Genomic DNA, 56,271 nt, shown 5'->3' with positions numbered 1-56,271 from the left:
GCGGAGGCATTCCGTCCTCTGGCCTTGCCCTCCTCGACGATCAGTCCGTGCAGCTCGGCGAGCTCGGAGACCTCGAACCCTGCGGTGGAGAGCGCCGGGGCGAGGGCCCGTCGGAACGCAGGATAGTTGCCGGGCACCTCCGCGCCGCGGTCGCCCAGCACGCGCCTGGCGTATTCATCGCAGAGGAATGCGGGCCGCCCGAAGCAGTACATCGAGAGCGCATCGGCGGTCTCCTCCCCGACACCCTCGATGCCGAGCAACTCGCTGCGCAACTGCTCGTCGCTCAGCGTCCGGGCCGTCGCGGCGTGCTCCGCCCACCAGCGGGCGAGCGACTGGACGCGGCGTGGCTTCGTGCGCGGGAAGCCAGCGGGCCGGACCAGCTCCCGCACCGTCTCCTCATCGGCCGCTGCAAGCGTCGGGGCGTCCAGCAGCCCCGCCCCGCGCAGTGCCGCGATCGCGGAGGCGGCCTGCTCCCAGCGGCTGCGCTGGACCAGCACCGCGCCGAGGGCGATCTCGAAGGGCTCCTCGCCGGGCCACCACCAGCCCTGTGGGCCGTGCCGGTCCCGGAGCTCGCGGTGCAGGGCTCGCAGATCGATCATGCCCGATAGGTTGTCACAGCCGCAGACGGCACCTCGAGGCGCACGGACACCCCGGGCTCGAGCCGCTGTGCGGCGATCTCCTGCGGGGGCAGATCTGCGGAGAGGTCATCGGTGCGCACCCGCACCAAGTCTCCGCTGGGGGCGAGGGAGCGCACAGTGCGCGGGAGGCCGCCCGTCTCCACCAGCGTCACCTGGGCGGGACGGAAGGCGGCATGGACCTGGTCGCCTGGGTGGTGCGCAGCAGCTGCCGGCAGTCGGGCGCCGTCAGCGAGGACCACGGCGCGGCCGTCCCAGCGTCCGCTGACGAGGTTCAGTCCCGCGAATCGGGCGGTGAAGGCGGAGCGGGGACGGCTCAGCAGCTCCTGCGTCGGTCCCTGCTCGACCAGGCGACCATCCTCGAGCACCGCGATCCGATCCGCGAGGGTCAGCGCATCGAGCACATCATGGGTGACGATGATCGCCGTGCGCCTGGCCAGGAAGCGACCCAGCTGCTCCCGCAGCGCCGGGGCCACGTCGATGTCGAGTGCGGCCATCGGCTCGTCCAGCAGCAGCAGCCGGGGATCTGCGGCCAGAGCGCGAGCGATCGCGACCCGCTGCGCCTGTCCGCCGGAGAGCTGTGAGGGCCGACGGTCCGCGAGCTCCGGGATGCCGAGCTCTGCGAGCCAGCGCTCGGCCCCCTGGCGGGCGCGGGTCCGGGGCACCCCCTGCGAGCGCAGCGCGAAGATGATATTCCCCAGCGCGGTGAGGTGGGGGAACAGCACCGGATCCTGGGAGAGGGTGGTGACCTTGCGGGCGTGGGGTGGGACCCAGCTGCCCTCGCCGGTCAGCACCCGTCCGTCCAGCACGATCTGCCCCTTCGCGGGGTGGAGGCCACCGGAGATCAGGGACAGCACCGTGGACTTCCCGGCGCCGTTCGGGCCGATCACCGCGAGAGTTTCGCCGTCGGCGACCGTGAGTTCGAGGTCGAGCCCGCGCTCGGGGACGACGGCGTGGAGGGACAGGCTCATGCGGGCACCCTCCGACGGGCTGCCGCGATCACCAGCACCGCGATGATCATCAGCACGAAGGACAATGCCACTGCGGCCTCGGGGTCGCTCTCGCGCTGCAGGTAGATCTCCAGCGGCAGCGTGCGGGTGGTGCCCTGCAGGGAGCCTGCGAAGGTGATCGTGGCGCCGAACTCGCCGAGCGCGCGCGCGAAGGAGAGCACAGTGCCGGAGAGCAGGGCCGGTGCCACGAGCGGCAGCGTCACCCGCAGCAGGACCCGGGAGGGCCTGGCACCGAGGGAGGCTGCCGCGACCTCATAGCGGGTGCCGGAGGTGCGCAGTGTACCTTCGAAGCTGATCACCAGGAAGGGCAGCGCCACGAAGGTCTGTGCGAGCACCACCGCTGTGGTGGAGAAGGCGATCTGGAGCCCCAGCACCTCGAGCTGCTGGCCCAGCAGGCCCTGTCTGCCGAAGGTGTAGAGCAGCGCGATACCGCCCACCACCGGCGGCAGCACCAACGGGATCAGCACCACCGAGCGCAGCAGCGAGAGCCCTCGAAACTCAGCGCGAGCCAGCAGCAGTGACATCGGCACGCCCAGCAGCACGCAGAGCGCGGCGCTGATCGTCGAGGTCTGCAGGCTCAGCCGCAGCGCTGCGAGCGAGGACTCGCTGCTGATCAGCTCACCGAAGCTGCCCCACTGCACACGCAGCGCCATCGACACCAGCGGCAGCAGCACGAACAGCCCGCCGAGCAGGGCCGGGATCAGCATCCAGCGGGGGAGGGATCTCATGGTGCGGCGAACCCGTATCCGGCCAGGATCTCCTGGCCGGTCTCACTCCGGACGAGGTCCAGGAACTCCCGGCCGAGCTCCGCGCTGCCGGCGTCCTTGACCGTGGTGATCGGGTAGATGTTCACAGCGCTCGCAGCCTCGGGGAACTCGATGCTCGCCACAGCTGCTCCGGCCTTCTTCGCGTCGGTGACATAGACCAGGCCCGCATCCGCCTCACCGCTGGTGACCTTGTTCAGGACATCGGTGACGGACTGCTCCTCGCTGACCGGCGCGAATTCCAGCCCGGCTGCCTCCTCGATGGCTTCGGTCGCCGCACCGCAGGGGACTTCGGGCGCACAGACGACGAGGTTCAGAGCGTCCCCGGTGAGGGAATCCAGGCCGGCCACGCCGGCCGGGTTGCCCGCCGGGACCGCGATCACCAGCGTGTTGGTCGTGAAGTCCACCGGGTTGGTGCCCGAGAGTCCGGAGGCCACGAGCTTGTCCATGTTCGAGGAGTTCGCGGAGGCGAAGACGTCCGCCGGGGCGCCCTCCTGGATCTGCTGGACCAGGGTGGAGGAGCCGGCGAAGTTGAACTCCACCGCGACCTCCTCGTGCTCGGACTCGAACTGGTCGCCGAGCTCTTCGAAGGGCTCCTGGAGGGAGGCGGCGGCGAAGACCTGCAGGGTGGTGGGCTGATCGGCCCCGCCGGTCGAGACGAGGGCACTCCCGCAGCCTGCGACGAGGAGGGCGATCCCTGCCGCTGTGGCGATCAGCCGGGCGCGGATCCTCACGGCGTCTCGACCACGACCTGGGTCGCTTTCACGACGGCCGTGGCCACCGTGCCGGGTTCGAGGCCCAGCTCCCGGGCGGCTTCGCTGCTCATCAGGGAGACCACGCGGAAGGGACCGCATTGCAGCTCGACCTGCGCCATCACGGTGTCCATCACGACGCTCGTGACCAGGCCCACGAAGCGGTTGCGGGCGGAGGAGGTCGTCGCGCCATGCAGCTCCGGGGACACCGCCAGCTCCCGTGCCAGGCGCGCCACCTCGGTGCCCTCGAGAACCTTCCGGCCCGCGTCATCGGAGCCTGCCGCGAGTGTCCCCTTCTCGATCCAGCGCCGGACCGTGTCCTCGCTGACCCCGAGGAAGGTCGCGGCGTCACGAACTCGCATCTGCGTCATGAAGTCGATGATACATGCGCAGATGCGGGCCTTTCGAGCCTCAAGCGGCCAGCAGCACCCCTCCGAGTGCGAGCGTCGCGACCAGCAGGGTGGACAATGCGGCGAGAGCGAGCGGGCGAGGCCCCACCTGGAGCAGATTTCGCACTTTCACCCCGGTGCCGAGAGCGAACATCGCCGCGGCGAGCAGGGCGGTCTGCAGCAGGGCGCCCACCTCGAGGAACCCGCCGGGCAGAGGGGCGAAGGAGCGCAGGAGCACCATCGCCAGGAATCCGAGCACGAACAGGGGCACCAGCGGCGGGCGCTTCCCGTCGGCCGCCCCTTCGCGCCGCTGCTGCAGGCTGAGCACGGCCATCACGGGGGCGAGCATCAGCACCCGGGCGAGCTTGACGATCACCGCGACCGTGAGCGCCGCGCCGCCGAGCGCGCCGCCGGCGGCGACCACCTGTGCGACCTCGTGGATCGACGCGCCTGCCCAGAGCCCGGCGGTTTCGGGCTCCAGCTGCAGCAGCGCCGCGGCGGCGGGGACCGCGGCGATCATCAGCGTGCCGCACAGCACCACCAGGGCGATCGCCGTGATCGTGCGTTGCTCGTGCTTCTCCTCGGGGTCCGTGACGCCCGCGGCGGCCGCCACCGCTGCGGCCCCACAGATCGAGAAGCCGCAGGCCACCAGGATCGTCAGCCCTTTCTCGACCCCGAGCGCCCGGCCGATCAGCACGGTTCCGAGGGTCCCGCCGGTGACCACGACCACCACCACGGCCAGCATCGGGGCGCCGAGGGCGAGCAGATCGCCGAGCGCCACCTGCAGACCCAGCAGCACGATCCCCACCCGCAGCAGCCTCTTCGCGGCGAAGGACATCCCCGGGGCGAGAGCGGCTGGCAGGGTGGTGAAATTTGCGACCAGGATCCCGACGACGATCGCGATGATCAGCGCACTCACACCCGGCAGCGCCTGTGACGTCAGGATCGACACCGCCGCTACCGCGAGGGAGACCACGATCCCGGGCCAGAGGGAGTGACGCTGGAGCGGGGGAGCGGATGTGGTGCTGAGGGACATGAGATGCACCTTCCCACCTCCGGTGAACGCCCGGTAGACAGCAGTTCGCGATCCCGGCATATGATTCTGATATGCCTGATGCCCTTCCGAACCTGCAGGCCCTCGCGCTGTTCCTCGCCGTCGTCGACGAGGGCGGGCTCGGAGCGGGTGCGCGTCGTCTGAAGATGCACCAGCCCAATGCCAGCCGCATGATCGCCCAGCTCGAGGCGCAGGCCGGGACGGCGCTGCTGGAGCGCGGCGCTCGCGGCTCCCGGCCGACCTCGGCCGGGCTGCTCTATGCGGCCCATGCCCGGGAGCTGCTCGAGGCAGCGGAGGAATTCTCCGCCTGGCTGCGCCACAGCCGAGATGGGGACGCCCGAGAGCTCCGGGTGGGCGTGAGCATGACGATCGCCGAGCACCTGATGCCGGCCTGGCTCACCGAACTGCGTCGCCTGAGCCCGCGCGTGCGCGTGGATCTGGAGGTGCTGAACTCCACCCAGGTGCTTGCAGGCGTCCACGACGGGCACCTGCAGCTGGGCTTCGTGGAGACCCCTCATCTGCCGCGCGGGGTGAACGCGAAGACGCTGCGGGAGGACGAACTGGTGGTGGTCGTCGCCCCCGAGCACCCCTGGGCCGAGCGGTCGCGGGGCATGGAGCCGCTGGACCCGGCCGAACTCGCCCGGACCCCTCTGGTGGTGCGAGAGGGCGGCTCCGGTACCCGGGACGCCTTCGAGGAGCTGCTGCCGAACGCGGCGCTGACCCCTCCGGTCCTGGAGCTCGGCAGCAATGCGGCGGTGCGGGTCGCGGTGGCCTCGGGGGCGGGGCCGGCAGTGCTGAGCATGCTCGCGGTCCGGTCCTCCCTCGAGGCCGGCCTGCTGCACCGGGTGCCGGTCGCGGGCACGCGGCTGAACCGGCTCCTGACTGCGGTGTGGAGCGGCCCGCGCCGTCTCAGCGGACCGGCCGCGGAGCTGGTCGAGGTCGCCTCGCGGCGCAGCGGGTAGGTTCGGACCATGCCGATCCTCACCAACACCGCAGAGCAGTCCGACCAGCCCCGCCGCGGCGCCGTCTGGTCCATCGCCGAACCCGAGCGGGAGCTGGACTCGAATCTGATCCGTCTGCCCGCCGGCGACAGCATCGCCGCCCATGTCGGCGCGGAGGTGGACACGCTCATCCACGTGGTGCGCGGTCACGGCATCCTCCTCACCGAGGCTGGCGAGGAGCCGCTGCGCACGGGTGATGTCGCGCTGCTGCCCCGCCGCACCCTGCGCGGCTTCCAGGCCGGTGAGGACGGTCTGGAGTACCTGACCGTCCATCGCCGGCGGCAGTCGCTGCGCATTCAGAGTGGACCGAGCGGCGCCTGAGGTCGCAGGCACCCTGAAAGAGCAGGCAGACTGGTCCCATGGCAGATTCACAGGATTCCCGCGTTGCCGTCTATCTGGACTTCGACAACATCGTCATGTCCTGGTACGACCGAGTGCATGGGCGGCAGGCGTACAGCCGTGACCGCCAGCGCATCGCCGAGGACCCCACCGAGCCCGAGATCGCCGAGCGGCTCGCGAAGGCGACGGTCGATGTCGGCGCCGTGATCGACTATGCGGCTTCGTTCGGCTCCCTCATGCTCACCCGCGCCTACGCGGACTGGTCCTCTCCGGTCAATGCGATCTACCGCAGCCAGCTGGTGGCCCGCGCCGTGGACCTCGTGCAGCTCTTCCCCGCCGCGGCCTATGCCAAGAACGGCGCAGATATCCGCCTGGCCGTGGACACGGTCGAGGACCTCTACCTGATGCCCGACCTCACCCATGTGGTGATCGTCGCCGGCGATTCCGACTACGTCCCGCTCGCGCAGCGCTGCCGCCGCCTGGGCCGCTATGTGATCGCGATGGGCGTGGCGGGCTCCACCGCGAAGTCCCTGGCTGCGGCCTGCGACGAGTTCGAGTCCTACGAGAACCTGCCGGGTGTGGAACGACCCGTCGCCTCGCAGCGATCGCGCTCGCGACGCGGAGGCAGTCTCGCCGCCTCGCAGAGCTCTGGTGACACCACCAGCACCGCCGCTGGCACCGGCACCGCCAGCGGTGAGGGCGGCAGCCAGCGCACCCGCTCCCGGCGCTCGGCCGACGCCGATGCCAAGGCCCGCGCCGCCGAGGCCGCCGCGGAGGAGGCCGCCGACGCCGCGGAGGAGGCGGAGGATGAGGATCCCGGCGAGGATCCTCGCGAGGCGGCGACCCAGCTGCTGCAGCGTGCTCTGCAGCTCGGTGACCGCGGGGACAGCGACTGGCTGCACGCCTCCGCGGTGAAGTCCCACATGCGCCGGATGGACTCCTCCTTCAGCGAGAAGGCGATCGGTTTCAAGTCCTTCAACGACTTCCTCAAGGCCAATGCGGACATCGCTGAGCTCGAGGAGAGCGGACATGAGCGGCTGGTCCGGGCGAAGGACTGATCCGTCTGCTGCAGCGAAACCGTGACACGCGCCACGTCGCAGGGGGATACTGAAGGTCCCCGTCGAAGGAGGCACCTCCCATGAACCTGCTGCTCTGGATCCTCGCCTTCGTGCTCGCCGTGGTGTTCCTCGGGGCGGGCATCGCGAAGCTGATCGGTACGCGTGACCAGCAGATCAACCGCACGCCCTATGTCGAGGACTTCCCGCAGATCGTGATCCGTGGGATCGGCGTGCTCGAGATCCTCGGAGCCCTGGGTCTGATCATTCCGGCGCTGACCGGGTTCGCCACGGTTCTGGTCCCGCTGGCGGCAGCGGGCCTGGCGATCACGATGGTCTTCGCCGCGCTCGTGCACATCCGGCGTGGGGACGGTCCTCGCGCCGCACTGCCCTCGATCGTGCTCGCCCTCTGCTCGGTGTTCGTGGCCTGGTCGAGGTTCGGCCCCTACCCGCTATGACCTCTGCACCGTTCAGCCGTGCTGTCGACGACTGCGCGGACGCAGCAGGGCCCGCAGCGCGAGACCGACCAGCAGTGCCCAGAACGCCGCGCTGACCCCTCCCGCGGAGATGCCCGACGCCGCGATCAGCACTGTCACTCCGGCCGGCAGCTGCTCGGAGCGCTCCTCGAGGGCGGCGCGCAGGGAGACCACGAAGGTCGCGATCAGCGCCAGGCCCGCCACCGCCGGGATCACGCCCACGGGTGCCAGCGCGATCAGCTGCGCACAGGCGGCGGCGCCGAGCCCGAGCAGGACCAGCAGCACCCCCGAGGTGACGCTCGCGATCCAGCGCCGATCCCGGTCCTCGCCGGCCTCCGGACCAGCGGCCAGCGCGGCGGTGATCGCGGCCAGGTTGATCCCGTGCCCGCCGGCCGGAGCCGTCGCGAGGCTCCCGAGCCCAGTCACCACCATCGTGCGCCGCCACGGCACCTCATAGCCCAGACCCTTCATCACCGCGACCCCGGGCACGTTCTGCGAGGCCATCGTGACCAGATACAGAGGCAGGGCGATCCCCAGCACTGCGCCGAGAGTCAGCACCGGCGCGGTGAGCTCGACCACCGGCCGCAGCGGGATCGAGGCGAGGCTCGCCCCGGAGGAAGCCATCTCCACCCCGATCACCACCGCGGCGGCGACGAAGGCGAGCGGGGAGGCCCAGCGCGGAGCGACCCGCTGGGCGATCACCCAGACCAGGACCACCGGCAACACCGCGAGCGGATTCGCCGCCACCCCGAGCACCGGGCCGAGGCACAGCTGCAGCAGCACCCCGGCGAGCATCGCCTGTGCGATCGAGGTGGGGATGCGAGCCATCAGCCGCCCCAGCGGACGCACCAGCCCGGTGAGCACGACCAGCACGCCCACCAGCAGGAACGCGCCCACTGCGGCAGGCCAGCCGCCCTCGACCGCGCCGGTGGTCGCCAACAGCGCCGCACCCGGTGTCGACCAGGCGATCGTGATCGGAAGCCGGGTCCACGAGGCGAGCAGGATCGAGGCCAGCCCCATCCCGACGCTCACCGCGAGCAGCCCGCTGGCCGCCTGCCCCGCCGAGGCGCCCACCCCGTGCAGCCCGGTCAGCACCACCACGAAGGAGCTGGTGAAGGCGACCAGGCCGGACACGATCCCGGCGGTGAGAGGACGGAGCATGGGCGCACCCTAGGCCGGGCGCGGGGTTGTCCGCGCGGCTGTTCGCGAGGAGGATCGGGTGATGACCCCCGATGACGTCATCCCCTGGCTCCTGGACACCGATCCCGCTCTGCGCTGGCAGGTCCAGCGCGATCTGCTCGATGCTCCGGAGGAGACGTGGCGGGCCACCCGCGACCGGATCTCCCAGGAGGGGTTCGGCGCCGCGCTGCTCGCCCACCAGGACCCGGTCACCGGGATGTGGGCCGGCGGCGCGTTCTTCCCCGCCGGCTTCTTCGAGGACCCGGCGAACCAGGATCTGCCCGGCCAGCCGTGGACCGCGACCACCTGGTCGCTCACCACGCTGCGCGAATGGGGCATGGACGCCGCGCCGCTGCGTGCACGGGGCACCGCGACGAGGCTCGCCGAGCACGCCCGCTGGGAGTACGACACCTCCCTGCCGTACTGGGGCGGGGAGGTGGACGTCTGCATCAACGCGATGACCCTCGCCAACGGTCTCTGGCTCGGCGCCGAGGTCGAGCCGCTCGTGAGCTGGTTCGTCTCCCATCAGATGGAGGAGGGCGGATGGAACTGCGAAGCGGAGAACGGCTCGCGACGCGCGAGCTTCCACTCCACGCTCAACGCCCTGCGGGCCCTGCTGCTCCACGAGCAGGCCACCGGCGGCACCGGGGCGACCCGCGCAGCGCGGGCGGCCGGGGAGGAGTACCTGCTCGAGCGGAACCTCACCCGGCGGCGCACGACGGGTGAGCTCGTCGGCCCCTGGGTGGACCACTTCCTCTACCCGCCGCGGCACATCTACTCCGCCCTGCGCGCCCTGGAGCACTTCCGGCTCGCCGGGCGCCGCGATCCGCGGATGCTGGAGGCGGCGGAGCTGGTCCAGGCTGCTCAGCAGCGCGACGGCACCTGGCTGCAGCAGCATGCCCTCCCGGGCGAAGTCTGGTTCGAGGTCGACGTGCCCATCGGCGAGCCCTCGCCCTGGCTGACCCTGCAGGGGCTGCGGGTGCTGCGGTGGTGGAACGAGGCCTGAGCGGTCCGGTCACGGTTCAGTCACGGGGGACGCCATGCCGGTGGCAGACATAGGTGTCGCGACGCGACGCTGTTAGGTTGCAGAGAACCAGCGGTGCCCCACGTCACATGTGAGGGTCCCGTCCACGACGCCGTGGCTTCCGCGGCGCCTCCCTCATCCCCAGGAGGATCCGATGTTCGATGCCGCTTTCACCCCCAGGCGCCGCGCCGTGCTGCTGTCGATGGCCGGTGTGCCCGTGCTGCTGACCGCCTGCGCCCAGACCGCCGAGGACGGCGGCGGCTCCGGCGGCTCCGACGCAGGTGGCGGCGGCGGGGAGCTGACCGTCGGCACCACCGACAAGGTCACCGCCCTGGATCCGGCGGCCGCATATGACAACGGCTCCTCGACGGTGTGGACCCAGTGCTACTCCTACCTGCTGAACACCTCGATCGGCTCGGAGGACGGCAGGCCCGAGCCCGACCTCGCGGAGACCGCGGAGTTCACCAGCGACACGGTCTTCACCGTGAAGCTCCAGGAAGGCCTCACCTTCGCCAACGGCAACGAGCTGACCACCGAGGACGTCAAGCACAGCTTCGACCGTCAGCTCGCGATCGCAGACCCCAACGGCCCCTCGAGCCTGCTGGGAAACCTTGAGAAGGTCGAGATCATCGACGATCTCACCGTCGAGTTCCATCTCAAGGAACCCAATGACCAGACCTTCCCGTATGTGCTGACGAGCCCCGTGGGGCCGATCGTCGACGCCGAGGTGTTCCCGGCCGACGCCGTGCTGGCGGACAACGAGATCGTCGCCGCCGACGCCTTCTCCGGCCCTTACCGGATCACCAGCTGGAAGATCAACGAGCTGGTCACCTTCGAGGCCTTCGCCGACTACAAGGGCCTGTTCGGCACGCCCACCACCTCGAGCGTGGTGATGTCCTACTACGCGGACCAGAACAACATGAAGCTGGACATCCAGGAGGGCAACATCGACTGCGTGTGGCGCTCGCTGTCCGCCACCGACATCGCCGACCTCCAGTCCGACGATGCCGTCACCGTCCATGAGGGCCCCGGCGGCGAGATCCGCTACATCGTGTTCAATTTCAAGACCAACCCCTACGGGGAGGCGACCGAGGATCCTGACCCGGTCAAGGCTAAGGCCGTCCGCCAGGCCGTCGCGGATCTGCTGGACCGCACCGCGATCTCGGAGACCGTCTACAACGGCACCTACACCCCGCTGTACTCGTACATCCCCGAGGGGCTGCCGGGCTCCGGCACCCAGTTCCAGGACCTCTACGGCGACGGCGCGGGCGGCCCCGACGCCGATCGCGCCCGGAAGCGGCTCGAGGACGCGGGCGTCGAGATCCCGGTGCAGCTCAGCCTCCAGTACAACCCGGACCACTACGGTGCGTCGTCGGGCGACGAATACGCCGCGGTGAAGAACCAGCTCGAGGCCGACGGCCTGTTCGCCGTCGACCTCCAGTCCACGGAATGGGTCCAGTACTCCAAGGACCGCACCACCGACGTCTACCCGGCGTACCAGCTGGGCTGGTTCCCGGACTACTCGGATGCCGACAACTATCTCTCGCCCTTCTTCGCCACGGAGAACTTCCTGGTCAACCACTACACGAACCCGAAGGTCGACGAGCTCATCTCGACCCAGCGCGGCACCCAGGACCCGGCGGAGCGCGAGGCGCTGTTCGTGGAGATCCAGGACCTCGTGGCCGAGGAGATCTCGACCCTGCCGCTGCTGCAGGGCGCCCAGATCGCGGTCTCGACCGCAACGGTCCAGGGCGTCACCCTGGACTCCTCCTTCAAGTTCCGCATCTCGCCGATCTCGAAGTGAGCACCGCCCTCGAGACCGAGGTCGACGAGGCCCCCCGGCACCCGCGCAGGCGAGGGTCGGGGGGCGGTCTCGGCCGCTACATCCTGGTCCGCTTCCTCCTCATCATCCCCACCATCTTCATCCTGATGACGATGGTGTTCTTCCTGATGAGGATCACCGGGGATCCGCTCACGGCGGCTCTCGGCGGGCGCCTCACCCCCGCTGAGCTCGCCGAGCGCCGTGCAGCGGCCGGCTATGACCGGCCGCTCATCGTGCAGTACTTCGACTATCTCGGCGGGGTGCTGCGCGGAGACTTCGGCACCACCTATTCCGACAACACCCCGGTCTCCGAGGTGCTGACCACCTATGGGGCGGCCACCCTTGAGCTGGTCATGTACGCCCTCGTGGTGGCGCTGCTGCTGGGCGTGCCGCTGGGGATGGTCGCGGCCCGCACCCGGGACCGCTGGCCCGACGCGGTGCTGCGGATCATCGCGATCCTCGGCTATGCCACTCCCGTGTTCTTCGTGGGTCTGCTGCTGAAGCTCGTGTTCTCCGTGGGACTGGGCTGGCTGCCGGTGGCCGGGAGGCTGTCCACCGGCGGGCAGATCACCATGAGCAAGATCCTGAACCCCACTCCGCTCTACCTGCTGGACGCGCTGCGACTGGGTGACATGGAGCTGCTGGGCGATGTGGTCCGGCACGCGATCCTGCCGGCCGTGGCGCTCGGCATCCTCACCGGCGGCATCTTCCTGCGCCTGGTGCGCACGAACATGATCGGCACCCAGGAGATGCAGTACATCGAATCGGCGCGCTCCCGCGGTGTGGCCGAGAGCCGGCTGACCACCCGGCATGCGCTGCGACCGGCGCTGATCCCGATCATCACCGTGATGGGCATGCAGGTCGCGCTGATGCTCGGCGGTGCGGTGCTCACCGAGACCACCTTCGAGTGGAACGGCCTGGGCTACATGCTCGCCGAGTACATGAAGGCCCGCGACTACGTCGCCGTGCAGGGGATCGTCATGCTGCTCGCCGTGATCGTCGCGGTCTCGAACTTCGTGGTCGACGTGATCGCCGCGCTCATCGACCCGCGAGTGAGGTACTGAGATGAGTGAGGAACTGCGATGACGCTCTCGAACCCCGAACCCGTCGGCGAGGGTGATCCGGCCGCGACCGCCCTGGCCGCTGAGGCAGGCGCCGTCGCCGCCCGACGGGGGACCCCCTGGTACCTGCGACTGCCGATCATCAGCCACCTGCGCAGCAGCGTCGGCCTGCAGCGCGGCATGCTGCTCACCGGCACCGTGCTGGTCGGCATCCTGCTGCTCACCGCCCTGTTCGCCCCGCTGCTCGCGCCCTACGGCTTCGCCGAGACCGGAGTCGACGGGACCCGCTTCGGCACCCAGCAGCCGCCGTCGGCCGCGCATCCGCTGGGCACCACCGTCACCGGTTTCGATGTGCTCTCGAGGGTGATCTGGGGGACCCGCACCGCGGTCGCGGTGATGGCCTGTGCGGTCGCCGCCTCCCTGTTCATCGGAGTCGCCCTGGGGCTGCTCTCCGGATATGTCGGAGGCTGGCTGGACCGGCTGCTGGTGATGGTGGCCGACGCGGTCTACGCCTTCCCCTCCCTGCTGCTCGCGATCGTCATGTCCATCGTGATCTCCGGCGGGCAGTCCAACGCCTGGGGCGGGATCGCGGCCGCCGCGATCTCCATCACCGTGGTGTTCATCCCGCAGTACTTCCGGGTGATCCGCGCCGAGGTGGTGCGGCTGAAGGCCGAGCCGTTCGTCGAGGCCGCGAAGGTGGTGGGCACCGGGCACCGCCGCATCATGGGCACGCACCTGCTGCGCAACGCCACCCGTACCCTGCCGCTGATCTTCACGCTGAACGCCTCGGAGTCGATCCTCACCCTGGCGGCGCTGGGGTTCCTGGGCTTCGGGATCGAGCCCACCAGTGCCTCCGAGTGGGGCTATGACCTCAACCGTGCGATGGCCGATGCGACCAGCGGGATCTGGTGGACCGGGATGTTCCCGGGCATCGCGATCGCCCTGGCTGTGCTCGGTGTGACCCTCGTGGGCGAGTCCATCAACGACCTCAACGACCCGCGCCTGCGCACCCGCCGCCGCCGCCGCAAGCAGCGCAGGAATGTGCAGAAGCAGGTGACGGCATGACCGCCACGCAGAACCAGGATCCGCGCCTGGCGATCCAGGATCTCGATGTCCGCTTCGCGACCGACGCCGGGGACGTCCACGCGGTCGACGGGGTGAGCCTCGAGGTCGCCCCCGGGGAGATCCTCGCGATCGTCGGCGAGTCCGGGTCGGGGAAGTCCGTGACGGCGCGCGCCGTGCTGGGGCTGCTCCCCGAGACGGCGGAGTCCTCCGGCGCCGTGATCGTCTCGGGCACCGATCTGGTGGGACTGTCCGCCGCGCGCATGCGCGCCCTGCGCGGCGAGGACGTCTCAATGATCTTCCAGGAGCCCAGCAGCGCCCTGAACCCGGTCTTCCCCATCTGGTGGCAGCTCGGCGAGGGGCTGCGCGCGCACCGCCCGAAGATCACCAGGAAGGAGATCCGCGCCGAAGCGGTCCGCGCGCTCGAATCAGTGGGGATCCCGGACGCAGCCGAGCGGATCGACCGCTACCCTCACGAGTTCTCCGGCGGGCAGAAGCAGCGCATCATGATCGCGATGGCGCTCGCGCTCGGCACCGAGCTGATCGTGGCGGATGAGCCCACCACGGCGCTGGATGTCACCGTGCAGGCCGAGATCCTCGGTCTGCTGCGCGACATCCGGGAGAGCCACGGGACCTCGATCATCGTCATCACCCACAACATGGGCGTGGTCGCGGATCTCGCCGACTCCGTCGCCGTGATGTACCGCGGGCGGATCATCGAACGGGCCGGGGTGAAGGAGCTGTTCGAGAGCCCCCGTGAGGAGTACACCCAGAAGCTGCTCGCCGCGGTGCCGCACCTGGGCCGGAACTCGGCCTGGACCGCGCTGAGCACCGAGCAGCAGCAGACGATCGAGGCCGCGGAGCCGGTGGTGGTCGCGAAGGACCTCGTCATCGAGTATCCGGGACGGATGGGCAAGCCCGCCTTCCGCGCGGTCAAGGGCGTGGACTTCCAGATCCGCGCCGGTGAGGTGTACGGCCTGGTGGGGGAGTCCGGCTCCGGCAAGACCACCATCGGCCGCGCGATCGCGGGACTCGAACGCACCAGCGGCGGCAGCCTGAGCGTGCTGGGCCACGAGATGAACGGGATGCGGGAGAAGGCCTTCAAGCCCCTGCGCCGGCGGATCGGGTTCGTCTTCCAGGACCCGGCGACCTCCTTCAACCCGCACCTGACCATCGAGCAGTGCATCGCCGAACCGCTGATCGTGCACGAGCAGCAGCTGAGCCCGGCGGAGCGCGGCAAGCGGGTGCGCTCCCTGCTGGAGGCGGTCGAGCTGCCCGGCGCCTACGCCGAGCGATACCCCCATGAGCTCTCCGGCGGTCAGCGCCAGCGCATCTCCCTGGCCCGCGCCCTGGTGCTCGATCCCGAGCTGCTGATCGCCGACGAGCCGACCAGCGCCCTGGACGTCTCCGTGCAGGCGACGGTGCTGGACCTGTTCCGCGAGCTGCAGTCGAGGCTGGGCTTCGCCGCGCTGTTCATCAGCCACGACCTCGCGGTGGTGGACTCCCTCGCCCACCGCATCGGGGTGCTCTTCCGCGGAGACCTGGTCGAGGACGGCCACGGACCGGATGTGCTGCAGAGGCCCACCCACGAGTACACGCGCAAGCTCATCGCCTCGCTGCCGGTGCCCGATCCGATCGAGCAGGAGAAGCGGCGCGAGGCCTTCCAGGCGCAGTGGGGGCGGGGCACGCTCGGATGATTCCGGGCACGCTCGGGTGAGCTCGCGGTCGGGCTGCGGGTTCAGCCGGTCCGGAACCGCGGCACGGCCCCGCCGACGATGACTTCCACGATCGGCACGTCGGGGCCCGCCCAGTCGCGGTCCTGCAGACGGGTACGGTCCACCCACTCCCACCGGTCATGATCGGTGCTGCTGACGGGCTCCATCGCCTCCAGACGCGCCCAATAGCAGTCCAGGTGGAGGTCGCGGTCACCGGCGTCAGCCTCACCACGGCCGATCAGCCACCCGATCTCCACCTCGACGCCCATCTCCTCCCGCACCTCCCGGCGCAGGGCCTGCTGCGGGGATTCGCCCGGCTCGACCTTCCCGCCGGGGAACTCCCAGAGGCCTGCCGCGCTCCTGCCCGGTGCGCGACGGGCGGCGAGGATCTGGTCGCCACGCACGATCACCGCACCGACCACGCGCAGCGGCGCGGGAGCGCCGGGATGCTCCTCGTCCGTGCGCGAGTCATACCAGGGTTCGGGCTCCTCGGCGAAGCCGACGTCGCCGGACTGCCAGGCGTGCCCGCAGTCCTGGCACTCCCGGTCCGGGCCCAGGCCCGTGCATCCTTCCCAGATCACCCATGACGGGGAGGACTCGTAGGCCTCGAGCATCGGCATGCCGATCTCGTGGTGGAGCACCTGGTCGGTGCCGCAGCGCGGGCAGGTGCCGCGCACCCATTCGTAGCTCATGGGGACAGTCTCCCGCGGAGGTGCGACGTTCGGAGCCCAGCCCGTTCAACCCGCTCGTTCAACCAGCCCGTTCAACCCGCTCGTTCAGTCCGCCGCAGGCCCCGTCAGCGCGCCCAGCACGTCCTCCCCGTACTCGGCGAGCTTCTTCGCGCCGACGCCGCTGACCGCTCCGAGCTGAGAGACCGACTCCGGGCGGGCTTCGATGATCCCCACCAGGGTGGCGTCGGAGAACACCATGTAGGGCGGGATCTGCTTCGCCGAGGCCACGGCGGTGCGCCAGGTGCGCAGCGCCTCGAAGCGTTCCCGCTGCGCCGGCTCGAGGCTGTCGGCCGCACGGGAGGCGCCGGCAGTGCGTCGGCCGCCTCCGCGTGCGGGGCGCTTCGGGGTGCGGTCCACCGCGAGCTCGACGGTGACCTCGCTGCGCAGCACCGGGCCGGCCTGGGGCCCGGGGACCAGCACCCCGTACTCGCCCTCGGCCTCCACGATGCCGCGGGCCAGGAGCTGGCGGATGACTGTGCGCCATTCCTTCTCGCTGAGCTCGCCGCCGATGCCCCAGACACTCAGCTCCTGGTGGCGGGACTGGCCGGAGCGCTCGTTCTCCCGTCCCAGCAGCACTTCGACGACCTGCCCGGAGCCGAACTTCTGGCCCCGCTCACGCTCCAGCCGGATCAGTGCCGAGAGCAGCTTCTGCGCGGCGACGGTGGCGTCCCAGGTCTGCGGCGGGTTCAGGCAGGTGTCGCAGTTCCCGCAGGCCTCGAAATCCGCCTCCTGGCCGAAGTAGCTCAACAGCTGCACGCGGCGACAGGAGACCGTCTCGCACAGGGCGAGCATCGCGTCCAGGTGGGAACGGGCATTGCGCTTGAAGAGCTCGCTGCTCTCTCCGGTGTCGATGAACTTGCGCTGGCTGACGACATCGCCCAGGCCGTAGGCCATCCAGGCGGTGGAGGGCTGCCCGTCGCGGCCCGCACGGCCGGTCTCCTGGTAGTAGCCCTCGATCGACTTGGGCAGGTCGAGATGGGCGACGAAGCGGACGTCGGGCTTGTCGATGCCCATCCCGAAGGCGATGGTCGCCACGATGATCAGGCCATCGGCGCGCAGGAACCGCTCCTGGTGGTCCTGGCGCACCGCCGCATCGAGACCCGCGTGATACGGCAGCGCCGGGATGCCCCGCGCGACCAGCGCCTCGGCGGTCTGCTCCACGCTCTTGCGGGACAGGCAGTACACGATGCCGGATTCGCCTTCGTGCTCGGTGGTGATCAGCCGCAGCAGCTGCTCGCGGGGCGAGGCCTTGGGCTCGATGCGGTACTGGATGTTGGGACGGTCGAAGCTGGAGACGAAGTGCTCCGCCTCCTGCATCTGCAGCCGCTCGGTGAGCTCGCGATGGGTGGCCTCGGTGGCGGTCGCGGTCAGCGCGATCCGCGGCACGGCGGGGAAGGCCTGGGCGAGCACCGACAGTCCCAGGTAGTCGGGACGGAAATCGTGCCCCCACTGCGAGACGCAGTGCGCTTCGTCGATCGCGAACAAAGCCAGCCGGGCTCGGTGCAGCAGCTCCTGGGTGCGGGGGAGGACCAGTCGCTCGGGCGCCATGTACAGCAGGTCCAGCTCACCGGCCAGCAGCTGCTGCTCGACCGCCTGCGCCTCATGGAAGTCCAGGGTCGAGTTCAGGTAGGCGGCGCGGAGGCCGACGGCCTCGAGCGCCGCGACCTGGTCGCTCATCAGCGCGATCAGCGGCGAGACCACGATGCCGGTTCCCTCGCGCAGCAGTGAGGGGATCTGGTAGCACAGCGACTTGCCGCCACCGGTGGGCATCAGCACCACCGCGTCCCCACCGCGGGCGACCTGCTCGATGATCGCGGCCTGATCGCCGCGGAAGGAGTCATAGCCGAAGACGGTCGAGAGGATCTCCAGCGCTGCGTCCCCCTGCCCGGCTTCACCCTCACGGAGTGCGGAGAGCGGATCGGCGGCGCGCGAAGAGGTCATGACCGCCACTGTATTCGGGTGGGCCACGGGGCGGTGACCCAGGCGCAGCGCCTGTGGACAGCCGCACCTCCTGAACGCTGACCAGGTACGTCCGCGCAACGGCTTGCTCAGGCGTCTTCTTCCCACGCCCCTGAATCCACCGGCTTGCCGATCGCGAAGGACACGAGCACGCCCACCAGCGACAGCATCACCGGAAGCAGCATCGCGTCCGCCATGGCAGAGGCGAAGGGCTCCAGCAGGAGCGGTGGCAGGTCTGCGCTCGAGGAGCCACCTCCGGAGGATATCGCCGCCCCAGGATCACCCCCGACAACTTCGCTGAAGCGCACGGTGATGCGGTCGCTCATGACGGTCGCGATCCCCGCCGCTCCCAGCACCGAACCGACCTGGCGGGTCTCGTTGTACACCCCGGATCCCGCTCCGGCCTGCGACGGAGGCAAGTTGCGGGTCGCCGTCAGCGACAACGGCCCCCAGATCAGCGCGTTGCCGAGACCCACCAGCAGGAAGGGCATCAGCAACAGCACGATCGACGCGTCGGGCGTCATCAGCGCGGAGAGCCAGAACAGACCTGCGGTGAGCGAGGCGAAGCCGCCCACAGCCATCCAGCGCGGGTTGTACCGGGTCATGTTCTTTCCCACTACGGGCGCGAGGACGAGGGAGACCACCGCCATCGGCGCCGTCATCAGCGCAGCCTCGGTGGGGGACATGCCCAGCACCCGCTGGAAGTACAGGGTGATGGGGAAGGACAGGGTGAGCACGGTCGCACCCATCAAGGCGATGGCGATGTTGGCGACGGAGAAGTTCCGATCGCGGAACAGCGACAGCGGCACCAGGGGCTCCCGCCGGTTCAGCGCCTGCCAGATGAGGAAAGCCGCAATGCACATGATCCCGGCGACGATCAGGCCAGGCACGCTGATCGGCACCTGGGTATCCCACGAGCCGATCCTGAAGGAGTCGGTGATCGAACCCCAGCTGTAGCTGTTGCCCTCCTGGATCCCGAACACCAGCAGGAACAGCCCCGCGGCGGAAAGCACCACGCCGACCCAGTCGAAGGAGTGCGCCCGCCGCGCGAAACGAGGCACGTTCCGCCAGGCCAGCAGCAGACCGATGATCCCGACGGGCACGTTGACGAAGAAGATCCACTCCCAGCCGGGCCCGTCCACCAGCAGCCCGCCGACGATCGGCCCCACCAGGGTGGCGACCCCCGCAGTCGCACCCCACAGCGCCAGCGCCTGGCCACGGTCCTTCGGAGCGAACATCCTGGTGATCATGGACATCGTCTGCGGGGTCATCATGCCCGCGCCCAGGCCTTGGGCGACGCGGGCGAGGATCAGCATCTCGACGCTGCCGGACAGCCCGCACCACAGGCTCGCCGCGGTGAACACCGCCAGGCCCGCCATGTACATCGACTTCATCCCGAGCCGGTCGCCGAGACGTCCGGTGATCAGCAGCGGCACCGCGTAGGCGAGCAGATACGCGCTGGTCACCCACAGCAGGGAAGCGAGGTCGGTCCCGAGGTCCGCCTGCATGCGCGGGATCGCCACGGTCACGATCGTGGTATCGACGAGGATCATGAAGAAGCCCAGCACGATCGACCACAGGGCGGGCCACGGTCGGTCCAGGCGTGGATCGCGGTCGAGAGCGGTGGGGAGCATGCGAATCCTTCGACACGGTGGACGGTGCTCCGGCGAGAGCGACGGGGTGAACAGTACGCCCGCGGGGAGCCCTCGCGCAGGGCGGTGCGTTCGTCTGTCGGACCGGTCGTTGATGATTCAGGCAGCTTGATCGGAGTGCCGGTGGATCACCGGCGATCCACCCCGATCGGTCCCTCTCTTTCACCCTCTGGCGGACTGCCCAGTCCGCTCTCCTCAAGGAGCTTCGATGACCTCGATCCCGCCCCCGCCCCATGGCGGTTCCCCTCAGCAGCCGGGCTTCGGCCCCCAGAACCCGGGGCAGGGTTCGCCCTATCCGCCCGCGCCGCAGCCCCCGGGCTACGGCGGGCATCCAGCCTTCGGCCACCAGGGTCCCGCCGCCCCGCACTACGCTCCCGGTCCGTACCAGGGCGGGCCTGGCACCCAGGCCCCGGCGCAGCAGCCGCCGAAGGACTTCGTCGTGGCCTGGCTGCTGGCCCTCTTCCTCGGCTTCCTGGGTGTGGACCGCTTCTACCGCGGCTTCGTGGGTCTCGGCGTCCTCAAGCTCATCACCTGCGGCGGTGCCGGCCTCTGGACGCTCATCGACCTGCTCCTCATCGTGCTCACCGGTGGCAAGGACAGCACCGGCCAGCAGCTGGCCGGGTACGAGAAGAACAAGAAGGTCGCGTGGATCATCACCCCGATCGTCCTGGTCATCGGCCTGATCTTCGGCGGCACCAACCTCGCCACCGGCGGCGGCGGCGAGGCCTCGGGTGAGCGTGAGGAAGTCGTCGTCACCGCCCCGGCTGAGGCGGTCGAGGATGACGCGGTCGACGCGGTCGACGAGGAGGTGGCTGAAGCAGCTCCCGCGAGTGAGGAAGCCCCGCTCGAGGAGGTCGTCGTCACGGAGGAGGAGCCGGCGACGGAAGAGCCTGCCCAGGAGGCGGTCGTCGAGGAGGCGCCGGCTGCTGACGTCCCCGCGGCGCAGCAGGCGATGTCTGCTGCTGTCGCCCAGGGCCGCACCGATGCTGAGTCCGCCGAGACCGACCTGCAGGTCGCCAATGTGCTGAACGTGCGCAGCGATGCGATGTGCGAGTCCGTCCCCGACGGCGCAGTGCAGGACTGGATCGGCACCGTGGAGACGGTCGACGCGAATGGCGAGGGCAAGGCCGTCGTGGTGATCTCGATCGACGAGGACATCGAGATCGGCACCTGGAACAACGCCTTCTCCGATATCAGCGACAACACCCTGATCGAGCAGGGCACCGAGCTGTACGACTCGGCGCTGGGGCTCGCCCCCGGCGATACGGTGACGTTCTCCGGCACCCTGAAGTCCGGCACCGAGGGGAACGACGCCTGCTACTACGCCTCGAACCTCACCGAGGTGATGTCGATCGACTCCCCGGACTACATCATCACCTTCTCGGAGCTGACGAAGGTCGCGTGACCTCGTCAGATCCAGAACCTTGACGGGCCTCGGCGGAATGCCGGGGCCCGTCGGCCGTGGTGGGGTGCTGGCACGGCTGATCTCGGCCAGACTGCATGCAGCTCGCTCGGATCGACGAATATGGAGCGTATGGCGTCACCACCGCCACCTGTCTGAGCGTCGAGGAGGTGTGGGATCGATGGATATCGCTGAGACCACGAATGATGTGCATGAGCATCGAGAGGGTCTGCAGGGCGAGGAACTCGAAGACCGCACGACCGGCTTCACCTCCTCACCGCAGTGCCGGGTGTTGGGGCGTCTCCGCTCGGACCTGTTCCGGATCCAGGAGATCCAGGCGGTGCTTCATCGTCTGACCTCTCCGGACGAGGAGCTCGCACAACCGGTGCCCGAGGCGGAGCAGCGAGGGCTGGGACGAGCGGCAGCGGTGTTCGACGCGAATCGTTCAGCGTCCTCCCGTCTCTACGCGATGCTCGGAGACCTCCTCGCCGAGCAGGGAGTGCTCGTCTCCGAGCGGCTGACCCTGGTCGCGATGATCTTCCTCCCGCTCACGCTCATGACCGGCTTCTTCGGCATGAATTTCGCCTGGATGCAGGACTACACCGAAAGCTTCGGAGCATTCCTCGCCCTCGGGACCGTGCTCCCGGTGCTGTCTGCGCTGCTCACGCTCGCAGTTGTCCGTCACCTGACCCGCTCCACCTGAGCGCACGCACGGGCGTGGGAATCGCGCCACGCCATGACCCGATTCGTTCTATGGTGGTTCACGCCACAACCGCTGAGGGCCCCGTCACCTGCACAGAGCAGTGCAGACCGGCCCCACTTCCCCCTGAGGAGCACCCCCGGTGTCCAGCGCGCCCGAAACCCGCAGCACCAGGAAGGAGGGCACGGCGATCTCACGCGCCATGCGCCCTCTGAACCATGTGGTGGAGCGATTCATCCCCTCCGCCCTGGTGTTCTCGATCGTCCTGACCTTCATCGTGGCGATCCTGGGCCTGATCCTCACCGATACCGGGCCGGCCGATCTCGTCGTGCACTGGGGCGACGGACTGGCCGGGCTGCTGGCCTTCATGACCCAGATGGCGCTGATCCTGCTGCTGGGTCACATCCTGGCGAACACCGGGCCGGTGCGGAAGCTCCTGGCCTTCCTCGCCTCGATCCCGAAGACCGAGCTGAGCGCCTACGTCTTCGTCTTCGTCGTGGCTGCCGCGGCGTCGTTGATCACCTGGGGCCTGGGCCTCGTGGTCGGCGGCCTGCTGGCTCGTGAGGTGGCCTACCAGGGCCGCGAGCGCGGGCTCAAGCTGCACTTCCCGATGCTGGTGGCCGCGGGCTTCGGCGGCTTCGTCGTGTGGCACATGGGCTACTCGGCCTCCGGCCCCCTCACCGCTGCGACCGAGGGCTCGTTCCTCGCGGAGTCCCTCGGCGGGCAGACGGTCCCCATGTCCGAGACCGTCTTCTCCGGATGGAACATGATCGCCGCGGTGGTCACGATCCTCTTCGTCGCCGTCGCGCTGTTCCTGGTTGCGCCCCGCAAGGGCGACACGATCACGGAGCTGTCGATCGACGCGCGCGAGGTGGCGGAGGACGGTCAGGAGGAGATCGTGACCCCGGCCGACCGGCTCGACGCGAGCCGCCTGGTGACCGGGCTGACCGGGCTCGCCCTGGTGGCCTATCTGGTGCTGCACTTCACCCGCGGAGGCACGCTGACCCTGGACACCGTGAACTGGTCCTTCCTGGCCCTGATCCTGCTGCTGGTGAAGAACCCCTTTGAGCTGATCCACCTCACCAAGAACGCCGCCTCCAACGTGGGCGAGATCCTGCTGCAGTTCCCGCTCTACGCCGGGATCCTGGGGATGATGGTCGGCTCCGGGCTGGTGCAGGTCTTCTCCGATGCCTTCGTCTCGATCTCCAACACCACCACCTTCGGGCTGTTCGCCTTCCTCTCGGCGGGCCTGGTGAACTTCTTCGTCCCCTCCGGCGGGGGGCAGTTCGCGGTCCAGGGCCCGATCATGCTCAATGCTGGCGCCGAGCTCGGTGTGGACCCGGCGATCACCATCATGGCGGTCTCCTACGGTGACCAGTGGACCAACATGATCCAGCCGTTCTGGGCGATCCCCCTGCTGGCCATCGCCGGGCTGAAGATGCGCGACATCCTCGGCTACACCACGATCGTGCTCATCGCCTCCGGCATCGTGTTCGGCGGGACGCTGCTGATCGTCTCGCTCTGAGCCTCCGGGGGCAGCTCGTCGACGAACGGCGGCTGCGCCCCGGCCCGGCCGACGGTGATCGCCGCACAGCGCATCGCCGTGCGCGCCCAGGCCTCGGCCTGCTGCCGGGACACCGTCCCCGCGAGCAGCTCGCGCTGGCCGCCGGCGGCCAGCAGCGCGAAGAGCAGACCCGACATGAACGAGTCTCCGGCACCGATCGTGTCGATCACCGCCGCCGTCGGCGCTGGCAGCTCGCTGCGCCAGTCCGGGCCCGAGAGGGCGCAGCCGTCCGCCCCGCGGGTCACCACGACCAGGTGCACCCCGAGGCGGTGCAGGTGGGCGGAGGCCTCCTCGACGGTGGCTCCGGGATACACCCAGGCGAGGTCCTCGTCGCTCAGCTTCACCAGATGCGCGCGGGCCGCGAAGCCCTCGAGCTGCGCGTGCACCTGCTCCCGAGGCAGGCCGAGGCCGGGGCGCACGTTCGGGTCGATGCTGATCACGATCCCCGGCCCCGCCGCCGCGAGTGCTGCGAGGACCTGGCTCGCCCCCGGTTCGAGGACCATCGCGAGCGAACCGGTGTGCAGGACCCGGACGGGCCCAGCCGTGAACGGGCCGGGCTCCCAGTCGACCTCGAAGAGGTAGCCGGCAGACCCGTCGGCGGCGAGCTGCGCCTCGGCGGTCGAGGTCGCCCGCGCCAGCGGCGTCGGACGCACACGGACCCCGGCGGTCGCGAGATGCGACCGCAGCAGATCGCCGTGCGCGTCCGCGCCGAGAGCGGTCAGCAGCTCGGTCGGGACTCCGAGCCGGGACAGGCCGACGGCGATATTGGCCGGACTTCCTCCGGGATGGGCACGGGCCTCGCCATCTGCGGTGCGGACGAGGTCCACCAGCGCCTCGCCGACCACCAGCACCTGCCCGGCCCGATCTCCTCCCGGCTGGCTCATTCGGCGGGTTCCAGGCTGACGGTGACCTCCGAGCCCCCGGGGAAGATCTGCTGGGAGACCACGCCGCGGCCCCCGTCCAGCTCGAGGTCGATGCAGGACCGGTCCACGATCAGGTCGTAGGACACGCGGTCGCTCGGGACCCGGGGAGCATACGGATGCGAGAGCGAGTGGTCCGGGGCGAACGGTGCCGCATGAGCAGCGCTGCGGTCCAGGACGACGCGGCCCTGCGCATCCATCGAGAGGACGAGGGTCTGGGCCTGCGAGGAGCCATCGGCGAACCGCAGCACCAGCTGCTGCGGATCGAGGGCCGACAGAGTCCCGCGGACACGGAACGGCTCCTCGGCGTCCAGCATCGTCGACTCGCTGGAGCCGTCGGCGGCACCGTCGCCGAGCTCGAGCGTGCGGATCTCCGACGGCACCACGAGGTGCTGGATCACCTCGAGCGAGCCGTCGACCGTCGCCGCGAGGTGCAGCGTCCGCGGCAGGGTCATCGCCGAGCGCCAGGGATCGGTGGGGGTCTGCGTCGCGTACGCCCAATTGTTCATCCAGCCCAGCAGCACAGGGTCCCCCTCCACGCCGGAGAAGGAGACCGCCGCATAGCAGTCGGGTCCCAGATCCAGAGGGCGCGGCGATCCCTCGGAGGAGAAGCGGCGACCGTCGAAGTCGCCGATCAGCAGATAGGTGCCCGATCCGCCGGCAGGCCCCCCGGGGTTGGTGCTGAGCACGAGCACCCAGGCCTCCTGCCCGGGCCGTGCCCCGGGGCCCGAGACGGGCACCCGCAGCAGATCGGGGCACTCCCAGATCCCGCCGTCCACCTCGGGATGCGCGAACGTCGAGGAGGGCTCCCAGGTGAGCAGATCCGAGGAGGTGAACAGGTGGACGCGGTAGTCGACGGCCTCGACCGTGACCATCACCCAGCGTTCGGTCTCGGGGTGGAAGAACACCTTGGGATCGCGGAAGTTCTTGGAGTCGCGGTCCAGGATGGGGTTGCCCTCGTAATACGTCCACACCGTGCCGCCGTCGGTCGAGTAGGCGATGGACTGGGCCTGGATCCCGGCGCGGGTGGGATGGGACTCCGAGTACGCACTGGTGTAGAAGGCGACCAGAGGCCCCGGCTCGCCCGGTGCGGCCAGCCCGGAGCTGTTGGCGGCGTCGTGGACGACGCTGCCGGAGAAGATCATCTCGTTCTCCGAGCAGGGCAGCGCGACCGGCAGATGCGTCCACGTCGCGAGGTCGTCGGAGACCGCGTGGCCCCAGGAGAGATTCCCCCAGAGGCTGCCGTGGGGGTTGTTCTGATAGAACGCGTGCCAGCGGCCGTCGTACCGGATCAGACCGTTGGGGTCGTTCATCCAGGTGGCTTCTGGGGTCAGATGGAAACGAGGACGGAACAGCTCGGTACGAGATGCGGACAGGGCGGTGGGAGTCATGATCTCTCAGTCGACAGGAGTGGATGGGGGAGTGCTGGCGCCGGCGGCGCGGGGCACGGGGTCAGGAGTTCTCGGTGAAGCGGTCGTGGGCGGTCTGGTAGACCTCGACGATCTCGGGCAGTCCCATCGTCTCGAGCTGGGTCACGTAGCCGTCCCACTCGTCCTCGATGCCGCCCTTGACGATCCAGGTGGCGATCTTCTCGTTCACGAGCGTGGTGACGTCGGCCTCGAGCGTGCTGATCCGGTTCAGCTCCTCGACCGAGAGCATCACCGGCGGGTACTGCTCGTTCGCACGGTGCGGCTCGAAGTGCTCGACGATCTGCTCCTGGCGGACCGCGGCCCGGGGTTCGGCGAGCACGACGTTCGCGAAGTCGTCGGCGGTGACCATGAGCGGTCCGCCCGGGGCGACCTTGACGCGTCGCTCCTGCTCGGTCTGGCCGCCCTCCACGGGGATCTGCTCGAGCATGCCCTCGCCGTTCATCTCCTGCGAGGCGCCGATCGGCCCCCAGTTCGTCTGGGCGCTCATGACCGGGTCGAAGAGCATGTCGACCCAGCGCATGGTCGCCGCGGCGTACTCATTGGTGCGCGTGATCGCGAAGGCTCCGCGATTGATCTCCTGGTTGTTCGCGACGCAGGCCCGGATGACGCCGTCGGGACCGGGGAACAGCGGGACCAGCTCATAGCTGTCGGCCCGCTCCGGGCCGACCACCTCGGGTGCCTCCCAGAAGTAGAACGAGCCCAGCGCCTTCGGCTCCAGCTTGCCCTTGGCGACCATCTTCACGTAGTCCTGGGAGAAGGCCTCCTGGTCGATCAGCCCCTCGGTGAACCACGTGTGAAGCACGGCGATCGCGTCGCGGTAGCCGTCCTTGTTCGCGGTGAACTGGACCTCGCCGTCCTCCACGATGCGGTGATCGGGGGTGACGACCTGACCGCCGATGGCGGCGATGAGATCGCCGAGCGAGCTGCTTCCCATGAAGGACAGGGGGAGCGCCCCGGGCCCGGACTCCTTGAAGGCGAGCAGCGCCTCGTGGTACTCGTCGACGGTGGTGGGCATCGACAGACCGAGCTCATCCAGCCATCCGGTGTCGATGAAGAGCATCGAGGGGAAGGCCACCAGGCCCATCTCCTCGACCTTCGGGAGCGTGTAGATGTTGCCGTCGGAGGCGGTCATGGCGGCCCGGATGTCGGGCCGCTCCTCGAGCCGGGCCCGGAGGATCGGGGCGTGCTCCTCGATGAGGTCGTTGAGAGCGAGCAGCGTGCCGTTGGCGCCGTACTTCGCGACCTCGGCATCGGACAGGCCCGAGTTGAACAGCGCATCGGGCAGCTCACCGCTGGCCAGGAGGAGGTTCTTCTTCTCGGCCCAGACCTCGTCCGGCTCGTTGTCCCAGGAGATGGTGATGCCGGAGTCAGAAGCCCAGGTCTTCACGAGCTCCATGGACTCGTAATCGGGGGCGAGCGCGGACTTCGCTCCGCCGAACCGGAGCGTGAGCTCCTCCTCGACGATCGGCAGGCCGGAGTCGGTGAGCCCGACCTCGGCGGACAGGTCCTCGGTCTCCTTCGCGGAGGGCCGCCCGCAGGCGGCGAGGCCGGCGGTCAGGGAGAGAGCGGTGGCGCCAAGCGTGAACCGGCGGCGGGAGAGCAGGGAACGGGTCAGCAGGGGTTGGGTCAGCATGGTGAGACTCCTTCGTCACGGATTGCCGTGCAGTTGTTCGTATAACCGGGGGGACTGCAGAGGAGGGGCAAGGGTGGCCGGCGGGGGATCGGTCAGCTCTTCAGGGCGCCGAGGGTGGCGCCCTTGACGAAGTAGCGCTGGAGGAAGGGGAAGGCGATGAGCAGCGGGATCGTGGAGACGACGATCATCGAGTACTTCAGCAGCTCGCCCATCTTCTGGGCCGCGGCGGTGGAGTCCATCGATGCCATGTCCATGCCGGAGGCGGAGGCCTGCGACTGGATGAGCACGTTGCGCAGGATCAGCTGGAGGGGGTACTTCGACTCGTCGCTGAGGTAGATCATCGCGTCGAAGAAGGCGTTCCAGTTCGCCACGATGTGGATCATCGCCATGAGCACGATGAGCGGCTTCGACAGGGGCAGTGCGATGCCGAAGAAGAAGCGGAAGTCGGAGGCGCCGTCCAGCTGGGAGGCCTCCCTCAGCTCGGGGGAGAGGTTCTGCTCGAAGAAGGTGCGGGCGATGATGAGGTTCCAGACGCCCACCGCGCCGGGCAGCACCACGGCCCACATGGTGTCGAGCATCCCGAGCTCCTTGACCACGAGATAGCGCGCGATCATGCCGCCGTCGAAGAACATCGTGATCACGAACAGGATCATGAACAGGTTCCGGCCGGGCATGTCCTTGCGGGCCAGGGCGTAGGCACCGAAGAGGATCATCGTCACGCTGATCACGGTGCCGACCACGGTGTAGACCACCGAGTTCAGGAAGCCGCGCACGATGGTCGAGGTGCCGAAGATCGTGAGGTACCCGTCGAAGGTGATGCCCTTGGGGAGCAGGACGACCTTGCCCTGCTGGACCAGGTTCGGGTCCGAGATCGAGGCGATGACGATGAAGTACAGCGGATAGACGATCACGAGCATCGTGATCGCGATGAGCCCGTAGGTGACGACCGCGAAGAGCGGGTCGGCGAGGCGCTGCGCAAGGCTCTGGCGACGGGGTGCGAGGTCGGGGAGCGTGCCCCGAAGAGTATTGGTCGGTGTTGTCATCGGTATCACCACAGGCTCGACTGGTTGGCCTTCTTCGCGACCCAGTTGAAGGTCACCAGAAGGAGGAGGTTCAGGACGGAGTTGAACAGCCCGATGGCCGCCGAGTAGCTGAACTGGGCGCCCTGCAGGCCGACCTTGTACACATAGGTGTTGATGACCTCGGAGGTGGGCAGGTTCAGGTCGGTCTGCATCAGGTAGACCTTCTCGAAGCCGAGGTTGAAGATGTTGCCGACGGCGAGGATGAACAGGATCGTGATCACCGGGAGGATCCCGGGGATGTCGATGTGCCGGATCCGCTGGAAGCGGTTCGCCCCGTCCATGCGCGCGGCCTCATGGAGCGAGGGATCGATCGCGGTGAGAGCGGCGAGGTAGATGATCATCGAGAAGCCGGCGTTCTGCCACACGTCGGAGCCGATGTAGAGCGGGCGGAACCACTCCGGGGCGCCCATGAAGAAGATCGGCTGGCCGCCGAAGGTCGTGATCAGATGGTTGACCAGGCCCGAGCTCGGCGAGAAGAGGAGGTGGATCATGCCCACGACCACCACCACCGAGATGAATGAGGGCGAGTACAGGACGGTCTGCGTGAGCCGCTTGAAGCGTTCGCTGGGCAGCTGGTTCACGATCAGGGCCAGGATGATCGGCACCGGGAACGCGACCAGCAGGCCCACGGTGTTGATCGTCAGCGTGTTCGCGACGATGCGCTCGAACTGGAAGCTCGTGACGAAGGCCTCGAAGTGCTCCAGACCGACCCAGGGGCTCCAGAAGAAGCCGTCGACCGGGTTGTACTCGCGGAATGCGATCTGCGCGCCGTACATCGGCCAGTACTTGAACACGATCAGGTAGAGGACGGCCGGCGCGAGTAGTACGTATAACTGCCAGCTGTGGAGGATCCTTCGCAGGCGGGTCTGGCGCGAGGTGGATCTGCGGGACGGCGGGTGCGAGAGCTCCGGCGGCACGGGTGCCTGAGAGGTCGGAGGCCCGACGGCGGTGTCGGTGGTCATGCGTCAGCGTCCTTTCGGTGGAGCGACGGATCCGCGATGGATCACGGGGCAGGGGATGGCGTGGGTCGCGGCCGGGGCGGTCGGATCCAGGACGAGCGCGGCGGCACGCTCGCCCATCGCGATGAAGGGGAGCGCCACGGTGGTGAGCCCCGGGTGGAAGTAGTCCCGCAGGATGTCCTGGTCGTCGAAGCCGACGATCGAGACGTTCTCGGGGATGCTCAGGCCGAGGTCATAGATCGCCTGATAGGCGCCCAGGGCCGTACGGTCGTTGCCGCAGAAGATCGCGGTGGCGGGATCGTCCAGGCCGAGCAGGGCGTGCGCGCCATCGTGGCCGCTGCTGTGGTTGCCTTCGCCGGCGAAGAGGAGGTCCGGATCCGGGACGATGCCGGCCTCGGTCAGGGCGCGCTCGTAGCCGCGGCGTCGATCGCGGGCCGCGGGGATCCCCTCCCGGGGGAAGATGTTGATCATGCCGATGCGGGTGTGGCCCGCATCGATCAGGACCTGCGTCGCGTCGTAGCCGCCCTGCTCGTCATCGGGGATGACGCTGGGGATGCGGCCCGCGAGGTCGCGGGCGTTGAGGGCGACGGCGCGGGTCTCGAGCGCCGCGTCGGGGACGTCGAGCTCGCGGTGGTACATCGCCGTGTACAGGAGACCGCGCACCTGGTGGGACAGCATCGTGTCGATCGCGGCGGCTTCGAGCGCGGCGTCCCCTCCGGTGTCGACGGTCATCAGGGTGCTGCCCTCCTCCCAGACACGATCCTGGGCGCCCTTGATCATCTGGCCCGAGAAGGGGGAGGTGGCCACGTCGTCGCCGACCAGGCCGACGATCTCGGAGACGCCGGTCTTCAGCGTCTTCGCCTGGAGGTTCGTGCGGTAGCCGAGCGCGGCGGAGGCCTCGCGGATGCGCTCGGCCGTGGTCTCGGAAGCGCGCCCCGCATAGCGTCCGCTGAGCACGAGGGAGACGACGGCCTGGGACACTCCGGCCTTCGCGGCCACGTCGTGCATGGTGGGGCGCTGCGCCATGCCGTGCTCCTCGTCGTCCGGTCGCTGGGCGGTCCGCCCGACGAAGCGTTATTCGTATGACGTAGAGAGTGCGGGGTGCGGCTCGGTCTTGTCAAGAGGTTCGCGGCAATCAATCGAGCCGGGTTTTTCGCTCGGCGCGCGCGGCATGCGCAGCGGCCGGGAGCCGCGCGCAGAGGTGCTCCGCACCTCCTGCTCCCTGGTTATTCTGACCCCGGGGACGCCGCCGGGGTGGCTGCGCGAGCACGAGCGGGACGAGACGGTCGAGACGGACGAGCAGGAGCGGCCTGATGAGGCCAAGATGCCGCCCAAGGCCACGGGAGCGCGGTTCTGGGGTCCGGTGGTGGGGTTCGGCGTCGTGTGTCTGGCGCTGGTGCTCGTGGCGGTGTTCGTGGTGATCGGTGGGATGCGCCGCGACGCCGTGGCGAGGGTGGAGGCCTCCCACTCGGAGGCCGCGGCCGACGAGAGCCGGTCAGCGGCCGCGGAGAGGGAGAGCGAGGAGGCCGTCGAGGCAACAGCGTCCGCCCAGGCCGCCGAGACGGCGAAGGCCGCGGCGGCCTTCCCGATGGAGGTCACCGGAGTCGAGCGAGCGGGCGTGCTCTACGCCGGGACGGACTACGAGATCACGGCCGAGGGAGAGTTCGTGGTCGTCGAGATCGCGCTGACGGACAACAGCACCGAGGTGCTGTCGCCTCTGAGCACCTACGAGCTCATCGACGCCGACACACTGATCCACTCTCGCCAGAAGCCGTCCGGTCTGCTCTCCACGGACCCGGCGAAGGAGCCCACCATGAGAGAGCTCGCCCCCGGCGAGAACGCGGTGTACCAGCTGATCTTCGACGTTCCGAAGGGGACCGAGGCCGCCTCGGTGAAGCTCACGCCGGTTCTCCCCAGGCAGTCCTCCCCGCGGTCTACGCGCCGGTCGAGGAGTGACGCCGGGGCCCGGCGACCTTCCTCCGTCTACCTGCCGCGGATCCTCTGCAGCACATCGCCGCCGCCGGCATCCCAGATCTCGCCCTGATCCCCGACCACCACCAGCAGTGACCGCGGCCGTGAGAGCCCCACGTACAGCAGTTGCGGGGCACGCTCGGCCGAGCCGAAGCCATTGATGGCGAGCACCACCACGGGCCGCTCAAGGCCCTTGAAGTTCAGCACGTGCCCGTAGAAGACATCCGTCGCAGCGAAGAACTCGTCCCAGTAGCCGTCATAGCCGTACTGCTCCACCTGTTCCTTCTGGACCGGGTGACGACTGCGGGTGGTGAGCAGGGCGATCTGGCCGGGCTTCCAGCCCTCGTCCATGAGCTGCTCGACGACATCGTCGGCGGCGGCGACCGCCTCCGCGGAGAGGGACTCCACGTAGCGGACCGGGGCTCCGTCGTCCATCCGCGGGTTCTGCGTGAGCGGGGTGAGCGGCGCGAAGGTGCGGGCGATCGACTTGGTGTTGCGCAGGTTATCGTCCAGCGGGAAGGGATTCAGGGTGATCGGGGCGCGGCCCTCCCGATCGAACACGCTCTGGTGCTCGTCGGTGAACACGAATAGCACCCCCTCCCCGGGATCCCGCAGGCATGGCTGCAACCCGTCCCACCAGACATCTGCGAAGTCCTGCGCCTCATCGACCACGATCGCGTCGAACAGCTCCTCCGGATCCTGGACGGCGGCGAGCTCGGCGAGACGGCGGGGGAGATACTCCTCGTAGTAGGTGACGGGATCGCCGTCGAACTGCTCCTCGGTCTCCGCTCCCCAGCGCACCGGGAGGTCGTGGAAGAGCCCGACGTAGGCGGGTCGCTCCTCCTCAGGCCACGTGGCGGCGAGCAGCTGGAAGTGCCGAGCCAGGCCGCGGGAGTAGCACAGCAGGGCTGTGCGGAAGCCGTCGCGGGCCAGGGTGCGGGCCTTGATCATCGCCAGGTGGGTCTTGCCCGAACCGGCCCCGCCGATGATCTGCGCCCGGTGCTGGAAGCGCAGCAGCGCGATCGCCCTCTCCTGCTCACTGGTTCGCGCATTGCCTGCGTCCGCGATCTCGCGGGCCAGCAGCTGATGGTTCTCGATCGCGCGATGGGTCCGACGCAGCCGCTTCACCGCGTAGGCGCACTGCTGCGCATCCAGCGGCGGGTACACCCCACGGGTCTGGGCGTTCAGGGCATGCACGATCCGGTCCGCGAGGCGGGGCAGGTCGGTGCTGTCCAGGGTGATGCCGCGCGGTGCCTCGGGGACGTCCCAGTCGCTCGGCAGCTCGGTGTAGGGCAGGACAGCCAGGTGCACGGCGCGGCCGATGTTCCGGGATGCTCCCGCGTTGAGGTACTCGATGAGGTGATGCTTCGCCTTCTGCGCCTGATCGATCGGGGACTTCTTCAGCTCCCGCTGCCCGCTGCGGTCACCCTGATACCAGCGCCCGTCCCGCAGAGAGACCCGCCCGCCCTTGACCTCGATCACCGCCAGGCCGAAGCCCGGCCACAGCACCAGAAGATCCGCCTCGATCTCCTCGCCTCCCGCGGTGAGGCGCTGCCCGGCGATCAGCACGGCGTCGTCCGGCAGCTGAACGCTCAGGTGATCCCACACCGTCTGCTCGGCTGCGGAGGCGAAGTCGGGCTGCGCGGGGTGGGTGATCGGCATGGCGCTCCTCAGAGTCTGGCCGGCGTCGTCGCTGGCGGGGCCAGGCTACCGAGACAGGAGGGATTCCTCAGCGCCAGGTCCTGCTCAGTCGCAGGTGTCGCACACCCCGGTCGAGGGGAGCGCGTAGAAGCAGCTCGGGCAGAAGGTGAGCCGCTCCTCGCCCTTGGACGACGTGGCCGAGCGGGGGCGGAAGGAGGACAGCGCCAGTCCATGCCAGTCCGGCTCGGGGCGCTCCTCGGGTGCGAGCCCCTTGCGGAACTCGACATATCCCGGGTAGAGGTACATCACCGAGCGGCCCTCGGCATCCTGTGCGGTGACGCTGCCATTGGATGAGGTGCGGTAGAAGGTCACCGCTTCCACCCGGTCGAAGTTCTCGCCGATCAGGCGGATGTCTCCGACGGACCAGTCTGGATTCCAGCCCAATGCTTCAGTGCGGGTCATCCGGCGGCGGTGGGAGATATCCGTAGTCATCTGCCCAGTAGAGCACGGAGTCCCAGGGGCGGCCGACGGGGCAGGTCATGGCCGCGCGCCGGATATCCCCGATCCGGCGCGCAGACCGAGAAACTCTCTCACGCCAGGTCACCCCTCTTCGCCGCTCCATCAGGGGCGCCGAGGAATATCTCTCAGCCGCGGGCCGCGAGGAACTCGGCCACCGCAGCGCTGACCGCGACATTCATCTCCTGGTCGGAGAGGGTCGCCGTCCCGTCTCCGGACTGCGCACCGTAGTCGCCGAAGCTCGCATGGCTCGCGCCGTCGACCTCGACCATGGTCGCAGTGCTCGGCAGGCGGTCACGGTGCGCGAGGATGTCCGCCGGAGTCGAGAGCCCATCCTCGCCGCCCGCGAGGCTCAGCACGGGCAGCTGAGCAGTGGAGAGGTCGTCGGCGCAGTACGCCGCGAACAGCACCAGAGCGTCGGCCTCGAGGGCGAGCTGGCAGGCGCGCACCCCGCCGAGCGAGTGACCGCCCACGAGCCAGGTCTCGACCTCGGGCGCGGCACCGGTGAAGAGATCCAGGTCGCGCCGATCCAGCAGGGCCAAGTTCAGCGTGGGCTTCACGATCACCACGGTCATGCCCTGCGCAGTGACCAGATCCGCCAGGCGCGCGACATATGCCTCAGGCTCGACCTTCGCCCCGGGGTAGAAGACGAGCCCGGTGCGGGCGGGGCCGGACTCCGCTGGCTGCAGGAGCAGCGAGGTGTCGGTCTCGGCGAGCGAGAGGCGAGGGTCCTCGACGACGTTGCGCAGCGGTGCTGACTCTGCGGACATGACGCCGATTCGGCTCCATGCCACGATGCCCACCACCGCGAGCAGCACCAGCACGAGCACGGCGACCAGGGATCGCAGCAACCAGCGGCGAGCAGAGCGGGCGGACATCATGGGAGCACGGTAGTCCGTGCAGCGCCCGCCTCTCGGCCCACCTGGTGCGAACCCGCTGGGTACGCTGGATCGACTCGCCGCCTGATCGAGGCGCGGCCACTCGTAGAAGGCAGCTCCATGACACTCGCCGACCTGCTCAGCGCCCTCGACTCCGGCGAGACGGTGCCTGCGAACTCCCCCTTGCACGCCGTGATGCACGAGACCAGCCAGGAAGCGCTGCGGATCACCGGCGAGCTCAACGGCAGCTACCACGAACCGGCGCGCGTGCGGGAGCTGCTCACCGAGCTCACCGGTCGCCAGGTCGACGAGAGCGTCACCCTCTTCCCACCCTTCACCTCCGACTTCGGCAAGAACATCCGCCTGGGCAAACGCGTGTTCCTCAACGCCGGCTGCCGCTTTCAGGATCAGGGCGGGCTCGAGATCGGTGACGACTGCCTCATCGGTCACAACACCGTGATCGCCACGTTGAACCATGACCTCGCCCCCAGCCGCCGCGGGGACCTGCACCCCTCCCCGGTGGTGATCGGTAAGAACGTCTGGGTCGGCGCGAACGTCACGATCCTGCCCGGCGTCACCATCGGGGATGACGCGGTGATCGCGGCGGCGTCGGTCGTCACCAAGGACGTGCCGGCACGAGCCCTCGTGGTCGGCTCCCCGGCGCGGGTGCTGAGGACCGTCGTGGGCTGAGTCCTCGACGGTGACACCGTCCACGGCTGAGGAGAGGGCTATCGTCGGCACCCACCGCGCCCGATCGATCGTGAGGAGACGACATGGCTCCCTGGCTGCTCGCCCTGCTGGCAGGGCTGATCGTCGGCGGTGCGCTGCTGCTCGGCAGCGCGATCGCCTGGTTCGTGAAGGTCCCGCCGGCGATCGTCGCAGGGATCATGGCCTTCGGCGCCGGGGTGCTGATCTCCGCGCTCACCTTCGAGCTGGTCTCAGACGCGATGGACCAGGGCGGGCTGCTCGCCACAGCCGGCGGCTTCCTCGCCGGCGCTCTGATCTACGTGGGACTGAACATCGTGCTGGCCCGTTATGGCGCCCGGCACCGCAAGCGCAGCGGTGAGCAGCAGACCTCCGAGGACGAGCAGTCCGGCAGCGGGGGAGCAATCGCGATCGGCGCCCTTCTGGATGGGATCCCCGAGTCCATGGTGCTCGGGCTCAGCGTGCTCGCCGGCCCGGGACTGAGCATCCCGATGTTCGCCGCGGTGTTCATCTCCAACGTGCCGGAGGGGCTCTCCAGCAGCGCCGGCTGGAAGCGTGCCGGGCGCAGCCGCAGGTACGTGTTCGGGATCTGGGGTGCGATCGCGCTGGCCTCCGGGCTCGCCTCGCTCGCCGGCTTCCTGCTGCTGGACGGGGCACCTCCCGCGACCCTCGCGGTGGTGAACGCGCTCGCCGCCGGAGCGATCCTCGCCATGATCACCGACACCATGATCCCCGAGGCCTTCGCGAAGGACTCGCTGTACACCGGGCTGCTCGGGACCCTCGGCTTCCTCGCGGCGCTGACGCTGCACGCGATGGGGTGAGCGGCCGGTCTGCTCAGCGCTTGTGGTAGAGCGCCTTGTGCAGGAACCGCGGCTCGGAGGTCACCGAGATCCCGAGGTTGCGGAAGATGTCCTCGTCGACGGTGCCGAGGATCGTGGTGGTGTGCACATCGCAGCCTGCCAGGCTGCGCAGCTGGTCGATCGCCCGACGCGCGTTCTCATCGGTGGATGCCGAGACCGATAGCGCGATCAGCACCTCGTCGGTGTGCAGGCGGGGGTTCCGGGAGCCCAGATGCTCCGTCTTCAGAGTCTGGATCGGCTCGATCGAGGAGGGGGAGAGCAGCTGCACGGAGTCCTCGAGCCCGGCCAGGTGCTTGAGCGCGTTCAGCAGCATCGCCGCCGAGCAGCCCAGCAGGGGCGAGGTCTTGCCGGTGATGATCCTGCCGTCGGCCAGCTGGATCGCGGCGCCCGGTTCCCCGGTGCGGGCCTCGACCGCGAGGGCGGGCTCCACCACGGCCCGGTCGCTGAGCACGCAGCCGGCCTTGGACATGATCATCCCGATCCGCTGGGAGACGACGTTGTCCTCGTCATTGATCCGCTCATGCATGAGCGCCTTGTAATAGCGGCGGATGATCTCCTGGCGCGACGCCTCCCTGCACACCGCGTCATCCACGATGCAGTCGCCGGCGAGGTTCACCCCCATATCGGTGGGTGAGGCGTAGGGAGAGTCGCCCGTCAGCCGCTCCAGCAGCGTGCGCAGCAGCGGGAACACCTCGACGTCCCGGTTGTAGCTGGTGACCTGCTTGCCATAGGTCGCGAGATGGAAGGGGTCGATGAGGTTCAGATCATCAAGATCTGCCGTCGCCGATTCATAGGCGAGGTTCACCGGATGCTCGAGCGGCAGGTTCCAGATCGGGAAGGTCTCGAACTTCGCATATCCCGAGCTGATCCCGCGCTGATGATCGTGATAGATCTGCGAGAGACAGGTGGCCAGCTTGCCGGAGCCCGGCCCCGGCGCCGTCACCACGATCAGGTCCCGGGTGGTGTGCGAGTACTCGTTCGCCCCGAGGCCCTGCGCGGAGACGATCCGTTCCGTGTCCTGCGGATAGCCGGGGATCACGGTGTGCCGGGCGACGTTCAGGCCCAGCCGCTGCAGCCGCTCGATGAAGGCGTGCGCGACCTGGTTGGAGTCCTCCAGCTGGGTGAGCACCACGTTCTCCACCAGGAAGCCATGCTCGCGGAACACATCGATGAGGCGCAGCATGTCGTCCTCGTAGGAGATGCCCAGATCTGCGCGGACCTTCTGCCGCTCGAGGTCCTTGGCGTTCAGGCACACCAGGATCTCCAGCTCATCCTTCAGCCGATGCAGCATCGCGATCTTGTTGTCCGGCGTGAAGCCTGGCAGCACTCTCGCGGCGTGGTGGTCATCGAAGAGCTTGCCGCCCATCTCCAGGTACAGCTTTCCGCCGATCTCCTCGCGGCGCTGCTGGATGTGCCGCGACTGCAGCTCGATGTACTTCTCGCGATCGAAGCCGATCGCGGCAGCGGCGGACGGGGAGCTGGGACGAACATCCGGAACGGTCACCCCGGCACGCTAGCACCGTCCCGCTGCGAAGATGCGGGGGCGCCTCGATGTGGCTCCGGGAGCGCGCGGGAGTCGATCGGAGCAGAGTCGCACTTCGGGCGCGATTCGGACGGGATACGAATCGACAGTCGTTCATGGAGAGCTGCCGGCGGTGATGCGCCATGGGGCTTGCATGGCCTGCGAACGTCGGACATGATTTCGGGCACCCGACGTTCCGCTCATAGTTGATTCGAATCGATGAGTCTTCTCAGATATGAGACGACGAAGTCAGACCTCACCGTCGGAGCTGTCACGGGATGACCCACGACTCCCCTCACCCCACCCAAGGACACCCATGCCCATGAATACCAGCCCCCTGCGCGTCACCGTCTGGGGCGAGAACCGCCACGAGCAGCGCGATGCGCGCGTTCGAGAGCACTATCCCGAAGGGATGCACGCCGCGATCCGCGACGGCATCGTCGAGAATCTCGGCGATGAGGTGACCACCCGCTTCGCCCTCCTGGACGATCCTGAGCATGGGCTCAGCGAAGAGGTCCTCGCGGCGACCGACGTCCTCACCTGGTGGGGGCACATGGCCCACGACGAGGTGTCCGACGAGGTCGCCGAGCGGGTCCAGAAGCATGTGCTGGCCGGGATGGGCCTGGTGGTCCTGCATTCGGGGCACTGGTCCAAGCCGTTCGTCCGGCTGATGGGCACCACCTGCACGCTGCGCTGGCGCAACGAGGCCGACCGTGAGCTGGTCTGGACCGTGAATCCCTCACATCCGATCGCCGAGGGCGTACCGCACCCGATCGTCATCCCCGAGCAGGAGATGTACGGGGAGCACTTCGACATCCCGGTGCCCGATGAGCTGGTCTTCGTCTCCTCCTTCAGCGGGGGAGAGGTGTTCCGCTCCGGCTGCACCTTCCGGCGAGGCAAGGGCAAGATCTTCTACTTCAGCCCCGGTGACCAGGACTATCCCGTCTATCAGCACCAGGCGGTCCGGCGCGTGATCGCCAACAGCGTGCAGTGGGCCCGGCCGGCGGTCGCCGACCGCCAAGTGCCCTTCCTGGACCGGTATGAGACCGAATGGTTCACCACCGGCGCCGTCGGCCAGGGCGTGGGCGACGCCGCAGCAGCAGGGAAGAGCGCATGAGCACGCACACCGCCGCAACAGCACCAACCCCCGTCCCGGTCGTCGTGATCGGCGCCGGCGGCATGGGCCGAGCGTGGATCAGCACGGTGTTGCGCAGCGACGCGGCCCGGCTGGTCGGGGTGGCTGACCTGCTCGAGGGAGCCGCGGAACGCGCGGTCTCCGAGGTGGTGCCCGAGGAGCAGCAGGCCGGGATCGTCACCGGGACCGACGCCCTCGAGGTCGCCCGGCGCTCCGGCGCGGAGGCGGTCATCGACGTGACGATCCCGGCCGCCCACCACGCCGTCACCGCGGACGCCCTGCACGCCGGATTCCCGGTGCTGGGGGAGAAGCCGTGCGCTGCGACCCTCGCCGAGGCGGTCTCGCTCGCCGGCCATGCGGAGGCCACCGGGCAGCTGTTCATGGTCTCCCAGTCCCGGCGCAACAACCCCCACCTGCACGAGGCGCGGCGCCTGGCCGACGAGCTCGGCGGTGCCGGCATCGTGGACACCCGCTTCTACAAGGCGCCCCGCTTCGGCGGCTTCCGCGACGAGATGGATCACCCGCTGATCGTGGACATGGCGATCCACGCCTTCGACGCCGGTCGGGTGCTGGTCGACGGCAATCCGCTCGCCGTCACCGCCGCCTCCTACAACCCTTCCTGGAGCTGGTACGCCGGAGACACCGCCGCCACGGTGACCATCACCTACGACAGCGGGACCGTGCACACCTTCGCCGGCTCCTGGGCCGCTCCGGGGGCCGAGACCAGCTGGAACGGCGAGTGGCGGATCAGCTGCGAGCTCGGGAGCGTGCTCTGGGACGGCGAGACCGTGCCTGCCGCCCACCGGGCCGAGAAGGAAGCCGCAGAGGTCGTCCTCGGCCGCACTCCTGCACCGGATGCCCGCTGGGAGTTGGCAGACTCCCTCGCGCGGTTCTGCGCGGCGCTGCGCGGCGGGCCGATGCCGGACTCCGAGGTGCACGGGAATGTATGGACCCAGGCGATCGTCGAAGCGGCGGTCCGCGCGGCCGACACCGGCACCCGAGTGCAGCTCGCGGACCTGCTCGAGGAGGCGCTCGCCGCCGCTCGGATCCTGGATTCCGAAGACGGGCGCAGCTCAGCTCTGCAGTCATGGAAGACTGGCAGCGCGGGGCTGAGCATCGGGTGAGCACATCCGGGGAGGGAGACCGGGCGTGGCGGTGAGGAAGACAGCGGCGAGGGCGAAAGCCCCGACGAGCCAGGACGTCGCTCGGCTCGCCGGCGTCTCCCAATCCACCGTGAGCTATGTGCTCACCGGCTCCCGCCCGATCTCCGAGGAGACCCGTGTCCGGGTCGAGGACGCGATCGCCAAGCTCGGATATCACCCCAACTCCGGCGCTCGCACCCTGCGCTCCCGGCGCAGCGGCGTGATCGGCCTGATGGTCCCCGAGACCGGGGCTGACGATGGAGTGCTGATGGTCTTCATCGCGGCGATCGCCCGCGAGGCCCGCCGACACGGCTACGACATCCTGCTGGTCACTGCGCAGGAGGGAGCGGCAGGGATTCGGCGGGTGGTCCGCACCGGGGTGTGCGAGGGCCTGATCCTGATGGAGCTGGACCGGTTCGACGAGCGCGTCGCCCCGGTGATCGACTCCGGGCTGCCCTTCGTGACGATCGGCAAGCCCGAGGAATTCCCCCAGGGCTCCGTCGTGGACCTCGACTTCGAGATGCTGGGACAGATGGTCGTGGAGCGGACCCTCGAGGAGGGCTGTGATCGGCTGCTGCTGTTCGGTGCGCCGGACCGCAGACGGTCACGCAATGACGTCTCCCGCTTCCTGGCCGGGGTCGAGGACGCCGCAGAGGAGGCGCAGCTCGAGGTGGTGCTCGACGCCGGAGCGCTCGCCGACGTACCGGACAGGGCGCTGCGGATCACGCTCCCCACGCAGCGCACCGCCCTGTTCGGCATCACCGGTGTGCGTCAGGTGCTGTTCGCGATGGCCGCCGCCGGCGCACTGGTGGACGAGACGCGACTGCTCATCGGGCTCAGCGGCGAGTATCTGGCAGATATCAGTCCGCTGCTGGCCGCGGTGCCGCAGATCGATCCTCGCCGCGTGGAGATCAGCGAGCTCGCCGTCGGAGAGCTGGTGCGACTGCTCCAGATCGACGGCGCCGGGCCCCGGATCACTCTGGTGGAGCCGCGCTGGCTCGAAGGCTGATCACGAGCTGAGCGGCATCGCACCGGAACGCCACATCAACCTCGTCACCGCCCACGCAGGCAGGGCGATGCCGAACACGGGCACCAGCCCGGGAACGGTCTGGGCCACCCAGATCGTTGCGGCGAGCAGGACTGCGGTGAACAGTGCGATCGATGGCCGGCGCAGCAGCAGCACCAGGCCCATCCGCAGCACCCGGCCGATGGGGTCGGCGAAGTGGGCGGCCAGCGGCCACACCACGGCGCTCAGCAGCACCAGCACCACCGTCAGCACCACCACCAGCCCGCTCACCAGCGGAGCGATGGATCCCAGCGCGACTCCGGTCAGCACTGCGCGGTCCAGGGCGAGCAGCAGCCATCCCAGCAGCAGCACCCCACCCAGGCGGTGGGCCCGCCAGAACTCCTTGCGCCAGGCGCCCCAGAACTCCTTCCAGAGCCGGGGCCTGGGGCGCGGACGTTCCCCGGCCTCCTCCGCGATCTGCTCGAGCCGGTCTTCCCTCAGCACGGTGCACAGCGCTGCCGTCGCCGGCAGCGCTCCGAGCACCACCGCACCGGCCAGGGTGCCGAGCACCCAGAGCAGCTGCAGCAGGAACAGTCGCAGCGCCAGCTCACCGACGACCAGGTGCCAGCGCACCAGCTGAGGCATCAGCCTCGCCGGCCGCGCCGGGGCCAGGGCGCTCACCCCTTCACCGACCCGATCAGCACGCCCTTCTCGAAGTACTTCTGCAGGAACGGGTACAGGATGATGACGGGCAGCGTGGAGACGATGATGACCCCGTACTTGATCTGGTCGGCGTAGCGCTGCCCGTAGGCACCTCCCGAACCTCCCGCACCCCCGGCGCCACCGGAGAAGGCCTGGTTGGACAGGAGGATGTCCCGCAGGACGATCTGCAGAGGCTGTTTGTCGTAGTCCCGCACGAAGATCAGCCCGGTGAAGAAGTCGTTCCAGTGCTGCACCAGGTAGTACAGGCCGATCAGGGAGATCAGTGCTTTGGACAGCGGCAGCGCAATGGTGGTGAAGAAGCGGAAGTAGTCCACGCCGTCGATCATGGCGGCCTCGAAGAGCTCTTCGGGCAGTGAGTTCTCGAAGAATGCTCGCGCGATGATCAGGTTGAACACATTCAGCGCCGAGGGGAGGATGAACACCAGCCAGTTGTCCAGCAGCCCCAGATCCCGGTACAGCAGGTAGGTCGGGATCAGACCGCCGCTGAAGAACATCGTGAAGGCGAAGATCAGCATGAGCGGGCGTCGCGGCCGGAATTCACGCCGCGAGAGCGCATAGGCCGCAGGCAGCGTGACCACGAGGTTCAGCGCCGTCCCCACCACGCTGTAGATCAGAGTGTTCCGGTACCCGACCCAGATGCGGGTGTCCTCGAAGATCTGCTGATATCCGAAGAAGCTGATGTTCTTCGGCAGGAACGCGACCCTTCCCGTCGCGACAGCCGTCGGATCGCTGATGGAGGCGATCATGACGAAGTACAGCGGGTAGAGCGTCGTGAACAGGACTATTGCGCAGATCAGAGCGATGACGACGGTGAAGACCATGTCATTGCCGGTCAGGCGGCGGCCCAGCCGGCGAGGGGAGCTGCGAGGGACAGGACGGCGTGTGGTCTCAGTGGTCTCAGCGGTCTCGGTGGTCATGGGGCCCCTCACCACAGGCTCGTGTCGGAGGCGCGCTTGGAGATCTGGTTGGCGATCACCAGGAACGCGAAGTTGATGATGGTGTTGAACAGCCCGATCGCCGTGGAGTAGCTGAACTGGCTGGAGAGGATGCCGATCTTGTAGGTGTAGGTCGCGATGACCTCCGAGACCGGGAGGTTCAGCGTGTTCTGCATCAGGAACACCTTCTCGAAGCCGGTGTTCAGCACTCCGCCCATGTTGAGGATCAGCAGGATGATCATCGTCGGCACCAGGGCCGGGATGTCGACATGGCGGATGATCTGCAGCCGGGAGGCCCCGTCGATGCGCGCCGCCTCATACAGCTGGGTGTTCACGCCGGCGAGCGCGGCGAGATAGATGATGCTGTTCCAGCCGGTGTGCTGCCAGATGTCCGAGAGCACGTACACGGGGACGAAGGCGCTGGTGCTCCCGAGGAAGTTGACGTCCTCCAGGCCGAAGAAGGCGAGGAAGCGGGTGATCAGGCCGGTGCTGGGGGAGAGGAACACCTGCAGCATCCCCACGATCACCACGATCGAGATGAAGTGCGGCAGGTAGGTCACCGTCTGCACGATCCTTCTCAGCCGCGAGTGGAGGATCTGGTTGATCACCAGCGCCAGCGCGATCGGCGTGAGGAAGCCCAGCACCAGCGTGGCCAAGCTGATCATGACCGTGTTGCGCATGAGGTCACCGAACAGCGGGCTCTCGAAGAACTGGATGAAGTACTTCAGCCCCACCCACTCTCCACCGGTGAGCCCCTTGGCGAAGTCGAATTCACGGAATGCCAGCTGGATCCCGTACATCGGCACATAGGCGAACACGATGAGGAACCCCAGCGCGGGCGCCAGCATCACCCACAACTGCCAGTACCGGCCCAGGTGGCGACGCACCTTCGAGCGCGCTCGGGACTTTCTCTCCGCGGAGGACAGGGCGCCGTCGGGCCGCTGCCTGCGCGGGCCGGCCGACTCCGACACCGCATCCATGGTGGTCCGGGCGCTCACGACGTGGACTTCATGTAGTCGTCGTAGTACTTCTGCCGCGTCGCGATGTTCTCGGCCACGCCGGTCTCCTCGATCGTGGCCACGTACTCGTCCCAGCCCTCGTCGATGCCGCCTGAGGTGACCCACTCGGCGAATCGGGTCATCGCGGTGTTCATCAGCGTGGTGTCCACCAAGCTCATGGCATTGAGGTCCTCCTTGCTCATCTTGATGAACAGGCCCGGGTAGACGTCGGCCTCGAGATCCATGTTGTCGATCGCAGGCTGCAGCGGCACGGACTCGTCCACCGCTTCCTGGAGGTCGGTGGGCAGCTCGACCTCGATCGTGTCCCGGATCCACAGGGGCCCGTTGTCGGCGAGGGTCGAGGTCCACTTCCAGGTCGACGGGTCCGTGCCATCAGCCGCAGGCAGCACCTTGTAGGAGTTCTCACCGGTCTTCTCGATGTTCGGGCCGATGTCCCCGAACAGGACCTGGATCGAGATCTCCTGGTCGTAGAAGGTGTCGATGACCTTGAGCGCGGCATCCTTGTTCTTGGAGTTCGCGGAGAGCGCCACCTGGTTGCCCGGGAAATTCTCGCCGTACTGGTCGAAGCTCCAGGTGACCGGTTCGGACTGGCCTGCCGCGTGCTCGAGCACCCCGATCGCCTCGTACTGCTCGTAGATCTCGGGTCCGAACCTGTCCGAGCGGGTCCAGCCCCAGGTGAAGCCGACGCTCGCCACGCCATCACCGGGGCCACGGGCCACCGACTGATACGCGGAGTAGTCCTGGGTCATCACCTCGCTGGAGAGCAGTCCGGCTTCCTGGCAGCGGGCGAGGAAGGTGACCACCTCGCGGTAGCGATCATCCGTGAGGAAGTTGCCGACCACACCGTCCTGCAGGTAGTAGCCCTGGCCACCGCCGCCGGCGAGGGGAAGGCCCATGCTGCCCAGCAGCAGGATCGACTGGAAGTAGCCGAAGCCGCCGGTGCCCACCGGGCTCCAGTCCATCGGCAGCACCTCGGCGCCGGTGCCGGTCGGATCGCCCTCCTTGAAGGCGACGAGCACGTCGAACAGCTCATCCCAGGTGGTGGGCATCTCGAGGCCGAGCGTGTCCAACCACTGCGCGTTGATGTACTGGTGCTGCACGGTGGGCGGCTAGAACCGCTTGTATCCCGGTACCGACCAGATCTCGCCGGTGGGCTGGGTGGCCAGTGCCTTCAGCTCCGGCTTCTCCTCCAGCATGGCGGTCACATTGGGGAGGGCGTCGAGAGACTCGGCGAGATTCGCGAAGAGTGAGCCGTAGGTGGCGAGATCTGTGTCGTTGATGGCCTGGGTGCCGACGACCAGATCCGGGATGTCGCCGGCGGCGAGCATCGTGGACTTCTTCTGGTCCCAGTCCGCGGAGACCTCCTCCCACACGATCGGCATCCCGGCGGCTTCCTCGAGGGCGGCGGTCCAGCCCATCTCGGCCATGGGCTTGGTCAGGGCGTGCTTGACGACGAGGATCCGCAGCTCACCCTCCTTGCTGCTGGCATTCCCGCCGCAGGCGCTCAGACCGAGCGTGCTGCCGACGGCAGCGGTGGCGGCGAGCCCGCCGAGGACGGTGCGCCGACGGGGGCCGCGACGGGCAGGGGTGGGGCGGTGGATCGACATCTTTGTCTCCTGAAGGGGTGGGGTGGGGTGGGATGGATGGGACGGAGGGGTTCAGTGCTCGCGCGGGAGCCAGATGCGCATGGCGCCGGACCCGCGATTGCCCCAGCGGGAGAAGGGCGTCGTGGCGACGGTGATCTGCTTCTCGCCGGGGCGGGGCAGGTGCGCGCCGTCGGCGGAGCGGTAGAGCTCCCCGCCGTCGGGCCGGTGCAGCAGCGAGATCTCGAGGCTCCCGTCATCCCTCGCGCTCGCCGTCGCCTCGGCGGGGACGACGAGGTCATCGACCTCGATCCCGTTCGGCAGATCGACCTGCTCGAGGCAGTGGACGATCGGTCCTCGCTCGAGAGCCACGCAGCCACGGGTGGCATCCACGCGGGGGTGCGAGGTCGTCCAGCGCGGGGGCATATCCAGGGTGAGCGTCATGCCGTCGACGTCCTCGAGGGCGAGCTCGAGTCGCTGGGCCGAGAGCTCCTCGTCGCGCAGAGGGCGCTGAACCCCGTCGGCCGAGGAGACCGAGCCGCTGCGCACCCAGCCCGGGATCCGCACCCCGAGGCGCGCGCCAGCGGCGGCGGTCAGCGGCGACAGGCGCAGGCCGAGGACGCCGGAGGCGGGATAGTCGGTCTCCACGTGGAGGGTGCCGGTGCCCAGCTCGGCAGGGAGGGTGATGGACATGTCAGTGAGCTGGAGCAACTCGAGGCTCGGCCCCGCGTCCCCTGAGCGCCAGGCGGCGACATAGGCTCCGAGCTGGGCGATGGTGCGGGCGATGTTCGGCGGGCAGCAGGCGCAGGAGTACCACGGGCGTCGTTCGGCCGGTGCGTTCTCCTCGTCGAACCGGTCCGGCCTGCGCTGCAGCGGATTCGAGTAGAAGAAGCGGGTGCCGGTCGCGTCCAGGGAGGCGGCCAGCGCGTTGTGGATCTCCCGCTCGATGACGTCTCCGTGGCGGGGATCGTCGCCGGAGAGCATCATGCGCCAGGTCCAGTGGAGATCCGCGATGGTCGCGCAGGTCTCCGCGTAGGCACGGTCCGAGGGCAGCTCGTGGTCGTTGCCGAAGGACTCATCGCGGTGACGCGACCCGAAGGCCCCCGAGAGGTACATCTTGCGGGTGTGGACCCGATCCCACTGCTCGTCCATGACCTCACCCAGTGCGGCTTCGCCGGTCTCGAGGAAGAGGTCGCTCACGCCCGCGTTCAGGTACAGCTGACGCACTGCGTGACCGGTGGGATCCACGGCCTCCCGTACCGGCAGATGGTCCTGGAAGTAGTGGGAGCCGAAGCCCCCGCCGGGGAGGATGTCGCGTCCGCGCTGATCCACCAGGTGCTGGGCGAGTTCCAGATGGCGCTGCTCACCGGTGTGGCGGTACAGCTCCACCAGGGCGGTCTCGATCTCGGGGTGACCCGGGATGCCGTCCTCGCGGCCGGGCCCGAAGCGACGGTCCACCAGGTCCACGAAGCGCACCGCGAGGTCGAGCAGCTCGGTGCGCTCGGTGGTGCGGGCCAGCGCGATCCCCGCCTGCAGCCAATGGCCGAGCACATACAGCTCGTGCGTCCAGTGCAGCTCCGAGAACTTCTTCTCCGGCTGCACGCCCTGGATCCAGGTGTGCAGGTAGCCGCTGGGCTCCTGGGTCCGGGCGATCAGCGCGATCATCTCGTCGAGCCAGGCGTTGTGCGCGGTGGTGCCGGAGCGGCCGATCTCCCAGGCGACGGCTTCGATGACCTTGTAGAGGTCCGAGTCGGCGAAGACGAAGCCGCGATGCTTCGCGCCGGATTCCCCGACCAGCCGCCGGAAGTTGTCGATCACCCCGGAGCTCTCGAGCTGATCGATGCAGTGGGGGATGGTGGCGGAGGCGTTCAGCTCCTGCCAGGCGCCGAGGCTGCCTCGCGGGTGCAGCACCACCTCGGAGAGATCCAGCGGGCGGAGCCCCTCATGGCGTTCGGCACGAGGGAGGGCGGGCGCCGGACGACGGGTGGAGCGCGGGGGAAGGACAGGCAACGGAGGACTCCTCATCGAGATGTGATGCAGGCCATCCTGAACGCGAGATTAAGCGATGTCAATAGGAGACACAACGTTGAAAAGAGATCCTGTCCGGTCGGTATCCGCTCCTCGGGGTCGCGGGCCCCGGAGGGCGGGGTCAGTCGCCGGTGGATGCGCGGACGATCAGCTCGAGCGGTGCGCTTTCGCGCCGGGCCGGACCGCTCTCGCCCTCCAACCGTGCGAGCAGCATCGCGACCGCCCGCTGCGCCATCTCCGGCACCCCCGGGTCCACCGAGGTCAGAGGAGGGGTGGTGAAGGCGGCTTCCTCCGTGTTGTCGAAGCCGGTGAAGGCGACGTCCTGCGGGATCCGGAGGCCGGCGAGCGAGGCGGCGCGCATCGCGCCGACGGCGGCCGCGTCATTGATGCACATGACCGCATCGAACGGGGCGCCGGAGCGCAGCAGGCCGACCATCGCCTCCAGCCCGGTCTCGCGGCGGTCCCAGTCCGTGCCCTGGATGGCCAGGGCATCGTCGACCTCGAGGGAACGCTCCGTGTGGGCCTCGAGATATCCGAGATAGCGGAGCCCTTCGTGGGAGGGCAGCCAGGGGTCGGCCACATAGGCGATCCGTCGCCGGCCGCGATCGATCAGATGCCTGGTCGCCGTGAGGAACCCTTCCTGCTCTGCCATCACCACGGCATCGATCCCCGGGGTGGGCGCGCCTCCCACCTGGACCGTCGGCAGCGCGGGGGCTGCGCCGGCGAGAAGCTCCCCGGAGAGGAAATGCGGGCAGATGATCACGCCGGCGACATCCTGGGTGGTGCGGCCCAGCACTGCATCCCGTTCCGCCGCGGCATCGAGGGCGAGCCGCAGGGTGGTGCTCAGGCCGCGTTCCTCGAGTGCGAGGATCAGCGCCTCGGCCATCCTCGCGAAGTACGGCTGGACCAGATTGGGCACCATGATCGCGATGCGCTCGGCCGTGCCCAGTGCCAGTCCGCGCCCTGCGGCCGAGGGCACATAACCCAGCTCGCGCGCAACGCGATGCACCGTCTCCCGAGTCCTCGCGGAGACCCGGATCGTCCCGTCGGTGCGCTCCGGTGCACGCAGCACATGGGAGACGGTCGCCGTGGAGACCCCCGCGGCCGCGGCGACATCGGCGAGGGTCACCTGCGTCATCTCGACCCCCAGTGCTCGACATGGCTGGCCCCGAGGGTCGACTCCGCACGGAGCAGGGTGGTCGGCACCACGGCACGCTGCGGCGCGCTGCGATCCCCGGCGGTGCGCCGGGAGATCAGCTCGATGGCGCGTCGGGCGATCTCGGGCAGGTCGAGGTCGACAGTGGTCAGGGAGGGGGTGGAGAACCGTCCGTCGTCGATGTTGCCGTAACCGGTCAGAGCGACCTGGGCTGGGACCTCGAGCGCCCTGTCATGCAGCAGCGACAGAGCGCCGATCGCGAGCTCGTCATCGGCGCAGACCAGTGCCCGGGCCCAGGGATGCCGCTCCAGGGCGAGTGCTGCCAGCGCCCGACCGGCCGCGCGATCGGCGACGTGGGTGGAGCGAGATCCGGGACGGGCCTCGGGGCGGAGCACGGGCGCGTCGGGAAAGGAACGGGCGAGCTCGTCGAGGAAGGCGTCGGGCAGCTCCGCCTCGCGGCCCAGCAGCACCACGTCATGATGATGGATCCGCTGCAGGTGCCGGGTGAGGGCTGATGCTGCGCCCGCATCATCGCTGTCGATCGAGTCCAGCACGGCGGGATCCTCAGGATCCGACGCCGTGCACAGGCCGACGACCGGACGCTCCGGGGTGAATGCTGGGGGCTCGCAGCCCCGGGGGAGCGGACCGATATGGACCACCGCGTCGAAGAGGGCGCCCCGGGAGGCGAACGTCTGCGCGATGCGTTCGCTCCGCCCGCGGGAGGGCTCGATGGAGACGCGCAGCCCCTGCCGCTCGGCCTCGATGACCAATGCCTGGGCCAGACGCGCCGTGATCGGTGCCTTGAGATCCACCAGGGACAGGCCGATCAGCCCCGTACGACCGGTGCGCAGGGAGCGCGCATGCGCATTGGGCGTCCAGTCGAGCTCCTCGATCGCCCGACGGACCCGTTCGCGGACCGCATCGCTGATGCTCGGATGGTGATTCACGACGCGGGAGACGGTCTTCGTCGACACGCCTGCTCGAGCCGCGACCTCCTTCATCGTGGGCGCCATGGTCCTCCTTGATCGCCGTGCACATGGCGCACGAGCTCACGGCGAGGATACCGCGCGACCTCGGACGGGACGGGCGGCACGGGTGAGGTGCGAGGGTCGGGTGTCCTCAGCATTCGAGGAGGCGTGACTGCTTCCACACGACTCCAATCCTTAGGGGTGCTTGGGTAGCGCATAAGATGAGCGCATGTCCGATGCGCAGCAGTCCTTCGACGCCCACCAGATCCTCGACGCGGTCCTCACCGGAGCCCCCGAGGCGAGCGGGGCGCTCGTGACCGTGCGCCCGGAGGTCCTCGCCCAGACCCGCAGCGCGTATGACGCGCTCTACCGCGCACCGCAGGCGCTCCCCGCTTCCGTGCTGCACGCGCTGGCCGCAGTCACCGCGGACTGGCAGGGCAGCGGCGTGCTCGCGGACTGGCACCGGACCCAGGGCGCCTCCCCGGAGCTGACCGCCGCCGACCCGCTCTCCAGCGATCCTGCGCTCGCCGCGCTGCGCGACCAGGTGGATCTGCTCTCGATCTCCCCGGCGCTCGCCACCCTCGCCGACCAGCAGCAGCTCACGGCCGTCGGCCACGATTCCCGCACCGTGGTGCTGATCAGCCAGCTGGTCGCCTTCGAGAGCTACCTCCAGCGATTGGTCGCCGGCCTCGCCGCGCTGCACGGACTCGACCTGCCGACCGCCGACGCCCCGACGCGCACCCCGCGCTCCCGCGGCCGCGCCGCGCAGCATGGCGGCACCACCCCCACCGGACGCACCCGCCCCGCGGCGTTCACCCGCGACCAGCTCCAGTGGGAGCCGTGGATCGAGGTGCCCGCCGAGGACGAGCTGACGGACGAGCAGCGCGACTCCTTCGCCTCCAAGGCGAGCGTGAACAGCGTCTACTTCCGGATGCTCTCCCTGACCCCCGGCATCACGCGAGCTCGCAGCGAGCTCGACAACGCGATCTTCCTTCCCCGCGACGGACTGCCCAAGGCCGAGCGCGAACTCGCCGCCGCCGTGACCAGCAAGGTCAACGACTGCATCTACTGCGCCTCCGTGCATGCGCGGAAGGCCGCCGGCTTCTCCAAGCGCGAGGAGGATGTCGACGCCCTGCTCGCTGTCGCCCTCGAGCGCGACGGCGACTGGATCGCTGCGCAGCTCTCCCCGCTGGCCGACGGCCAGGACGACCGCTGGAGCGCGATCATCGACGCGGCCGCCGAGCTGTCCCGCCCCCGCCCCACCCTGGGCGCCCCGCGGATCAGCGATCTGCGCGAGCTGGGCCTGAGCGATGCGGAGATCACCGACCTGGTCACCGCCGCCGGCTTCTTCGCCTGGGCGAACCGCCTCATGCTCAGCCTCGGCGATCCCTCGCTGGTCGACTCCGCACTCCCCGTCTCCGCCTGACACACTGAAGAAGGACCCATGACCACCGCCTCCCTCCGTCGCCGCACCCTCCTCGGCACCGCTCTCGTCTCCCTGCCCGTCCTCGGCCTCGCCGCCTGCGGCGAGGTCACCGTCGAGGGACAGTCCGACGCCTCCGAGCAGCTCACCGTCGTCGACGACCAGGACCGCGAGGTGGTCCTGCCCGGCCCCGCGCAGACCGCCGTCGTCGTCAACAGCTATTCCAACGAGTTCGTCCGGGCCATCGGTGCCGGCGATCGCGTCGTCGGCGTGGACCGCGCCTCCCTGGACCGCCTGCCCTATCTCGAGCTCGCCGAGGACCAGGTGATCGCCGAGGGGCTGGACCAGCTCAACTACGAGGCCATCGCCGAGCTCCGGCCCGACGTCGTGATCCTCCCGCGCAACGCCGTCTGGCAGGAGGCGCTCGAGCAGCTCTCCGCCTTCGACATCCCCGTCCTCATCGCCACCGCCTGGGACACCGAGGTGGTCGACGAGACCCTCGCCCTGCTCGGTCAGGTCTTCGGGCTCGAGGAGGGCGCCCAGGCGGTCCTCGACTTCCGTGCCGAGATCGCGGGCATCCTGGAGGAGCGTCTGACGGACGTGGAGCCGGTCCCGGTGTACTTCGAGACGGTCGAGCCGTACCTGACCACCCTGCCCGGCTCCGGCTTCCACGCCATGATCGAAGCGGCCGGCGGCTCCAACATCTTCGATGACGCCTCCGGGGGCGACGCCCAGGAGGAGCTGACGGTCGATCCCACCGAGGTTGTGCTGCGGGACCCGCAGTTCGTGATGCACGAGTTCGAGCCCTCTGCCGAACCCGTCGACCGCTTCGACGCGCTGCGCGAGGACCTCGCCGGCCGTCCCGGCTGGGCGGGACTGAGCGCGATCGCCGAGGGACGCGTCGCGATCGCCAACGGCTGGGCGACCAGCGCGCTGGGGAAGTCGATCGGCGCGCTCTACCTCGGCGCCTGGCTGCATCCCGAGGAGATGGACGGCGTCGTGCCCGATGACTACCTCACCCGCTGGGTGACCGAGTTCCAGGACACCGAACTGACCGACCCGGCCGCCTATGTGCAGGGACCGCAGGCATGACCGCGACGCTGCAGAAGCAGCCCCCGCAGGTGCCCGCACCCGCCCCGGCGCCGACGGATCCCGCGCGAGGCAGGGAGCTGCGCAAGTCGCTCGTCCTCGCCGTCGGCGTGGTGGTCTCCGTTCTCGCCCTGATCGCCGCGGTCACCATCGGCACCGCCGGGGTGGGCTTCGGCGATGTGCTCCGCTCGCTCCAGGTGAGCATCGTCGGCGGCACCATCAGCGCCGACTTCGCCTCCACCTATGCCGTCATCACCCAGCTGCGGCTGCCGCGGGTGCTGCTCGCCTTCGCCGCGGGGGCCGCGCTGTCGGTCTCCGGCGTGCTCATGCAGAGACTGCTGCGGAACCCGCTGGTCAGCCCGTTCACCCTCGGCGTCTCCCCGGCCGCGGCCTTCGGCGCGGCGCTGGTCATCACCCTGGCCGGCACCAACCAGTTGCCGGTGTGGGCGACGATCGCCGGTGCGATGATCATGGCGCTGACGGTCTCCGCCGTCGTGCTCGGCATCGCCACCGCCCGCCGGATGGCCGTGGCCACCCTGCTGCTGCTCGGCATCGCGATGACCCAGATCTTCGAAGCGCTCACCTCGGCCCTGCAGTTCACCGCGAACGAGAACACCCTGCAGGCCATCATCCGCTGGACCTTCGGCTCGGTGAACGACGCCACCTGGAACGACGTGCTGATCGTCGGCACGTTCACCGTGATCGCGATTCCGGTGACGCTGTTCTTCTCCCGGGATCTCAACGCGATCGCCTTCGCGGGGGACGATGCCGCTCGCAGCTTCGGCGTCAACGTCGGCCCGGTGCGGATCGGACTGATCGCGCTGTCGGTCGTGCTCGCTGCGGTGGTGGTCTCCTTCTGCGGGATCATCGGCTTCGTGGGCCTCGTCGGCCCGCATATCGCGCGTCTCGCGATCGGTGCCGACCACCGCCACCTGCTGCCCTTCGCCGCTCTCTCCGGCGGGCTGCTGCTGCTGGTCGCCGACGCGGTGGGCCGCACCGTCATCGCGCCGGCGGTCGTGCCCGTCGGTATCGTGGTGGCCTTCATCGGCGGCCCCGTGTTCATCTATCTCATCCTCACGCGAAGGAACACCCTGAAGTGAGTCTCTCCGTCACCGACCTGTCCTTCTCCTACGGCACCCGCAGGATCCTCGAGGACATCTCCTTCGACGTCTCCGCCGGGACGTTCTGCGCCCTGCTGGGCCCCAACGGCTCCGGCAAGTCCACGATGGTCAAGGCTCTCGCCGGGGTGCACCGCGCGAAGACCGGCCGCATCGCCGTGGAAGGTTGCGACATCGCGAGCCTCGGTCGCCGCGAGCTCGCCCGGCTCGTGGCCTATGTGCCGCAGGCGGGCGATGCCCCCTTCGATCTCACCGTGCGCGAGGCTGTGATGCTGGGCCGCACCCCGCACTTCGGGATCGCCCCCGGCGTCGCGGACCGGGCGAAGGTCGAGGACGCGATCGTGCGGATGGGCCTGAGCGACATCGCCGAGCAGTCGATGTCCGAGCTCTCCGGCGGGCAGGCTCAGCGCGCGATGATCGCTCGTGCCCTTGCCCAGGATCCCCGCGTGCTGCTGCTCGATGAGCCGACCTCTGCCCTGGACCTGCGCTATCAGATCGAGACTCTGCAGCTGGTGCGTCGGATCACCCGCGAGGAGGGCATCAGCGCCCTGATCGCGATCCACGACCTCAACCACGCCGCGCGCTACTGCGATCAGGTGATCGTTCTGCACGGCGGCCATCTGGTCGCCGACGGTGCACCGGCGCAGGCACTGCAGGGCCCGATCCTGCGTTCCGTCTACGAGGTCGACGTCGAGGTGTCCGAGCGGGATGACGCCGTCGAGGTGCGCCCCCGGGTCGACGCGGCCGGATTCACCCGCACCGGCAGCCGACTCGACGAACCGGACGTCGAGAACGCCGAGGACCCTGAGGACGCGGTGCGCCCGGACCTGGTCCCCGCCGCCCTCCGATGAGCACCGCCCTGCCGGACCGCTTCGATGCGGTGATCGTCGGCGGCGGGCCACGCGGAGTGGCCACCGTGCTGCGCACGGCAGCCCGCGTCGCCACCTCCGGCGCCGGGCCCGCGCGCCTCGCAGTCGTCGACGCGATGGCCGTCGGCCCCGGAGCGACCTGGCTGATCGACCAGCCCGCCCAGTACCTGAACAACACCCAGGCCGACGCCACGACGGTCCATCCCGACGACTCCACCCGGATGAGCGGGCCCGCCGCACCCGGGCCTGACCTGGTGGACTGGGCCCGCCGCGTCCGCGCCGAAGGCGGCCATCCGGCGGGGGAGTGGGTTCTCACCGAGGCCTCAGAGCTCACCGGGGCGACCTTCCCGACCCGGCGCCTGCAGGGCGTGTACTTCCGCGACCAGCTCGACGCCGCGATCGCCACCGGCGCGGTCGAGGTGACCGAGGTGGTGGGCCTCGCGGTCGACCTCGAGCAGCTGGGGGAGGAGACCGTCGTGGTCCTCCGTGACGGACGCCGACTGGCCGCGCCCACCGTGGTGCTCGCCCAGGGCATGGTCCAGTCGCAGCGCAGCCACGATGTCACCGCTCTGGTCGACTTCGCCGATCGCTTCGCGCTGCGCTACGTCGAGCCCGGCATGCCCGCCGAACGCACGTACACCGGTCTGCCGGCGGGCGAGCCCGTGCTGGTGCGGGGCCTGGGAGCGAACTTCTTCGACGTGATCGGGCAGCTCGCCGCCGAATGGGGCGGCGAGTTCACCCTGGTGGACGGCGATGCCCGCGGACGCCTTCGCTACCATCCCAGCGGGCTCGAACCGCAGCTGGTGGTCGGGTCGCGGCGCGGCGTCCCCTACCGATCCAAGCCCGACGGCGGCCGCTCGGTGCGTCCCTTCGTGCCGCGATGGGCGAGCGCGGAGTGGTTCGATGCACTGACGACGCGATCCGACGTGGACTTCCGCAGCGAGGTCTGGCCGGTGCTCGCCCGGGAGTTCGCCCGTGTCTACCTCGACGCCCTCACCGAGGTCGCTCCCGACGCAGTGGCCGGGGAGTGGCTCCCGGGCCTGGACGTCGCCGACACCCAGGACGAGGTCGATGCCGTGCTCTCGGGGGCGGTCCCAGATCCGCGGTGGGCCTGGACCCTCGACGAGCTGCACCGCCCCACCCACGGTGAACCGGTCGGGGAGAAGGGCTGGTCGCAGCTGGTGCGTCGGCTGATCGCCGACGAGCTGGGCTCGATGTCCGATCCCTGGCGGCACCCGCGTGCCGCGGTCAACGGCGCCATGGGGTCGCTGCGTCGCAGCATCGGCCGCCTCACCAGGCACGGCGTCTTCACCGGCGAATCTCTCGCCCGTGATGTGCTGGGCTGGTTCGACGGGGACTCCCTCGCCCTGGCCTCCGGACCGCCCGCCGAGCGGGTTCGCCTCGTGCTCGCGCTGATCGAAGCCGGGGTGGTGGAGCTGATCGGTCCCGAGCTGGTGATCGAGGCCGACGAGACCGCCGGGCTCTTCCGCGCCGCCTCACCGATCACCGGCCGCGTGGTCACCTCTTCGGTGCTGCTGGAGACCAGGATGTCCAAGGGGAGGATCCCGCAGACCAGCGATCCGCTGCTGCGCGCCCTGCTCGATTCGGGCCGTGCCCGCGTCCATGCGGTGGACGGGGTGCAGACCCACAGCATGGAGGCCACCCGCGCCGAGATCTGCGAGGACGCGCACGGCGGCCACAACCTCGTCGCGGCCGACGGCACGGTGGATGAGTCCGTGGTGGTGCTCGGGATCCCCGCTGCGTCCACCCAGCCGGGATCCGCGATCGGCGCGACCCCTGGCGTGGCGTCACCGCTGCTGGCCGGCGCGGACGTCGCGGCCAGGCAGATCCTCGCAAGGGCGCGGGTGGGGAGCGTCGCGCAGGCGACGTGAGCTGCCGCTGCCGCTGACCGGGATCGGTCAGCTGGAGTGGCAGGCGTGCGTGCGTACGCGGGAGGAACGGAAGGTGTGCCTGCCGAGACGGCGGGGCGCCCGCTGGGCCGGGAGTGCCTGCTGGGCCGGGGCTGCCTGCCGAGTTGGTGGGGCGCCTGCTGAGCTGGCGGGACGGGGGTCCGGCATGTCTCGCCGGGCCCTGTCGGGCTGCGGCGGACGTCTCTTGCCACGTCTGGGGCTCGACGCCCTGCCATCCCGCCGCCAATCTGCCCGGACAACTGGTCGTATGCCTGACTAATCCCGATGTTTGGCACATCCCGACGCTTGGTATGTCGAGAGACCTGGAATGTCCAGATGCCTGAAATGTTCAGGTGCCGGACATATCTCGCAGTGCCGATGGGCCTGGCGGCAACGCACGGGCCCTCCCCAGAGCGAGTTATCCACATTTCGTTGGCGCTTCTTGACAAATCGGCATCCATTCTAAAATGCGCCTTCCGCTGCGTCATTAAATATTCGCGTGGTCCGCAGTGTCGTATCTGTGCTGGTCAGCTCATCGGTCCTCACGGCGGGCGACGGTCATGGATCTGACCTGGGTCGTCACTGTGCCACGACATCTTTCCCGACGACCGTTCCTCCACACCTATGGGTTATCCACAGGTTCATCCCCATTTCGTTCTGACCCTTCAGTAGGCAGGGCTTGGGAATTAGTATTGGGGAATATC

51 protein-coding genes (1 of these 51 only partly in view) are annotated in these 56,271 nt (G+C 69.2%); 23 read left to right on the top strand and 28 right to left on the bottom strand.

Annotated features, from left to right (window positions below; genetic code table 11):
• The 6 genes in view from ACT3T9_RS15145 to ACT3T9_RS15120 are tightly spaced (at most 40 nt apart) and all read right to left on the bottom strand, a layout consistent with a single transcriptional unit that may run on beyond the window.
• A protein-coding gene (locus ACT3T9_RS15145; RefSeq protein WP_444606936.1) for an endonuclease III domain-containing protein crosses the window boundary here: on the bottom strand, positions 1–599 show its 5' portion. It extends 49 nt beyond the left edge of the window; only the first 599 of its 648 coding nucleotides appear in the window; it begins with the start codon at positions 597–599; its stop codon lies beyond the left edge, outside the window.
• Complete coding sequence (locus tag ACT3T9_RS15140; protein ID WP_444606935.1) at positions 596–1,606, bottom strand: sulfate/molybdate ABC transporter ATP-binding protein; 1,011 nt, start codon at positions 1,604–1,606, stop codon at positions 596–598. The genes ACT3T9_RS15145 and ACT3T9_RS15140 overlap by 4 nt, the downstream gene beginning before the upstream one ends.
• Positions 1,603–2,373, bottom strand: coding sequence for an ABC transporter permease (locus ACT3T9_RS15135; RefSeq protein ID WP_444606934.1), 771 nt, complete (start codon positions 2,371–2,373; stop codon positions 1,603–1,605). Before ACT3T9_RS15135 ends, ACT3T9_RS15140 begins: the two co-directional genes overlap by 4 nt.
• Positions 2,370–3,143, bottom strand: a complete 774-nt coding sequence (modA, locus tag ACT3T9_RS15130) for a molybdate ABC transporter substrate-binding protein (RefSeq protein WP_442332180.1) — start codon at positions 3,141–3,143, stop codon at positions 2,370–2,372. The genes ACT3T9_RS15135 and modA overlap by 4 nt, the downstream gene beginning before the upstream one ends.
• Entirely contained in the window at positions 3,140–3,532 is a 393-nt protein-coding gene (locus tag ACT3T9_RS15125) for a TOBE domain-containing protein (protein WP_442332181.1), read from the bottom strand. The genes modA and ACT3T9_RS15125 overlap by 4 nt, the downstream gene beginning before the upstream one ends.
• A gap of 40 nt (positions 3,533–3,572) precedes the next feature.
• Complete coding sequence (locus ACT3T9_RS15120) at positions 3,573–4,586, bottom strand: YeiH family protein (protein WP_442332182.1); 1,014 nt, start codon at positions 4,584–4,586, stop codon at positions 3,573–3,575.
• A 71-nt stretch (positions 4,587–4,657) separates the two neighbouring features.
• On the opposite strand from ACT3T9_RS15120, the gene ACT3T9_RS15115 reads away from it, so the two are divergent.
• The 4 genes from ACT3T9_RS15115 to ACT3T9_RS15100 all read left to right on the top strand — a co-directional run bounded on the left by ACT3T9_RS15115 (position 4,658) and on the right by ACT3T9_RS15100 (position 7,457).
• Complete coding sequence (locus tag ACT3T9_RS15115; RefSeq protein WP_345079451.1) at positions 4,658–5,566, top strand: LysR substrate-binding domain-containing protein; 909 nt, start codon at positions 4,658–4,660, stop codon at positions 5,564–5,566.
• 9 nt (positions 5,567–5,575) lie between these two features.
• The gene (locus ACT3T9_RS15110; protein WP_442332183.1) at positions 5,576–5,926 is read left to right on the top strand and encodes a cupin domain-containing protein; all 351 of its coding nucleotides are present in this window, start codon (positions 5,576–5,578) and stop codon (positions 5,924–5,926) included.
• Between the two features lie 38 nt (positions 5,927–5,964).
• Positions 5,965–7,002 (top strand): NYN domain-containing protein, encoded by a 1,038-nt coding sequence (locus tag ACT3T9_RS15105; protein WP_442332184.1) that lies wholly within the window; start codon positions 5,965–5,967, stop codon positions 7,000–7,002.
• An 80-nt stretch (positions 7,003–7,082) separates the two neighbouring features.
• Positions 7,083–7,457: a DoxX family protein gene (locus ACT3T9_RS15100; RefSeq protein WP_345079460.1), complete on the top strand. Its 375-nt coding sequence runs from the start codon at positions 7,083–7,085 to the stop codon at positions 7,455–7,457.
• A gap of 12 nt (positions 7,458–7,469) precedes the next feature.
• Here the strand turns inward: ACT3T9_RS15100 and ACT3T9_RS15095 are convergent, their stop codons facing one another.
• On the bottom strand, positions 7,470–8,636 hold the full coding sequence (locus ACT3T9_RS15095; RefSeq protein WP_442332185.1) for a benzoate/H(+) symporter BenE family transporter: 1,167 nt from the start codon (positions 8,634–8,636) through the stop codon (positions 7,470–7,472).
• Between the two features lie 61 nt (positions 8,637–8,697).
• Here ACT3T9_RS15095 and ACT3T9_RS15090 point away from each other — a divergent pair, with 61 nt between their 5' ends.
• The 5 genes from ACT3T9_RS15090 to ACT3T9_RS15070 all read left to right on the top strand — a co-directional run bounded on the left by ACT3T9_RS15090 (position 8,698) and on the right by ACT3T9_RS15070 (position 15,320).
• Positions 8,698–9,660: a squalene cyclase gene (locus tag ACT3T9_RS15090; RefSeq protein ID WP_444606933.1), complete on the top strand. Its 963-nt coding sequence runs from the start codon at positions 8,698–8,700 to the stop codon at positions 9,658–9,660.
• Positions 9,661–9,832: 172 nt separating this feature from the next.
• Positions 9,833–11,482, top strand: coding sequence for an ABC transporter substrate-binding protein (locus tag ACT3T9_RS15085; RefSeq protein ID WP_444606932.1), 1,650 nt, complete (start codon positions 9,833–9,835; stop codon positions 11,480–11,482).
• The gene (locus tag ACT3T9_RS15080) at positions 11,479–12,564 is read left to right on the top strand and encodes an ABC transporter permease (RefSeq protein ID WP_444606931.1); all 1,086 of its coding nucleotides are present in this window, start codon (positions 11,479–11,481) and stop codon (positions 12,562–12,564) included. Before ACT3T9_RS15085 ends, ACT3T9_RS15080 begins: the two co-directional genes overlap by 4 nt.
• Before the next feature lie 18 nt (positions 12,565–12,582).
• The gene (locus ACT3T9_RS15075) at positions 12,583–13,626 is read left to right on the top strand and encodes an ABC transporter permease (protein WP_444592337.1); all 1,044 of its coding nucleotides are present in this window, start codon (positions 12,583–12,585) and stop codon (positions 13,624–13,626) included.
• Positions 13,623–15,320: an ABC transporter ATP-binding protein gene (locus ACT3T9_RS15070; RefSeq protein ID WP_444606930.1), complete on the top strand. Its 1,698-nt coding sequence runs from the start codon at positions 13,623–13,625 to the stop codon at positions 15,318–15,320. Before ACT3T9_RS15075 ends, ACT3T9_RS15070 begins: the two co-directional genes overlap by 4 nt.
• Before the next feature lie 41 nt (positions 15,321–15,361).
• Here the strand turns inward: ACT3T9_RS15070 and ACT3T9_RS15065 are convergent, their stop codons facing one another.
• The 3 genes from ACT3T9_RS15065 to ACT3T9_RS15055 all read right to left on the bottom strand — a co-directional run bounded on the left by ACT3T9_RS15065 (position 15,362) and on the right by ACT3T9_RS15055 (position 19,662).
• Complete coding sequence (locus ACT3T9_RS15065) at positions 15,362–16,030, bottom strand: (deoxy)nucleoside triphosphate pyrophosphohydrolase (RefSeq protein WP_444606929.1); 669 nt, start codon at positions 16,028–16,030, stop codon at positions 15,362–15,364.
• An 84-nt stretch (positions 16,031–16,114) separates the two neighbouring features.
• Positions 16,115–18,010: a DNA helicase RecQ gene (gene recQ / locus ACT3T9_RS15060; protein ID WP_444606928.1), complete on the bottom strand. Its 1,896-nt coding sequence runs from the start codon at positions 18,008–18,010 to the stop codon at positions 16,115–16,117.
• Between the two features lie 107 nt (positions 18,011–18,117).
• Positions 18,118–19,662 carry a DHA2 family efflux MFS transporter permease subunit gene (locus ACT3T9_RS15055; protein WP_444606927.1) on the bottom strand — a complete coding sequence of 515 codons (1,545 nt, stop codon included), beginning with the start codon at positions 19,660–19,662 and terminating at the stop codon, positions 18,118–18,120.
• Between the two features lie 226 nt (positions 19,663–19,888).
• Between ACT3T9_RS15055 and ACT3T9_RS15050 the strand changes: the two genes are divergently transcribed.
• From ACT3T9_RS15050 to ACT3T9_RS15040, 3 genes are all read left to right on the top strand, one after another.
• On the top strand, positions 19,889–21,085 hold the full coding sequence (locus ACT3T9_RS15050; RefSeq protein ID WP_444606926.1) for a TM2 domain-containing protein: 1,197 nt from the start codon (positions 19,889–19,891) through the stop codon (positions 21,083–21,085).
• A gap of 178 nt (positions 21,086–21,263) precedes the next feature.
• Positions 21,264–21,785, top strand: a complete 522-nt coding sequence (locus ACT3T9_RS15045) for a CorA family divalent cation transporter (RefSeq protein WP_442332682.1) — start codon at positions 21,264–21,266, stop codon at positions 21,783–21,785.
• Positions 21,786–21,984: 199 nt separating this feature from the next.
• Positions 21,985–23,307 carry a short-chain fatty acid transporter gene (locus tag ACT3T9_RS15040; RefSeq protein ID WP_444606955.1) on the top strand — a complete coding sequence of 441 codons (1,323 nt, stop codon included), beginning with the start codon at positions 21,985–21,987 and terminating at the stop codon, positions 23,305–23,307.
• Here ACT3T9_RS15040 and ACT3T9_RS15035 read toward each other — a convergent pair.
• The 6 genes from ACT3T9_RS15035 to ACT3T9_RS15010 form a co-directional block, all read right to left on the bottom strand.
• Entirely contained in the window at positions 23,238–24,230 is a 993-nt protein-coding gene (locus ACT3T9_RS15035) for a carbohydrate kinase family protein (protein WP_441444584.1), read from the bottom strand. The genes ACT3T9_RS15040 and ACT3T9_RS15035 overlap by 70 nt on opposite strands.
• Positions 24,227–25,657 (bottom strand): GH32 C-terminal domain-containing protein, encoded by a 1,431-nt coding sequence (locus tag ACT3T9_RS15030; RefSeq protein ID WP_444606925.1) that lies wholly within the window; start codon positions 25,655–25,657, stop codon positions 24,227–24,229. Before ACT3T9_RS15030 ends, ACT3T9_RS15035 begins: the two co-directional genes overlap by 4 nt.
• A gap of 61 nt (positions 25,658–25,718) precedes the next feature.
• Complete coding sequence (locus ACT3T9_RS15025) at positions 25,719–27,329, bottom strand: extracellular solute-binding protein (RefSeq protein ID WP_444606924.1); 1,611 nt, start codon at positions 27,327–27,329, stop codon at positions 25,719–25,721.
• A gap of 92 nt (positions 27,330–27,421) precedes the next feature.
• Positions 27,422–28,372, bottom strand: coding sequence for a carbohydrate ABC transporter permease (locus tag ACT3T9_RS15020; RefSeq protein WP_444606923.1), 951 nt, complete (start codon positions 28,370–28,372; stop codon positions 27,422–27,424).
• Positions 28,373–28,377: 5 nt separating this feature from the next.
• Positions 28,378–29,373 carry an ABC transporter permease gene (locus ACT3T9_RS15015; protein WP_441444580.1) on the bottom strand — a complete coding sequence of 332 codons (996 nt, stop codon included), beginning with the start codon at positions 29,371–29,373 and terminating at the stop codon, positions 28,378–28,380.
• A gap of 3 nt (positions 29,374–29,376) precedes the next feature.
• The gene (locus tag ACT3T9_RS15010) at positions 29,377–30,396 is read right to left on the bottom strand and encodes a LacI family DNA-binding transcriptional regulator (protein ID WP_441444579.1); all 1,020 of its coding nucleotides are present in this window, start codon (positions 30,394–30,396) and stop codon (positions 29,377–29,379) included.
• A gap of 175 nt (positions 30,397–30,571) precedes the next feature.
• On the opposite strand from ACT3T9_RS15010, the gene ACT3T9_RS15005 reads away from it, so the two are divergent.
• On the top strand, positions 30,572–31,414 hold the full coding sequence (locus tag ACT3T9_RS15005; protein WP_444502258.1) for a hypothetical protein: 843 nt from the start codon (positions 30,572–30,574) through the stop codon (positions 31,412–31,414).
• On the opposite strand, the gene ACT3T9_RS15000 is transcribed toward ACT3T9_RS15005, so the two are convergent.
• From ACT3T9_RS15000 to ACT3T9_RS14990, 3 genes are all read right to left on the bottom strand, one after another.
• Positions 31,354–33,003: an NERD domain-containing protein gene (locus ACT3T9_RS15000; RefSeq protein WP_444606922.1), complete on the bottom strand. Its 1,650-nt coding sequence runs from the start codon at positions 33,001–33,003 to the stop codon at positions 31,354–31,356. The two genes, ACT3T9_RS15005 and ACT3T9_RS15000, sit on opposite strands and share 61 nt — an antisense overlap.
• A gap of 84 nt (positions 33,004–33,087) precedes the next feature.
• Entirely contained in the window at positions 33,088–33,474 is a 387-nt protein-coding gene (locus ACT3T9_RS14995; RefSeq protein WP_441444576.1) for a hypothetical protein, read from the bottom strand.
• 152 nt (positions 33,475–33,626) lie between these two features.
• A complete protein-coding gene (locus ACT3T9_RS14990; protein ID WP_444502257.1) occupies positions 33,627–34,379 on the bottom strand; it encodes an alpha/beta hydrolase in 753 nt (250 codons plus the stop codon).
• Positions 34,380–34,496: 117 nt separating this feature from the next.
• Here ACT3T9_RS14990 and ACT3T9_RS14985 point away from each other — a divergent pair, with 117 nt between their 5' ends.
• Positions 34,497–35,066, top strand: coding sequence for a DapH/DapD/GlmU-related protein (locus ACT3T9_RS14985; RefSeq protein WP_444502256.1), 570 nt, complete (start codon positions 34,497–34,499; stop codon positions 35,064–35,066).
• Between the two features lie 83 nt (positions 35,067–35,149).
• The gene (locus ACT3T9_RS14980; RefSeq protein ID WP_444502255.1) at positions 35,150–35,902 is read left to right on the top strand and encodes a ZIP family metal transporter; all 753 of its coding nucleotides are present in this window, start codon (positions 35,150–35,152) and stop codon (positions 35,900–35,902) included.
• Between the two features lie 13 nt (positions 35,903–35,915).
• Here the strand turns inward: ACT3T9_RS14980 and ACT3T9_RS14975 are convergent, their stop codons facing one another.
• Entirely contained in the window at positions 35,916–37,445 is a 1,530-nt protein-coding gene (locus tag ACT3T9_RS14975) for a DUF1846 domain-containing protein (RefSeq protein ID WP_444502254.1), read from the bottom strand.
• A 334-nt stretch (positions 37,446–37,779) separates the two neighbouring features.
• On the opposite strand from ACT3T9_RS14975, the gene ACT3T9_RS14970 reads away from it, so the two are divergent.
• Genes ACT3T9_RS14970 through ACT3T9_RS14960 form a run of 3 tightly spaced genes read left to right on the top strand, consistent with a single transcriptional unit; the run spans position 37,780 to position 40,749 of the window.
• Entirely contained in the window at positions 37,780–38,580 is an 801-nt protein-coding gene (locus ACT3T9_RS14970; protein WP_444502253.1) for a ThuA domain-containing protein, read from the top strand.
• Positions 38,577–39,722 carry a Gfo/Idh/MocA family protein gene (locus ACT3T9_RS14965; RefSeq protein ID WP_345079526.1) on the top strand — a complete coding sequence of 382 codons (1,146 nt, stop codon included), beginning with the start codon at positions 38,577–38,579 and terminating at the stop codon, positions 39,720–39,722. The genes ACT3T9_RS14970 and ACT3T9_RS14965 overlap by 4 nt, the downstream gene beginning before the upstream one ends.
• 25 nt (positions 39,723–39,747) lie before the next feature.
• Positions 39,748–40,749 (top strand): LacI family DNA-binding transcriptional regulator, encoded by a 1,002-nt coding sequence (locus tag ACT3T9_RS14960; protein WP_345079529.1) that lies wholly within the window; start codon positions 39,748–39,750, stop codon positions 40,747–40,749.
• Here ACT3T9_RS14960 and ACT3T9_RS14955 read toward each other — a convergent pair whose 3' ends face one another.
• The 8 genes from ACT3T9_RS14955 to ACT3T9_RS14920 all read right to left on the bottom strand — a co-directional run bounded on the left by ACT3T9_RS14955 (position 40,750) and on the right by ACT3T9_RS14920 (position 49,203).
• A complete protein-coding gene (locus ACT3T9_RS14955; protein WP_444502252.1) occupies positions 40,750–41,427 on the bottom strand; it encodes a YesL family protein in 678 nt (225 codons plus the stop codon).
• Positions 41,424–42,386 carry a carbohydrate ABC transporter permease gene (locus tag ACT3T9_RS14950; RefSeq protein WP_345079535.1) on the bottom strand — a complete coding sequence of 321 codons (963 nt, stop codon included), beginning with the start codon at positions 42,384–42,386 and terminating at the stop codon, positions 41,424–41,426. The genes ACT3T9_RS14955 and ACT3T9_RS14950 overlap by 4 nt, the downstream gene beginning before the upstream one ends.
• Before the next feature lie 8 nt (positions 42,387–42,394).
• Positions 42,395–43,375: an ABC transporter permease gene (locus ACT3T9_RS14945; RefSeq protein ID WP_444606921.1), complete on the bottom strand. Its 981-nt coding sequence runs from the start codon at positions 43,373–43,375 to the stop codon at positions 42,395–42,397.
• Between the two features lie 23 nt (positions 43,376–43,398).
• Complete coding sequence (locus ACT3T9_RS14940; protein ID WP_444606920.1) at positions 43,399–44,523, bottom strand: hypothetical protein; 1,125 nt, start codon at positions 44,521–44,523, stop codon at positions 43,399–43,401.
• 9 nt (positions 44,524–44,532) lie between these two features.
• Entirely contained in the window at positions 44,533–45,030 is a 498-nt protein-coding gene (locus ACT3T9_RS14935; RefSeq protein WP_444606919.1) for a hypothetical protein, read from the bottom strand.
• 51 nt (positions 45,031–45,081) lie between these two features.
• The gene (locus ACT3T9_RS14930) at positions 45,082–47,016 is read right to left on the bottom strand and encodes a glycoside hydrolase family 127 protein (RefSeq protein ID WP_444606918.1); all 1,935 of its coding nucleotides are present in this window, start codon (positions 47,014–47,016) and stop codon (positions 45,082–45,084) included.
• A gap of 139 nt (positions 47,017–47,155) precedes the next feature.
• On the bottom strand, positions 47,156–48,172 hold the full coding sequence (locus ACT3T9_RS14925; RefSeq protein WP_444606917.1) for a LacI family DNA-binding transcriptional regulator: 1,017 nt from the start codon (positions 48,170–48,172) through the stop codon (positions 47,156–47,158).
• On the bottom strand, positions 48,169–49,203 hold the full coding sequence (locus ACT3T9_RS14920) for a LacI family DNA-binding transcriptional regulator (protein WP_442332341.1): 1,035 nt from the start codon (positions 49,201–49,203) through the stop codon (positions 48,169–48,171). Before ACT3T9_RS14920 ends, ACT3T9_RS14925 begins: the two co-directional genes overlap by 4 nt.
• A gap of 184 nt (positions 49,204–49,387) precedes the next feature.
• On the opposite strand from ACT3T9_RS14920, the gene ACT3T9_RS14915 reads away from it, so the two are divergent.
• Genes ACT3T9_RS14915 through ACT3T9_RS14895 form a run of 5 tightly spaced genes read left to right on the top strand, consistent with a single transcriptional unit; the run spans position 49,388 to position 55,549 of the window.
• A complete protein-coding gene (locus ACT3T9_RS14915) occupies positions 49,388–50,584 on the top strand; it encodes a peroxidase-related enzyme (protein ID WP_444601084.1) in 1,197 nt (398 codons plus the stop codon).
• Between the two features lie 18 nt (positions 50,585–50,602).
• Positions 50,603–51,673, top strand: coding sequence for an ABC transporter substrate-binding protein (locus ACT3T9_RS14910; protein WP_441444561.1), 1,071 nt, complete (start codon positions 50,603–50,605; stop codon positions 51,671–51,673).
• Positions 51,670–52,770 carry a FecCD family ABC transporter permease gene (locus tag ACT3T9_RS14905; protein ID WP_444592348.1) on the top strand — a complete coding sequence of 367 codons (1,101 nt, stop codon included), beginning with the start codon at positions 51,670–51,672 and terminating at the stop codon, positions 52,768–52,770. The genes ACT3T9_RS14910 and ACT3T9_RS14905 overlap by 4 nt, the downstream gene beginning before the upstream one ends.
• Positions 52,767–53,639 carry an ABC transporter ATP-binding protein gene (locus tag ACT3T9_RS14900; protein ID WP_441444559.1) on the top strand — a complete coding sequence of 291 codons (873 nt, stop codon included), beginning with the start codon at positions 52,767–52,769 and terminating at the stop codon, positions 53,637–53,639. Before ACT3T9_RS14905 ends, ACT3T9_RS14900 begins: the two co-directional genes overlap by 4 nt.
• Positions 53,636–55,549: an FAD/NAD(P)-binding protein gene (locus ACT3T9_RS14895; RefSeq protein WP_444606916.1), complete on the top strand. Its 1,914-nt coding sequence runs from the start codon at positions 53,636–53,638 to the stop codon at positions 55,547–55,549. Before ACT3T9_RS14900 ends, ACT3T9_RS14895 begins: the two co-directional genes overlap by 4 nt.
• Positions 55,550–56,271 lie beyond the last annotated feature (722 nt).

Origin of the sequence: Brachybacterium sp. AOP29-B2-41 (assembly GCF_052378395.1) — a bacterium.
In the GTDB taxonomy this organism is placed as follows: domain Bacteria; phylum Actinomycetota; class Actinomycetes; order Actinomycetales; family Dermabacteraceae; genus Brachybacterium.
This window is presented reverse-complemented; position numbering and strand designations above follow the sequence as displayed.

Excerpts from the sequence above, each read along its gene's own strand:
- ACT3T9_RS15140 (WP_444606935.1), bottom strand. The coding sequence starts at position 1,606 with ATGAGCCTGTCCCTCCACGCCGTCGTCCCCGAGCGCGGGCTCGACCTC.
- ACT3T9_RS15135 (WP_444606934.1), bottom strand. The coding sequence starts at position 2,373 with ATGAGATCCCTCCCCCGCTGGATGCTGATCCCGGCCCTGCTCGGCGGG.
- ACT3T9_RS15125 (WP_442332181.1), bottom strand. The coding sequence starts at position 3,532 with ATGACGCAGATGCGAGTTCGTGACGCCGCGACCTTCCTCGGGGTCAGC.
- ACT3T9_RS15120 (WP_442332182.1), bottom strand. The coding sequence starts at position 4,586 with ATGTCCCTCAGCACCACATCCGCTCCCCCGCTCCAGCGTCACTCCCTC.
- ACT3T9_RS15115 (WP_345079451.1), top strand. The coding sequence starts at position 4,658 with ATGCCTGATGCCCTTCCGAACCTGCAGGCCCTCGCGCTGTTCCTCGCC.
- ACT3T9_RS15110 (WP_442332183.1), top strand. The coding sequence starts at position 5,576 with ATGCCGATCCTCACCAACACCGCAGAGCAGTCCGACCAGCCCCGCCGC.
- ACT3T9_RS15105 (WP_442332184.1), top strand. The coding sequence starts at position 5,965 with ATGGCAGATTCACAGGATTCCCGCGTTGCCGTCTATCTGGACTTCGAC.
- ACT3T9_RS15100 (WP_345079460.1), top strand. The coding sequence starts at position 7,083 with ATGAACCTGCTGCTCTGGATCCTCGCCTTCGTGCTCGCCGTGGTGTTC.
- ACT3T9_RS15095 (WP_442332185.1), bottom strand. The coding sequence starts at position 8,636 with ATGCTCCGTCCTCTCACCGCCGGGATCGTGTCCGGCCTGGTCGCCTTC.
- ACT3T9_RS15090 (WP_444606933.1), top strand. The coding sequence starts at position 8,698 with ATGACCCCCGATGACGTCATCCCCTGGCTCCTGGACACCGATCCCGCT.
- ACT3T9_RS15085 (WP_444606932.1), top strand. The coding sequence starts at position 9,833 with ATGTTCGATGCCGCTTTCACCCCCAGGCGCCGCGCCGTGCTGCTGTCG.
- ACT3T9_RS15075 (WP_444592337.1), top strand. The coding sequence starts at position 12,583 with ATGACGCTCTCGAACCCCGAACCCGTCGGCGAGGGTGATCCGGCCGCG.
- ACT3T9_RS15070 (WP_444606930.1), top strand. The coding sequence starts at position 13,623 with ATGACCGCCACGCAGAACCAGGATCCGCGCCTGGCGATCCAGGATCTC.
- ACT3T9_RS15065 (WP_444606929.1), bottom strand. The coding sequence starts at position 16,030 with ATGAGCTACGAATGGGTGCGCGGCACCTGCCCGCGCTGCGGCACCGAC.
- recQ (WP_444606928.1), bottom strand. The coding sequence starts at position 18,010 with ATGACCTCTTCGCGCGCCGCCGATCCGCTCTCCGCACTCCGTGAGGGT.
- ACT3T9_RS15055 (WP_444606927.1), bottom strand. The coding sequence starts at position 19,662 with ATGCTCCCCACCGCTCTCGACCGCGATCCACGCCTGGACCGACCGTGG.
- ACT3T9_RS15050 (WP_444606926.1), top strand. The coding sequence starts at position 19,889 with ATGACCTCGATCCCGCCCCCGCCCCATGGCGGTTCCCCTCAGCAGCCG.
- ACT3T9_RS15045 (WP_442332682.1), top strand. The coding sequence starts at position 21,264 with ATGGATATCGCTGAGACCACGAATGATGTGCATGAGCATCGAGAGGGT.
- ACT3T9_RS15040 (WP_444606955.1), top strand. The coding sequence starts at position 21,985 with ATGCGCCCTCTGAACCATGTGGTGGAGCGATTCATCCCCTCCGCCCTG.
- ACT3T9_RS15035 (WP_441444584.1), bottom strand. The coding sequence starts at position 24,230 with ATGAGCCAGCCGGGAGGAGATCGGGCCGGGCAGGTGCTGGTGGTCGGC.
- ACT3T9_RS15030 (WP_444606925.1), bottom strand. The coding sequence starts at position 25,657 with ATGACTCCCACCGCCCTGTCCGCATCTCGTACCGAGCTGTTCCGTCCT.
- ACT3T9_RS15025 (WP_444606924.1), bottom strand. The coding sequence starts at position 27,329 with ATGCTGACCCAACCCCTGCTGACCCGTTCCCTGCTCTCCCGCCGCCGG.
- ACT3T9_RS15020 (WP_444606923.1), bottom strand. The coding sequence starts at position 28,372 with ATGACAACACCGACCAATACTCTTCGGGGCACGCTCCCCGACCTCGCA.
- ACT3T9_RS15015 (WP_441444580.1), bottom strand. The coding sequence starts at position 29,373 with ATGACCACCGACACCGCCGTCGGGCCTCCGACCTCTCAGGCACCCGTG.
- ACT3T9_RS15010 (WP_441444579.1), bottom strand. The coding sequence starts at position 30,396 with ATGGCGCAGCGCCCCACCATGCACGACGTGGCCGCGAAGGCCGGAGTG.
- ACT3T9_RS15000 (WP_444606922.1), bottom strand. The coding sequence starts at position 33,003 with ATGCCGATCACCCACCCCGCGCAGCCCGACTTCGCCTCCGCAGCCGAG.
- ACT3T9_RS14995 (WP_441444576.1), bottom strand. The coding sequence starts at position 33,474 with ATGACTACGGATATCTCCCACCGCCGCCGGATGACCCGCACTGAAGCA.
- ACT3T9_RS14990 (WP_444502257.1), bottom strand. The coding sequence starts at position 34,379 with ATGATGTCCGCCCGCTCTGCTCGCCGCTGGTTGCTGCGATCCCTGGTC.
- ACT3T9_RS14985 (WP_444502256.1), top strand. The coding sequence starts at position 34,497 with ATGACACTCGCCGACCTGCTCAGCGCCCTCGACTCCGGCGAGACGGTG.
- ACT3T9_RS14980 (WP_444502255.1), top strand. The coding sequence starts at position 35,150 with ATGGCTCCCTGGCTGCTCGCCCTGCTGGCAGGGCTGATCGTCGGCGGT.
- ACT3T9_RS14970 (WP_444502253.1), top strand. The coding sequence starts at position 37,780 with ATGCCCATGAATACCAGCCCCCTGCGCGTCACCGTCTGGGGCGAGAAC.
- ACT3T9_RS14965 (WP_345079526.1), top strand. The coding sequence starts at position 38,577 with ATGAGCACGCACACCGCCGCAACAGCACCAACCCCCGTCCCGGTCGTC.
- ACT3T9_RS14950 (WP_345079535.1), bottom strand. The coding sequence starts at position 42,386 with ATGACCACCGAGACCGCTGAGACCACTGAGACCACACGCCGTCCTGTC.
- ACT3T9_RS14935 (WP_444606919.1), bottom strand. The coding sequence starts at position 45,030 with ATGTCGATCCACCGCCCCACCCCTGCCCGTCGCGGCCCCCGTCGGCGC.
- ACT3T9_RS14925 (WP_444606917.1), bottom strand. The coding sequence starts at position 48,172 with ATGACGCAGGTGACCCTCGCCGATGTCGCCGCGGCCGCGGGGGTCTCC.
- ACT3T9_RS14920 (WP_442332341.1), bottom strand. The coding sequence starts at position 49,203 with ATGGCGCCCACGATGAAGGAGGTCGCGGCTCGAGCAGGCGTGTCGACG.
- ACT3T9_RS14915 (WP_444601084.1), top strand. The coding sequence starts at position 49,388 with ATGTCCGATGCGCAGCAGTCCTTCGACGCCCACCAGATCCTCGACGCG.
- ACT3T9_RS14910 (WP_441444561.1), top strand. The coding sequence starts at position 50,603 with ATGACCACCGCCTCCCTCCGTCGCCGCACCCTCCTCGGCACCGCTCTC.
- ACT3T9_RS14905 (WP_444592348.1), top strand. The coding sequence starts at position 51,670 with ATGACCGCGACGCTGCAGAAGCAGCCCCCGCAGGTGCCCGCACCCGCC.
- ACT3T9_RS14895 (WP_444606916.1), top strand. The coding sequence starts at position 53,636 with ATGAGCACCGCCCTGCCGGACCGCTTCGATGCGGTGATCGTCGGCGGC.